Genomic DNA, 57,671 nt, shown 5'->3' with positions numbered 1-57,671 from the left:
ACAGCATCGCCCTGGGCACCGCACGTTCAGGGTCTTTGACCTCCTCGGCCACTGCACCGGCACTTTCGAAGCCCACGAATGCCCAGCCGCAATAGGCAATGGCGAGCGCCACTTTCGACGAGAAGAAACCGGAGACACCGGGTTCCGGCCAGGCAAACACTTGCGCATCTGGAATCAGAACAGACAAGGCATTGACCTTAAACTCCACCAGCAACAGCACTCCGATGCCGACCGAACCGATGACTTCCGCGCCAATGCACAACCAGACGATGGTGGAGAAAATCTTCCGCCCCTGCGTATTGCCCCATGTGGCGAATGCGATGAGAAACAAGGCAATCGGCACACTGATCATCTTGTCTGTCGCATCGACACCAAACAGTTGCGCTACGAATCCCGCACCGCCCAGAGCGACGGTGGCGATGGTAATCGGCAACGTGCACATGTAAGTCCAGCCTGCAAACCAGCCAAAGCGGCTGCCGAGCAAATATTTGGACCACTGATAAATGCTGCCTTCAAAGGGAAATCGCGATACCAGCATGGCGAAGACCAACGCCACCAACAGTTGCCCTGCCATGGCCACCACCAGGCCCCACCAGAAAGCAGGGCCGACCGTTAAGATGCCGATACCGAAGATGGAGTAGAGCGCCACGATAGGCGATATAAAGGCAAACGCCAGGGAAAACGTGGAGGAAAAGTTCAGTTCACGCTGGAGGTGCTGACCCTGTTCCTGACAATCGTCCTTGCCTATCGGTGTGCTGTTCATGGGCAAACTCCCGCCGCTCGCGTAAAACCGCGAATCTTCAAGTTCATGTTGTTATCGTTTTAGGCCCGTCGCTGGAAAGCCGCCCGAGTGCGGGTGCGTGCCGAGCCTTGAAGGCGATGTTATCGCGGGTCGATGACCGGACCAATAGTGCTAATCTGCACTACCCACCCGTCATGACTGCCCGAACATATGCATCATGAACAAGGAAAATATTTCCCGTTCACTGGTGATGTCGAGCTTGGCGTATAACCGCTGTTTGTAATTTCGTACCGTGCCCAGACTAAGATCAAGTTTCTCTGCAATCACGGGCATCGAATAACCACGCAAAGTCTTTTCAACCAACTGTCGCTCACGTGGACTCAGGTGATAGGCATCATAAAACTGCTCGAAGAACTCATTTACATCGGTCTGGATATACCCCTCACTTTTTTGTTCGAGAAAGACCGCCCTGATGCCCGTCGCACAGGCAGATACAGGCTTCGAATACTCCCAGTGGGCAATCAAACCTTTGACATTGACGGCGATCAGCTCAGGCTGACCCAATATGAAGTCGAGTGTTTCGTTTCCGAAGTCGTGACCGGTCAAGGCATGCCACGCAGGATTCTGGTAGATCATCCTGTTATCGCTGCCCAGCGTGAGAACGCCAACCTTCCCGTTGCCAAAGAGGGCACCCAGCCCCTCCAGAAATTCGGTTCGCATGTGGGCGGCCTGGGCAGCGACGATGATCGGGTACAAGGTGGTGAACAAGGCAATTTCATCTTCGTTGAACACCCTGTTTTCCCGGTCGAAACAAAAACCCAGATAGCCACCTCCGATGACAGGCAGCATCAGCGTCAGCTCATCCAGAATCTGCCCGGATTTAAATATTTCATCGTAGTAAACATTGCAATCGTCCTCGTTTTGCATCAGTGAAAACGTGACGACTGAGGGCACACGGTCTTCTGTCACTAATCGCAGCAGCGGGTCAATTCTGTACAGATGACTCATGTATTGTTCGACTGCCTCATGACTCAAGGCGGTATTGACAATAAACTCCGGGACGGAAAATCGGCTGTACTTGATAGCCAGCCAACGCTCACAGTCAATATAGAGCCCCAATGTCTCCAACACGATGGCGTAAAAGTCTTGATGCCCCACAGCATCGATAACGGAGGCTATCGCTGCCGCAACGCGCTTGTGATCACCAAAGAGTTCATTCATGAGGATCTCCGTCTTGCAAACGACCTCCGATCATTCAAACAAAGCGAGCAATCACCATGCCACATTAATCCGCCGATCACGATCCGCAATACTGCAACGTTACATCATTGACTTCTGGGGAACGGCTTTGCAGTTCAGGTGTGTTTAATAACCCCAACAATGCGTCGACGCACCTGAACAAGGTTCTGAAAATACACAACCAACCGAGCAAACGGCCTCAACGCGACGCCGGCAGCCCTTCGTGGGCCTTGGAACTGGCAATCGAGAACTCGCTCGGCACACTGACGCCGTTTTTGGCGGCAAGGATTTCGGCCATGACGCTGACGGCGATCTCCGCAGGGGTCTTGCTGCCAATATAAAGACCGATAGGCCCGCGCAGACGCTCGAGCGACGCGTGGGTCTCACCAAAATGCTCGATCAGACGTTCGCGGCGCAGTTGGCTGTTGCGACGCGAGCCAATGGCGCCGATGTAAAACGCCGGACCGTGGAGGGCTTCGAGCAAGGCGAGGTCGTCGAGTTTTGGGTCATGACTCAGGGCGACGATGCAGGTTCGTACATCGACTGCGAAGTCGCGGACCACGTCATCCGGCATGCCGACGATGCGCTCCACCCCGTTCACCTCCCACGCCTCGATGTGCTCCGGACGGGGATCGCACACCGCAACCTTGAAGCCGTTGAACAGCGCCATGGTCGCCAGGTATTCGGCCAGCGCGCCAGCACCGATCATGAGCATGCGATACCCCGGCCCTAATGTGTTGAGCATCTGCTGGCCGTCGAAAGTGAATTGCTCCGGTGTCGCCGTGGGCTGGAGGGTGACCTCACCGGTCTTCAGGGTCAGCTCGCGGCGCACCAGCCGCCCGGCATCCAGCTGGCGCAGGAGCTCATCGAGCGACGACAAGGCGGGGTCGAATTCGAGAACCAGTTCAAGGGTGCCGCCACACGGCAGCCCGAAACGGTGCGCTTCATCGGCACTGACACCATAACGCACCACCTCGGGGGCGCTTTCCGGCACTCCGCATCCGCCATGGAGGGTCGTGTAGCGATGAATCAGGTCGTCTTCGATGCAGCCACCGGACACGCTGCCCACCACCCGGCCGTCGTTACGCAAAGCCATCATCGAACCGACCGGACGCGGTGAAGACCCCCATGTGCGCGCCACTGTGGCAAGCAGCACCCGCTCGCCGGCGGCGAGCCAGTCGCGCGCGGTGCGCAGGACCAGCACGTCGATACTTTCCATCAGGCTCTCCTTTAGCGCATCTGCAGGATGATCGGGCTGCTGCTGGCAGGATCCGTATGGTCACGCAACGTGCCCACCGCTTGTGCCTCGACGGCAGTGCCCTGATTACCCCAGTGACTGCGCATGAATGTCAGCACGTCGGCGATTTGTTGATCGGACAATTGCTCGCGGAAGGCAGGCATACGATACGCGTCCGGCACCCCGGCCGCCACGACACGCTGGGAGCCATTGAGGGTGATGTTGATCGCCGACGCGCTCTCTTTTGCCAGGGCGGAGGTCGCGCCCGCCAACGGCGGCATCCACTCGGGTTGCCCTTTGCCGTCCAGCCCGTGGCACGACGCGCAGCGCGTCGCATAGGTGTGAGCGCCAGGCGTCTGCGGCCCCACTGCTGCAGAGCGCTCTTGATACTGCCAGGGCGCTCCGTCGCGCTGACGGTCACCGTGCAAGGATTTGAGATAACGGGCAATGGCGGTCAGATCATCGTCGGTCATGAACTGGGTGGAGTTGTTGAAGGCCTCGGTCATCGAGCCATAGACCACCGCGTGCCTGTTGCGCCCCGTCTTGAGGAACTGCACGATCTCCGGCTCGCTCCATCGGCCCAGACCCGTGTTGTGGTCATCGCGCAGGCTCGGTGCGTACCAGCCGTCCAGCAAGGCGCCCGCAAGGAACGGTGTACCCGATTCATCAAGGGCCTTCTCGTTGAACGCCAGGCCTCTAGGCGTATGGCAACTGCCACAATGCCCCGCGCCCTGAACGAGATAAGCACCGCGATTCCACACCTCATCTTGCGATGTGTTGGCCGCGTACGGCTTGGCGTCGACAAACACCCCGTTCCACAGCGCGATTGGCCAGCGCAGGTTCAGAGGCCAGGGAATGGCGCTCGGGATGTTCGCCTGGTTGACCGGCGCCACGCCCTTCATGAAGAAGGCATAGAGCGCTCGCACGTCGTCATCACTGAGTTTGGCGTACGAGGGATAGGGCATGGCGGGATACAAACGGCGACTGCCGGGTGCCACGCCGTGACGCACAGCCCGATCGAAGTCCGGCAGGCTGTAGCGGCCAATACCGGTTTCCGGGTCGGGCGTGATGTTGGTGGCGTGTATCGCCCCCAGCGGCGTGGCCATTTCCAGGCCGCCCGCGAATGGCGCACCGCCCGGCACGCTGTGGCAGGCCACGCAGTCGCTGAGCCTGGCAACGTATTCGCCACGGGCAACCAACGCCGGGTCGATGTCGGCCACGGTGATGGGTGGGCTTTCAAGACGCGAGACGGGCTCGCGCGTGACATACCAGGCCAGCAGGCCTGCCGCGACCAGGCATGGCACGGCCAGCCAGCCAGCGGTTCTTGCGAATCGGCTGTTCTTCATGGACGCTCCGGCGCTGATCAGGTGAAGGTGTGTCGGCTCATGGGCAGGCTGCGAACCCGCTGCCCCGTCAGTGCGGCCACCGCATTGGCGACGGCGGGCGCGACGGCAGGCAGTGGCGGCTCGCCGACGCCTCCCATTTTTTCCCCGCTCTCGACGACCCGGACATGCACCCCCGCCATCCGCGCAGGCGGCAGAATCGGGTACAGATCGTAATTGCGGGCCCGAGGCTTGCCGTCTATCCACACCGACTCCTCCACGAGCGTCTGAGAAAGGCCCAGCGCCACGGCACCGTTGACCTGAGCTTCGACAATCGCCGGGTTGACGATGCTGCCGGGGTCGATCGCCTGCCAGATGTCATGCACCTTGACCTGCCCGTTCTCGATGGACACTTCGGCAATCACCGCCGTCTGCGTCCCGAACGGCGATGCCATCGCCACGCCGCGCGCCCTTTTTGTACCGTCCTCGGCGGTAAACGGCCCCCGCTTCCAGCCCCCGGACAGTTCACCCACAGCCTGCAGCAGCGTGGTCAGGCGTGTGTTGTCACGCAGCAGGTGCAGGCGCAGTTCGAACGGGTCCTTGCCGCCCTTGTCGGCCAGCTCGTCCAGGAACGACTCGTAGAAAAAGTCGTTGAGGGAGTTCCCCACTGAACGCCAGTAACCGAGCATGGCCGGGCCTTTGACGTAGATCTGCGCGATCCGCTTGTTCGGGATGGCGTAGGACTTGCCCGACAACCCTTCCAAAGCCGTCGGGTCGAGCTTGTCACCCTGCTTGCCCGCGAGGGCCTCGGTAGGCCCTTCCGTGGCGCTGATCGCTTCAATTGCCAGCGGCCAGCCGTCGTTATCCAGTGCCGCGCGGAAATTGACCGCGGCAACCGGACGGAGTACGTCGCGCAGAAACTCTTCCTCTCGCGTCCAGATGAGCTTGACCGGACGGCCGACCGCCTTGGCCAGGACGATGGCCTGCGGGTACGGGTTGGCGGAGTCGTACAGAAAGTGCCGCCCGAAGAACCCGCCCAAGAGCGGCGAATGCAGTGTGATCTGTGAAAGGTCGAGACCGGTGCGCTTGGCGATGTCAGCGCGGAACATGTCCGGCGCCTGATTGGGCAGCCAGACCTCCAGCGAGCCATCCGGGTTGAAGCGCGCCAACGCCGAGGGCGGCTCCAGTTGTCCGTGATTCAGGTACTGGTTGTGGTAAGTGGCCTCGACACGGACCTTGGCACTGGCCAGGCTCGCGGCAACGTCCCCTTCATTTTCATCGTCGCGGGCGGGGCCTTTCTCCGCCGCCAGTCGCTTGAAGTGCGCATCGCTGGAGAAATCCGCAGGCATGGGTCTTACTTTGCTGTCGGCCGTGGGCTCCTGCCAGTCGACCTGAATCGCCTCCACCGCACGTTTGGCGTGCCACCAGCGCTCGGCAACCACGGCCACGGCACCGTCGAGCCGGTGCACGGAATGTACGCCCTTCATGGCCTTGACCTGATCTTCGTTGCGCAGGTTTGCCACGGTCATCCCAAGACGTGGCGCATGCTGAACAGCCGCGTGCAGCATGCCGTCGACCTTGAGGTCGATGCTGTACAACGCTTTGCCGGTGGACTTGTCGTAGGCATCGAGGCGCTTCACAGGCTTGCCGATCCATCGGAACTGACTCGGATCGCGCAGTGGCACGCTGGCAGGATCAGGCACCGGCAGGCTCATCGCACGCTCGGCCAACGCGCCGTAGTCGAGTGAGCGACCGGAGCTGGCGTGGACCACCTTGCCCGGTTCGGTGGTCAACTCGCTCACCGGCACGTCAAGGGCCTGTGCGCCCGCCTCCAGCAGCATCGCGCGGGCCAGGGCACCGAGGCGGCGCATGACCGGGTAGCTCATGCGCACCGACATACTGCCGCCGGTGATGCGCATGCCGTTTTCCATCACCACATAGGCTTCGCCGGGCGGCGCGGCTTCGACCAGAAAGGTCGCCGGGTCGGCGTCCAGTTCTTCACCGATGATCTGCGCCATCGCAGTGAACGTGCCCTGCCCGCCTTCCATGAAGGGGCACAGCAGACGCACGCGGTTGTCAGGGCGGATTTCCAGGAACGCCGGCACCTGCGTGCCGCGCTCGGCCGTCGCTGCAGCCGCAGCCTGCACGCGGGTCGATCCCAGTGGCAGGCCGAAGCCCAGTACCAGTGCACCCACTGCGGTCCCTGTCAGAAAACGGCGCCGGGACAGGTTGACCGGGTCAGTCAAGGCAAGCGCGGAGGGTTGCAAGACAGGGTCGATACGCACGTTCATCATGCGTCTCCTTTGCCGGCCAGTTGATGCACGGCGGCATGAATGGCGTTGTACGTGCCGCAGCGACACAGATTGACCATTGCGGCCTCGATCTGCGCATCACTCGGTCTGGGGTTGTGTTTGAGCAGCGCGGTGGCCGCCATGACCTGCCCGGACTGACAATACCCGCACTGGGCAACCTGAAGATCAACCCAGGTCGCGACGACGCGCTTGCCCACGTCATCGGCCTCAATCGCCTCGATGGTGGTGACTTCTCGGCCGACCACACCCGCCACGGGCGTGACGCACGAGCGCACCACATTGCCGTCGACCAGCACGGAGCAGGCGCCACACTGCGCCAGGCCACAGCCGTACTTGGTGCCGGTCATGCCCAGGTCATCGCGGATCACCCACAACAGGGGCGTGTCGGCGTCGGCGTCGACCTGATAGGTCTTCTGGTTGATTCGTAGTTCCATGGTTCACCCGCTTGATCATCGGTTGACGTGCAATGTTATGAGCGGTGACGCGCAGCCAGGCACCTCACCGGTACAGCGTGTTTTTCGCTCAAGGCGTCGCAGTGCCCAGCGCTGGAGTTTCCGTTGGTTGCCCCCGCAGCAACGCCATGTCACGGCTGGGGGCCGTACCGAACAGACGACCGTATTCGCGGCTGAACTGAGAGGGGCTTTCATACCCGACGGCGAACGCCGCCCGCGAGACATCCAGGCGCTCCGTCAGCATCAGCCGACGCGCCTCGTTCAGGCGCAGCCACTTCTGATACTGCAGGGGACTCATGCGGGTCAGCTGGCGGAAATGATGGTGAAAGGTCGGTGCACTCATCTGCACGCGGGCCGCCAGATCATCGATGCGCAGCGCGGCGGCGTAGTTGAGCTTGAGCCAGTCGATGGCCTTGGCAATGCGATACCCCTGACCATCGACCGCCGTGATCTGCCGCAGCCTTGGCCCCTGATCGGTATTAAGCAGCCGATAGTGAATTTCCCGCAGAACCAGCGGCGCCAGCACGGGAATCGCCTCGGGTTCGTCGAGCAACGTCAGCAGGCGATCAAGCGCGCTCTCCAACGCCGATGACAAGTGGCCAATCCCGGCACCCGTCCCTTCCGCTCGCTGACGGGTTGCGGGCAAGCCACCTTGAGTGATGACCTCGGCGAGCATGCTCACATTCAGTTTCAGCACCAGCCCGACACAGGGCTGCTCGGGGCTGGCAACCATCACTTCAGAGTTGGCGGGCAAATCCAGTGAGGTGACCAGGAACCTCGACGGGTCGTAGCAGTAACTCTCGCCTCCCACCCACAACCGCTTCTCGCCACGGCCCACCAGAATCAGGCTTGGCTCGATCATGCACACGGCGGGAGGCGCCGGTTGGTCGCGACGAAACAGCGACAGGCCGGGAATGGCTGTGGCGATGTCTCCCGTCACGCTCATGCGGGGGTCGATGTTGGCCGCCAAGGGGGATTCATGGCGCGGGGTCGTCGGCATCATGTCAGGTCTCTTCTGTTGACCGAACTCTAATCCGCTGAGGAGACGTTTCCTATCCACCGCCCTGCATCCTCATAGGATTAGGCAAGCATTCAAGAGGAATGCACTAGGGCGCGGGCGGATCGACAGGGAGAATGTGTCGAACTGTTACGGGAAAGGCGTTACGCAACGTTTCCCTCCCCGAACCATGCCGGCAACAACCGCTTGTCCCGGTCATTCCCATGCACCGACGCGGACGACCCAGGCCGCGCTGTTCAGCGCCGCTTCAGCAAACCGAATCAACGCGCTTGTCGCATCACAGGTATTCCCATGACTTCACGTTCTACAGAAAAACGCGGCTGGAGCGCCGTGCTCGCCATGTCGCTGGCCGCCTTCGCGCTGGTCGCTTCAGAGTTCATGCCCGTCAGCCTGCTGACACCCATCGCCGCCGAACTGCAGATCACCGAGGGCCAGGCCGGCCAGGGGATTTCCGTGTCGGGTGCGTTTGCACTGGTCACCAGTCTGGTCACCGCTGCGATCGCCGCGCGCGTCGAACGCAAGAAGCTGCTGCTGTGCCTGACCTTATTGATGATCGTCTCAGGAACGGTTGTCGCGCTCGCGCCCGGCTATCCCTCATTCATGTTTGGCCGTGCCCTGATCGGCATCGCAATCGGCGGTTTCTGGTCATTGTCAGCGGCGACCGCCATGCGACTGGTGCAGCCTGCTCAGGTTTCCCGGGCGCTGGCCATCGTCAATGGAGGTAACGCGCTCGCGACGGTGATTGCAGCGCCGGCCGGCAGCTTTCTCGGCGCGTTGATCGGCTGGCGCGGTGCGTTTTTCTGCGTCGTGCCGGTCGCAACCCTTGCGGCCGTGTGGCTGCTGATCAGCCTGCCGTCCTTCAAGACCGAACGTCAGGCAGGCAGCGGCAATGCCTTGCGGTTGATGAAGCAGTTGCCCGTTGCCTTGGGCATGGTCGCCGTCAGCGTTTTTTTCATGGGGCAGTTCATGCTCTTCACGTACCTGCGCCCGTTTCTTGAGGGCGTGACCGGTGTCAGCGTTTCCACCCTGTCTTTGATGCTGCTGGGTCTGGGCGTTGCAGGTTTCGTCGGAACCTTCCTGATCGAACGATTCATCGGCAATGGCCTCTACCGGACACTGACGGTGATCCCGTTGATCATGGCCGTCATCGCCCTGGCGCTGGTGAATTATGGTGCTTCGCCGCTGCTGACCGCCGTCCTGCTCGGGCTGTGGGGACTGGTCGCAACCGCTGCACCCGTCGGCTGGTGGACATGGCTGGCGCAGACGCTTCCTGACGATGCGGAAGCCGGTGGCGGCTTGCTCGTGGCCATTGTCCAACTGGCGATCGCAGGCGGCGCAATCATTGGCGGCCTGGCCTATGACCTCAGCGGGTACAAGGCCACCTTCGAGCTCAGCGCAGCCGTGCTGATCGCCGCGTCTTTCCTCGCCTGGCTGGCGGGTCGCTACGCCACTGAGGTTCATCTCTGCGGATCGAACGCAACCGCCTGAACGGGTCCGCAAACGGAGGATTACACCGGCCATCGCTCCGCCCATCAGCGCCCTGCGAACTCAGAGTGATCAAAATGCGTCACCGCCTGTCCCAGTAGAAGCCGCTTCTTGAAAGCGGCGGAAAAGGTTCTAATGCATGCTTGCGCAACGGTGCGGATCACCGAGCAGCATCATCAGGTACGTATTCCTTTCGCCTATGGAGCAGGACACGCATGACTCAGCGCACTCCCACCCCCGTTTTCAAGTCCGTCGGATGCGCTGAATGCCGCAATGCTGACGGGCTGGGATTCGACTTCACCATGGCTTTCCAGCCGATTTTCAACGTCAAAACCGGCGCCACCTACGCGTACGAGGCGCTGGTGCGCGGCATCAACGGAGAGTCGGCCGCCAGCATTCTGGGGAGAGTGAACGACAACAACCGTTACCGGTTCGACCAGGCCTGTCGGGTCAAGGCCATCGAGCTGGCCGCAGAGCTCGGACTGTTGGCGATTCCTGATTGCAAACTCAGCATCAACTTTTTACCCAATGCCGTTTACAGGGCCGAGACGTGCGTACGCGCCACACTGGAAGCCGCTCGCCTGTTTGATTTTCCCGTCGGGCGCCTGATGTTCGAAGTCACGGAAGGCGAGCGCGTGGACGATCCTGAGCACCTGAAATCGATTTTTGAAGAGTACGAGCGTCAGGGTTTCACGACGGCCATCGATGACTTCGGATCGGGCTACTCGGGGCTCAACTTTCTGGCGATGTTCCAGCCCAACGTCCTGAAAATCGACATGGCGCTGACCCGTGGCATTGATCGAGACCGCGCACGTCAGGCGATCATCGAGGGCATCGTGCTGGTGGCCAACCGGTTGGACATTACCGTCATTGCCGAGGGCATCGAGACGCCGCAGGAGTGTGAAACCTTGCGGAAAATGGGCGTCGAGCTGATGCAGGGCTACCTGTTCGCCCGTCCGGCGATCGGGACGCTGGCCGGTATGTCGCCGTATACAAGACCGTAGACGGGTAACCCGCGCCGGTAGAACACCTAATCACTCCCTATTTCCAGCGTCACGCACCAAGTTCCAGGAGTTTGTCATGCCATCCATTGACCTGAGTTTGCTGGGTGGACGCTACTCCCCGGTGGCGCTCATTGAGCGCGAAAGAAAGGTCCTGGGTCAGATCGCCAGCGGTATGCCGCTGGCGGAAGTGCTGAATGACCTTCTGCTCGCCATTGAAGCGCAGAGCCGTGACATTAAGGCGTCGGTGCTGTTTTTGAGCGAAGACGGTCAATACATGCTTCACGGAGCGGCGCCCAGCCTGCCGGCGCTTTACAACGAGGCCATTCACGGCATCGCCATTGGCGAGGGCATTGGCTCGTGCGGCACCGCTGCAGCGCGCGGTGCTGCTGTTTATGTCGACGATATCGCCAGCAGCCCGCTATGGCAGGGATACGCAGACCTTGCGGTTCCTCTCGGCTTGCGTGCTTGCTGGTCGATGCCAGTCAGGGCCGCGGACGGGAAAATTCTCGGCACGTTCGCGGTCTACTACGGCGAACCCCGCACGCCAACCGATGGCGATATCGAAGCCATCGCTGTCATTGCCCAGACCGTCGCGCTCGCCATCGAACGGCATCGCTCGGATCAGCGATTGCGCCAGAGCCAGGATGAACTGCGTGACCTCAACAATTACCTTGAGCGCAAGGTCAATGAGCGCGCCACAGAGCGAAGCCGTACCTGGCTGCTCAGCAATGACTTGCTGTCCGTCATCAACGCCCGCGGAATCATCGAGGCCTCCAATCCTGCCTGGACGATTTCCTTGGGCTGGTCTCCGGAAGAATTGCACACCACCTTTCTGTCCTTGATCCATCCGGACGATGTACCCGGCAGTGAAGCCGTCCTCACCCAGGCTGCCCGAGGCCGGCCGGTCTCCCGTTTTCAGAATCGCGTCCGTCATCGCAATGGCAAATACCGCTGGGTCGCGTGGGTGGCGGTCCTCGAGGACGGAAAGATCTATTGCAGCGGCCGCGACATCACCCATGAAAAAGATCAGGCCAACAACCTGGCGATTCGTACCCGGGAACGTGATCGGGCCTGGGGACTGTCACAGGAGCTGCTGGTGATCGCCTCGCCCAACGGCACGCTGGATGAAGTCAACGGACGCTGGACCGAACAGCTGGGATGGTCGGAAAGCGAGCTGATCGGTACCACCTTTTCAGACTACACGCACCCGGATGACCTGACAGGCTCGCTGGCCGCATTCACCACCCTGTTCGAGGCTCCACTGACCGTGCCCTATGAGTACCGACTGCGCCACAAGGACGGTTCGTACAAATGGTTCAGCTGGACAGGCACCTTCGAAGACGGTCGTGTCTACGCAGCAGGTCGGCATGTGACCAAGGAAAGAGAACAGGCCGAAGCGCTGCGCCAATCCCAGAAGATGGAAGCCTTCGGACAACTCACTGGCGGCGTGGCCCATGACTTCAATAATCTGCTGACGGTCATCCGGTCTTCGACCGATCTGCTGATGCGCCCGAACCTGACCGAAGAACGAAGACTGCGGTACGTGACCGCCATTTCAGAGACCGTCGATCGCGCCGCCCGGCTGACCGGGCAGTTGCTCGCCTTCGCGCGCAGACAAGCCCTTCAGCCGGAAGTCTTCAGCGCCTGCGAAAACGTCGATGCGATCAGCGGGATGATGAGAACACTCAGCGGCTCGAGAATCGAAACGGTGATCCAGCTCGACGAGCAGCCTTGCTGCGTGAACGCCGACCCCAGTCAGTTTGATACCGCGCTGGTCAACATGGTCGCCAATGCCCGGGACGCGATGATGGGCGAAGGCAGGCTCACACTCACGGTACGCCCCGTCGAATCCATGCCCTCCGTCAGGCTTCATCCGCCCTCGACCGGCGCTTTCGTGGCCATCTCGATCTCGGACACGGGCACAGGCATCGCTGCGACGCAGCTGGAGCACATTTTCGAACCGTTCTTCACCACCAAAAGCGTCGGCGAAGGCACGGGATTGGGGTTGAGTCAGGTATTTGGCTTCGCCAAGCAGTCCGGTGGCGAGATCGCCGTGGCCAGTGAATTGGGGAAAGGCACCACCTTCACCCTCTACCTCCCGCGCGTGAGCGAGGCAGGCTGGATGTCGAAACAGGCCCTCGCCGATATTCCCCTGCAAGAAGGTCACGGCACCTGTGTGCTGGTCGTGGAGGACAACAGCGACGTGGGCACCTCCGCCGTGCAGGCACTCACCGAACTGGGCTACAGGACAGTCCTGAGCACCAATGCGCTCCAGGCCATGGCCGAACTTGAATCCGCTGCCCAGCCGTTCGATGTGGTGTTTTCCGACGTGGTCATGCCAGGCATGACCGGCATCGAGTTCGCGAACGAGCTTCACACGCGCTACCCGGAACTCCCGGTCGTTCTGACGTCCGGTTACAGCCATGTACTGGCTGACAGAGGTTCCGACGGTTTCGAGCTGCTGCATAAGCCCTACTCCCTGGATCAACTTTCCCGAGCGCTCAGGAAGGTCGTCAGAAAATGAAGGGCCTTTCCGGTGACCCGTCCAGGGGTCACCGCTGCATCACCTGCTCTGTTCTTTCTTGGCCTCTTCGCTGAGTTCGACGACGAGTTTTGCCGCATCCACCTCGTCTTCCCGGTAATGCGTGCTGCCGTCGACGTCAGTCACCTCAAAGACCTGTTGATCTTCACCGCGACGTAACACCTCAGGCACTTCAATTCCTTCCAGCTTTTTGACGGTGACGGCCATGAAACCTCCTCGCGTTGCCTGCATGCCGGTGGCACGGCTGATGTGAATGTAAAACTCGGATCTCAAGGGCATACGGCCGTTCAATTTTCCTTCCTGCAAAAAACATTGAACCATTCTAATGGCGATCTGCCCTATCCCTCGCGCGGCGTCGTCCGCATCCCTACCCTCATCAAGATATTGCCTCATGAAGAATATGAAAAAGCTCCTGATCGCGGCGTTCTGCCTGTCCAGTCTCTCGCTCAATGCATACGCCGCCGAAATCTCCGGCGCACTCGGCGCCACCAGTCAGGGCGGTCTCACGGCCCGCGTCGGCCTGGGTTTCGATTGGGACAAGCGCTGGATGGAAAGCTCGACGGGCAAACTGACCGGCTACTGGGATCTGGGTTACACCTATTGGGAGGCTGGCGATGAGGCTGGCGGCCGTCATTCCGTGTCCTTCGCCCCGGTGTTCGTGTACGAATTCGGAAACGGCCACCTCAAGCCATTCGTAGAAGCAGGCATCGGCGTCGCGATGTTTTCAGGCACCACGGCGGGCGATCAGAAATTCGGTTCGGCCTTCAACTTTGAAGACCGCCTGGGCGCCGGCCTCAAAATCGGGGACACGCAAAAGGTAGGGTTGCGCGTCACCCATTACTCCAACGCGGGCATCAAAGAGCCGAACGACGGGATCGAATCCTACGCGTTGTTCTATAGCCATTCGATCTGACGCGAACTCGCCGCCCGTAGAAAATGGGGTGGCAGGTTTTTCACCTGCCACCCGCCCACAGCACTGAGACCCTTGCGGGGCTGCGGAACCAACATTTTCAACGATTTGTCAGAACCTTAACTATCCGTTTGACGAGCAATGATATGGCCGATTGGTACAGTAAATCGTTGGGACATGGGGCGTCCGTCTACCACCGTTTGAGAATTCTGGACGAACTCCGGCTGTTGCTGTGCCCGATGGCTGAATCGCCCTATCGCCTGATGATCGACGCCGCGACGGCAGAAACGTTTGTATTTTTCTCGAGCGAGCACGCCGAGATAGCACTGGCATTCGGGGCGCGGGCCTGCGCGTCTCCCGACGAAAACGCAGAGCATCTTGTCGACTTGCAGTATCGCCCCGTCATCATCACTGACAGCACTCGCGAACTGTTGCAACCGACGCCGCTGACCGCGTCCTGAAGACGCCACCAACGAAACCTGACCAACGAGACGCTCCCTGAAAAGAGGGCTAGCGCACGCCTTCGCTTTGGATAGAATAGCTGTCCGCAACAACCAGCAGCATCAGCCCCGCCCCGTACACGCATCGTGTTGCTGGCTGAATCAGTAGAGGACTGAGACGTGGAACAGTTAAAACGCCTGAAAAGCGGCATTGAGGGCCTTGATACCCTGTTGAAGGGCGGATTGGTCGCCGGGGCTTCGTATATTGTTCAAGGTCGCCCTGGCTCCGGGAAAACAATCCTTGCGAATCAGATCGGCTTCAACCATGTGCGCAACGGCGCCAATGTCCTTTTCGCCACGTTGCTCGCAGAGCCTCACGATCGCCTGTTCCATTTTCTGTCGACGCTCAGTTTCTTCGACAAAACCCAGATCGGCGGAAAGATCCAGTTCGTCAGCGCGTTTGACACCCTGGAAAATGATGGCCTGGACGAGGTCGTCAAATTGCTGCGTCGGGAAATCAGCAGACAGAAGTCCACGCTGATGATTCTGGATGGCCTCCTGAACGCCCGCTCCCAAGCCGAACTGCCTATCGACACCAAGAAGTTCATTTCCGAACTTCAGGGTCATGCCGCCTTCGCCGGCTGCACCGTCATCTTCCTGACCAGCTCGCAGCTGGACGACGGCAGCCCGGAGCACACCATGGTCGATGGCGTCATCGAGATGGGTGAAGAGACCTTTGGTCCCAGGACCGTTCGCCGCATGAGGCTGCGCAAAACCCGCGGAAGCGGTTCGTTGCCAGGCGCCCACGAATTTGAAATCACGGACAAGGGCATTGACGTTTACCCAAGGCTCGAAAGCGTCTTGAGCTGTGCGTCAGTGGTTGACCTGGCTTCGATCGCGCCTGTCAGCAGCGGCATCGACTCACTGGATCCGCAGATCGGCGGTGGGCTCGTCGGCTCTTCAGTGACCTTGCTCACGGGCCCGTCCGGCGCCGGGAAAACCTCCATCGGGATGCACTTCCTGAGCAAATGCACGCCGCAGGAGCCGGGGCTGTTATTCGGTTTTTTCGAATCGCCGCAGCGGCTGAGGGTCAAGGCCAACGCGTTCGGTATCGACCTTGACGCCATGCAGAGCAGCGGAGCCCTGCACGTCATCTGGAATCCCACCACGCCCGGTCTGATCGACAAGCTGGGCTACGACTTGCTCAAGGTTGTCGAAGAGAAAGGGATCAAGCGAGTCTTCATCGACAGCCTCAGCGGAATGGGCCGCGTCGCGGCGGACAAGAGCAGAATTCATGACCTGCTCGCCGCGCTGATGGCGGAATTGCGGACCCGAGGCGTCACCACCATGGCCTCGTGGGAGACGCAGACACTGCTGGGCAGTGAGATCGATGCACCGGCTTCGGACCTCTCAAGCATCGTGGACAATCTGCTCCTCATCCGATTCGCACGAAAAGGTTCTGAACTTAAACGCGAGCTTTTTATTCTGAAAATCAGGGACAGCGCCTACGACCCCTCTCTGCTGGAGGTGGCCATAGGTGATTTCGGGGTAGCCGTGAATAAGGTCTGACTCATGCACATGTTTAAAACGACACAGCGAGTCTGGCTTGCACGACCAAGCACATTTGACTGGCTCCGACGAGCGCTCACGTCATGACGACCATTCTTATCGTCGACGACGAATACCTGATTGCAGACATTCTGAGCTTTGCGCTTGAGGATGAGGGGTACATGACCGTCACCGCTGGAAGCGGAAAGAAGGCGCTGGAAATCCTGGACAGGGAGCGCCCGGACCTCATCATCACCGACTTCATGATGCCCGGCATGACTGGTATCGAGTTTGCGGACGCGGTGAGGAGCAGAGATCTTCACGCCGCCACGCCAATCATGCTCATGAGCGGGGCACAGGCTTACCTCGGCGTTGCGCGCCCGGACCTCTTCATCGAGGTCCTGGATAAACCGTTTGATATCGATGTGGTGGTCGACAAGATCAAAGCGCTGGTTGCCAGAAGCTGACCGGCGCCCCGTTGCCTGTCTCGGGTCTCAGTGACGGTTCCTCACAGCGCCGTGCCACGCGTACGCAGAATCTGCAACGTCAGGTCTCTGCCCAGCATCCCCCGTCGTCACGCCAGACCGTATTCGAGAATCAGGGCCTGCGCGGGATCAGGGTAACTCCCCTGAGCACCCACACAGACCTTCGCGATCAGAACGTCATGCTGGCCGTGAGCCGGGCGGTTCTCAACGCACCCTCTTCCACCTGGAGCGTGCTGCTGCCAGTCGTCGACGGGTAGTACTCCTTGTTGAACAGGTTGTCGATGTTCAGTTGCAGGCTGGTTTTGTAGTCTCGGGTCGGCAGGTCCCAGCGAACGAACGCATCGGCCAGGGTGTAGCTGTCGAGCCAGAAGCTGTTGGCATCGTCCCCCGGACGCTGGCCGACGTAGCGAGCACCGGCGCCGACATGCCACTTGCCCGTATCAGCCGGCAGCGCGAGATGGTGAGTCAGGTAGAGGCTGGCGCTGTGCATCGGCGCGTTAGGCAGACGATTGCCTTCCTGCTCGGGCGACTCGTCGTTCTTCAACACTTCTGTATGGTCGTACGCATAGGTGCCGATAACGCTCCAGTTTTGGGCGATCTCACCGGTCACATCCAGCTCGACCCCGCGTGAGCGTGCTTTACCCACCGCTTCGTCGATGCTGTCGCCATTGCTTTGCAGCACGCTGTTCACGAGGTTCTTTTTAACGATGTCGTAGACCGCCAGGTTCACGTTGAGCTTTTCGACTGGCGTGTATTTGATCCCGGCTTCGTAGCTGCGACCTTCAGTGGGTTTGAAGCTGTTGCCTGCATCATCGGCGTCGTTGGGCACGAAGGAACGGCTGTAGTTGGCATAGAGCGCCACCGTTTCCGTTGGCTGATAGACGATCCCGCCAAACGGAATAAATTTATCCCCGTTGGAATCAGCGCCCGGCGCATACGCGCTGCCCAGCCCCTGATCGCTGTACTGATCCCAGTGCTCCTGACGCCCGCCGAACACCAGAATCCACTGGTCGTTCAGGTGCCAGTTGTCCTTGAAGTACGCCGAAGTGGTGACGAGGTTGTTTTGCGCATTGCTCTGTGCGGCGCTGATGGTCACAGGTTCGGCGAGGTTGCCGTAAGCGGGATTCTGAATGTTGAGGTTGCCGGCCGTGGTGCTGGTATTGCGGTAGGTTTTGCCACGGTATTTATCCAGCGATTCGTTGTCGATGCCGACCGTGATCTCGTGCCGTTGCCCGAATATCTGCTGGTCGCCCAGGAAATCCAGCGCGGTATAGCGGCTTTCGTAATCGTAATGGCCACCGTTGGCGATTCGCCGCAAGGTGTTGCCGTTTAACGTGCTGGGCTGTGCAATGGCCAGACTGTAGCGATCCTCCGTCCAGCCATAGGTCAGGCGGCTGCGCCAATCGTCGTTGAGCTGATACTCGAACTTGGCGGTCGTGCTTTGGCTGATACCCTGCGTCTTCGCCCAACGCTCATCCAGACGATCGCGGTAGCTGATGTCCGCAGGATGCCCACCCACAAACACCGTGCCGCGATCAAACGGGCTGGCGTAGTCGTTGTAGGTGTAGGCCAGCGAGAAACTGGCACGATCACCCACCCAGGCAATCGAGGGCGCAATCAGCGTGTGTTCGTCGACACCGTAGTTGCGCCAGTAATCTTCATGGCTGCGTTCGGCGATCAGACGATAAGCGAGGCCGGTATCGCCCAGCGGGCCGGTCGTGTCGACGCCGAAAGAGCCGCCGCCCTCGCTGTAACCTGACCCGGTCAGCGTCGTGCTGCGGGTGAACTGCGGCTGTTTGCTGATCACGTTAATCAGACCGCCGGGCTCAAGCGCGCCGTACATCAGTGACGCGGGCCCCTTCAGCACTTCCACATGATCGGTGGTGGCGCCCAGGTTGTGGCCGATGGCCGAACGGATGCCGTCGCGCAGGATGGAGTTGTCGTCGTTGCTGCCGAAACCGCGTTTGATCACCGCGTCCTTGGTGCCGCCCAAGGTGTTGGTCTGGGTGACACCGCTGACGAAGCGCATCGCATCATTGAGGTCCTTCACCTGATAGTCATCGAGCGTTTGTGCCGTCACGGTGTTGACGGTCTGCGCCTCATCGCGGTTCTGGGTCGCCCCTTTGCTCGCGGTGCTGTTGTCGGCGCGGGTATAGCTGCTGGCCTCGCCACTGGCGTCATACGTGGACTCAATGGTGCTGACCGGAAGCTCGGTGACCGGCTGGGCGGCCATCGCCAGACACGGCAGGGCCGAACACAAAAGGAGCGAAGCATTGGTGCGGTTGAGCAGCATGACCACGTGAGTGACTCCGTAGAGAAAAGCGAAAGAGAATGATTCCTATCTCTCTACACGGGTCGAAACAGCATTTACCTCACAGGTTTTTGAAAAATATTTTCGGCTGGACGAAAACACGGCACCACAGACCTGACACCTACCCTGCAGGCGCATCAGAAAATCCGGCGTCCGTGGAGGGGCAATGGCGACCTCGACTCAAGAAATAGGGTTGATCCAGAAGTGCGGGAGCCCGCCATCCGCACCGACGCCATGGGTGTGATGACTCTCTTGCGCCGGGCGCTGATACCCTGTCGGAACTATCGCTTTGCAACCGACTCGCATAGCAATCCACCCTGCCTCTGATGGACTTGAGTCTCTATGATCCAGCCGCCCGCGACAGACAGTCTGTCGTTCCTGCCTCCGAGTAAACTTGGCGAGCTGATTCGTCACCACGACTGGTCCTCAAGTGGTTTGGGCGCCCCTGCGCTGTGGCCGCAGAGTCTTAAAACGGTGACGTCGATGCTGCTCGCATCCCCGGTGCCCATCGTGCTGCTGTGGGGCGCCAAGGGCATCATGATCTACAACGACGCCTATTCCGTTTTTGCCGGGGAGCGCCATCCCCGCCTGTTGGGTTCTGAAGTCCGAAAAGGCTGGGCGGAAGTCGCCGACTTCAATGACCAGGTCATGCGCATCGGCCTGTCTGGCCAGACCCTGGCCTACAAAGACCAAGAGCTGACGCTGTATCGCCATGGGCACGCGGAGCAGGTCTGGATGGACCTGGATTATTCCCCCGTTTATGACGAAAGTGGCACGCCTGCCGGTGTGATTGCCATTGTCGTGGAGACCACATCGAGGATCCTGGCACGCCGCAACCTTCAGCAAAGCGAACAGCGCTTCCGCGCGCTGGTCAACGCAACGGCTGACGTCGTGTATCGGGTATCACCCGACTGGCGCAACCTGCGTCAACTCGACGGTAAAGGTTTCCTTGAAGACGGCATCCCTTCCGACCTCAGTTGGCTGGACACCTACGTCCCGCCGCAACACCAGCCTGAGGTCAATCTGGCGATCAAAGAAGCGATCCGCACTAAAAGCACGTTTACCCTCGAGCACCCGGTCATACGGACCGATGGAACGTTGGGCTGGGTGCTGTCCCGCGCCGTTCCACTGTTTGACGAGCACGGCGAAATCATCGAATGGTTCGGCACCGCCACAGACGTTACCGGGCGCAGGGAAGCGGAAGAAGCACTGCGGGCCAATGAGCGGCGGCTGCATTTTCTGGATGCGCTGGGGAAGGAAACCGCCCGCAGCAACGACGCCGACGTCATCATGGCCACCACCACGCGGATGTTGGGCGAACACCTGCAGATCGCCGTCTGTGCCTATGCCGACATGGAGTCGGATGAGGACAGTTTCACCATCCGCGGCGACTGGCATGCGCCCGGCTCGACCAGCATTGTCGGGCATTACCGTCTGGCTGACTTCGGCAAACTGGCAATGCGCAACCTGCATTCGGGCCTGCCACTGATCCTGAACGACAACGCCGGCGAGCTGGAGCCCGCCGAGGCTCAGGCGTTTCTGAGCATCGGGCTGGCGGCCACGGTCTGCATGCCGTTGGTGAAGGACGGTCGGCTCACGGCACTGATGGCGATTCATGACCGGGTTCCCCGCCAGTGGGCCCCGCGCGAACTGTCGCTGCTGGCCGAAGTGGCCGAGCGGTCCTGGGCGCATATCGAACGGGTGCGCGCCGAGTCCAGACGCCGCGACAGCGAAGAGCGCTTTCGCCTCGACCTTGAGGCCCGGGTGCTCGAGCGCACCGAGGCCTTGCGCCAGAGCGAAGCCAACATTCGTCGCACCGAGCAAGCCTTGCATCAATCGCAGAAGATGGAGGCGTTAGGCAGTCTCACAGGCGGCATTGCCCATGACTTCAACAACCTGCTGATGGCGGTCATTGGCAGCCTTGAGCTGTTGCGTCGGCGAATGCCACCGACCCCGCACCTGCTGCAACTGGTCGATAACGCGCGCACCGGCGCAGAGCGAGGCGCCACGCTGATCGCTCGTATGCTGGCCTTCGCCCGCCGGCAAGAACTGCGCGCTGAGGCTGTCGAACTCGGTGAATTGATCACGGGCATGAGCGAACTGCTGCAACGTTCACTCGGGCCCACCATCGAGCTGCAGATAACCCCCGCGTCCGCCGCGGTCTGGGTATTGACCGACCCCAACCAGCTGGAAGCGGCGCTGCTGAATCTGGCTGTCAATGCGCGCGACGCCATGGACGGCCAAGGGCAGATCAGAATCGAAGCAAGCCTGCGGACCGTGCTGGCAGCGGACGCACAGCTCAACCCCGGAGAATACGGGTGCCTTTGCGTCATCGACACCGGTCGGGGAATGGACGATGAGACGCTCAAGCGCGCGACTGAACCGTTCTTCACCACCAAGGGCATCGGGCAAGGCACTGGCTTGGGCTTGTCCATGGTGCACGGGCTGGTTCAGCAATCAGGCGGCGCCTTGCGTTTGTGCAGCAGCCCGGGTATCGGAACGACCGCCGCGCTGTGGTTGCCGGCCACGACAGCACCCGCACAGGCGCTGGACACAGGCTCGCAACAACCGGTGCGCGACCTGGCTCACCCTGCCGCGTGGGACATTCTGGCGGTGGACGACGATGAGCTGGTGCTGCTCAGCACCGTGGAGATGCTCAGGGACATGGGGCATCGCGTGCAGGCCGTACGTTCCGCGCACGAAGCGCTGAGCTGGCTGGAGCGGCAACGATTCAACATGGTGATCTCCGATCACGCCATGCCCCACATGACGGGGGCCCAGCTGGCGGCCCTGGTCTGCGAGCGCTGGCCGGACCTGCCGCTGATCCTGGTCTCGGGGTACGCAGAAATGGTCACCGGGCTCCCTGCGCAAATCCCTCGCCTGGCCAAGCCATTCTCTCAAGCGCAATTGATGGAGGTGATGAGCGCTGTCGCGGCAAAACAGTCCTCAACCCCCGATGCTGACGACCCTGAACGCTAGCCGCCTTAGCCCTGGCCGCCGTTCGATGGCAAACTCTTCTTCATTTGATCCTTTCGGAGACCACCATGCTGCGTGCATTTGAGCGTTGGCTCGACCCCTTCCCTCCCGACGAAGTCCCGCCACCTCCCGACGGGCTGGCGCGGTTCCTGTGGGCCTGCACGCGTGGCGCCCGGGGCTATATCCTCGCGTTCGCGTTGCTCAGCGCCGGGGTGTCGATCTACGAAGCCTGGCTGTTTTCCTTCCTGGGCCAGGTGGTGGACTTGCTCTCGACCTGGAAGACCGGCGGCGCGGTGACCGATCAGGAGCGTCACGTGTTGTGGGGCATCGGCATTGTGTTGTTGACCAGTATCGGGCTGGTGGCGTTGCGCACGATGGTCCAGCACCAGATTTTGGCGATCAACCTGCCGTTGCGTCTGCGCTGGGACTTCCATCGCCTGATGCTGCGCCAGAGTCTGTCGTTCTTTTCCGATGAATTCTCAGGCCGGGTCACCACTAAGGTGATGCAGACCGCACTGTCCGTGCGCGAAGTACTGTTCACCCTTATCGAAATCGCGCCCGGGATCGGCGTGTATTTCATCGCGATCATCGCACTGGCCGGTGGCTTCGCGCTGAAACTGATGCTCCCGTTCATAGCCTGGATCGTATTGTTCGGGCTGGCCATGTGGTACTTCGTGCCGCGCCTGGGGAAGGTCGGGCAGGAACAGGCCAATGCGCGGTCGTCGATGACCGGACGGATCTCGGACGCCTACACCAACATCACCACCGTCAAACTGTTCTCCCATTCCAAACGTGAAGCGCACTTCGCACGCGCGGCCATGGAGGACTTCAAGCAGACCGGCTTCCGGCAGATGCGCCTCGTGAGCCAGTTCGAGATCGTCAACCAGGCGCTGGTGGTCGGATTGATTCTGGCAGCCGGCGGCTACGCGCTGTGGTTGTGGCATCAAGACGAAGTCGGCGCGGGCGCCGTCGCCGCGATTACCGCGATGGCGTTGCGCATCAACGGCATGTCTCACTGGATCATGTGGCAAATGACGTCCCTGTTCGAAAACATCGGCACGGTACAGGATGGGATGGCGACCCTGACCCGCGGCCCCAAGGTTCAGGATGCGCCGCACGCAAGCGTGCTGGTGACCTCCGGCGGCGCCGTGACCTTCGACAAGGTGAGCTTCAATTACGGTGGGGAGCGGCAAGTGCTCGACGGGTTGAGCCTGAGCATCCAGCCGGGTGAAAAGATCGGCCTGGTCGGCCGCTCCGGCGCGGGCAAATCCACGCTCATCAACCTGCTGCTGCGCTTCTACGACGTGGACAGCGGCGAGATCCGCATCGACGGGCAGAACATCGCGCACGTCACCCAGGACAGCCTGCGCAGCGCCATCGGCATGGTCACTCAGGACACCTCCCTGCTCCACCGCTCCATTCGCGACAACATCGCCTACGGCCGACCCGACGCGACCGACGCTCAGATTCACAGCGCCGCAGCCAACGCCCAGGCCGACGGTTTCATCCGCCAGCTCAGCGACAAGCAGGGACACACCGGGTACGACACCCTGGTGGGCGAGCGCGGTATCAAGCTTTCGGGCGGTCAGCGTCAACGGGTCGCGATTGCGCGGGTGATGCTCAAGAACGCTCCCATCCTGCTGCTGGACGAGGCGACCAGCGCGCTGGACTCAGAAGTCGAAGTCGCCATTCAGGAAAGCCTGGATGAAATGATGGAAGGCAAAACCGTGATCGCCATCGCCCACCGGCTGTCCACGATAGCCGCCATGGACCGACTCATCGTCATGGATGACGGCCGTATCATCGAGCAAGGCACGCACACTGAATTGCTCGCGAAAAACGGCGTCTATGCACGGCTGTGGCAGCACCAGAGTGGCGGGTTTCTGGGTGAGGATCAGGGGGTGGTCGAGGCGAGCGAGCAGGCTTGAGGGTTGTCGGCATTGGGCGATCAACGCTGATCGCCCAGGCTTCGCCGTCATTAATTGACGAACAGTAACGCGACCGCCGACACCTGCATCGCTGGATCAGAAAGAGTCCGACCCGGAAGCCGGCCCCCCATGTCGCACAAACGGCAAAGGCTGAACACCCTCCGCGCCCGCAGTTTTCGGCTTACCTTTGAGGGCTTCCATCAACTGCGCGGTCGCACTGGCGAGTGAAGCGTTGAGACTGGCAAGTTGTTGGTTGATGGCTTCAATACGTTGAGTCTTTTCATCGTCGGATACGTTTTTAGATGACTGGATTGACTGCAGTTGCGCCTGCTGCTCCTGAAGGGCTTGTTGCAACTCTTTAATGTGCTCGCGAATTTTCGCGATTTCCTTGGCCTCAGTATTCGCCGGTTTTTTGCTGTCGCTCTGCGCGGACGCAAAGGCCTTCAACCCCTCAACAGAGAGATTGACTTTGACGGCGTCGCGAGGCTGGATACTGCTGCTCACCTCGGCCGCCGTCAAAGCAGGCTGAACAGTGATTCTTGCATCGATGTCTCGATTAGAGGGGATGATCGAGTGATGGATAGTGACACCAGAAAGGGTATTCATTGTTCATTCCCTGTTTGAATAAACGTCTTGGTTTTGTCTGGTCATGACAGTGCGCCAACCGCCGTTGCAGTGAACAGAACGATAAGGTTCATCGTGACGATGTCCATGAAGAGTGCCAATAGTTGGAAATCCTTATAATGCCGTCAAGCGCGAAACCTCTCATGGCACTTATTCAGGGTTAATTGTCCGCTTGGGGCGTTACTTACAGAGTGGACGTTTGCAACCCACGTTAAAAACATCAACTTCACACTGAATAATTGTTTCATCAGCGCGAAACTTAAAACGTCCCGCGGATGACAGATCACACTTGGCCGTTACGCCATTGCCTTCATGCTGGACTTGCCAACGCCGAGGGCTCACGCCTTTCACTCGTCTGAACAAGCGCGTGAAATACGACTGATCCGCGAACCCGCACTCAAGGGCAATCTGATTAATCGTCAGGCGTCGATCCTTTAACAGTTGTTCGGCTTTCGACAGTTTTTCCCGCCGGAGCCAGTCATGCGGCGAAAGCCCGGTAGAATTTTTAAACGCCCGAGAAAAGTGGCTTCTGGACAAGGCACACGCTTTCGCGACTTTTTCGACCGTCCCTCGCTCTACCATCAGTTGAGACATGAGCACCTGCGCCTTCTTGACTCTCCATGGGGCTAATCGCTCTCTGGAACGCTTCCAGTCAGCGGCATTTTCCGATTGCATCGATTTGTCTTCCAGGCTTCATCCAAACTTCTTCACCGATCCACGGCGCGCCGACAATCGTCTCGCGACACCTTTGCGGTCAGCAAAACACCCCTCGCTGCAGCGCAACGAAGGGCTTCGCGTTGCTCGACCCTCAGTCAGGTCATCAGTAATCCCAGAACCCCGCCACCCACCGAAAGGCGTCGCCGTCGACGGCGATTCGACCCACCGACGGAAACGGCAGGTGGGTCGCGACGAACAGCTCCCCACTGGCCGCGGCTTCTTGCAGCAACCGAACGCGCACCCGGACCGACTCCTCGGGATCATGTTCGAACCCGTTCTGCCAGTCGGGGTGCTCGAAGGCCACCGGGAACAGCGCGTCGCCAGCGAATGTCAGCCGTTCGCCGCAGGAGTTCACATAAACCACACAATGCCCTGGTGTATGGCCCCCTGTAACCTTGGCAACTACGCCGGGCGCAACTTCATATTCGTCCTCGAAGGTGCGCACCTTGCTGCCGTATTCACTCATGAACTGATTGGCAGTCGTGCGCAAAACATCAGGGACAGGCTCAGGCATGGACGTCTGCGAAAAGTCAGGGGCTTTCCAGAACGCGACTTCGCTCGCCGCCACGTGGATACGGATGTCCGGACGCAACCGGGCTTTCACCTCCTCGACCAGCAGCCCGCCAATATGGTCCATGTGCATATGGGTAATGATCACGTCAGTCACGGCAGACAGCTCGATACCCGCCGCTTTCAAACGATTGGGGAACTGACCTGCGCGCGGGAATCCGGGGAATTGTCCGCCCAGCCCCGCATCGACCAGAATGACCTGCTCGCCGCTGCGCACGACCAGTACATTCAGTGCCCAGTCGAAGGCATCAGGCCCCAGAAACATGTCCTTGAACCAGGCGGCGCGCACGACCGGGTCGACGTTGGTGGACATGGTCTCGGTCGGCAGCGGCAGAACACCGTCGCTGACCACCATCACGTCGATGTCGCCGACACGCAGCGCATAGCGCGACGGAACGAGCTCTTCAAACCCGGCGGCGCCAATGGGTTGATGCCCGCCCGGCGTCGACGACGACTGCCCACTGTCCTGCAGAAACGACGATGCCCGTGGGGCGGGATGATTGAGGTAGGTTGTCATGGTGGTTCTCCTTAGGCTCGGCTCAGACATTCAGGCGCGCGGCTGGGTTACCGCGCGAGCGATGAATCGCTCAGGGGGAAAGTCTGCGCCGCCGCCTCTCAGGCCCGGAACCACACTTGGGTATATATTTTTCATCCTCATTGAGGGATGTAAATCACCCGTAAGGGTGGACGCGAGCGCCGCTGAACACGATCGCGAACCCGAAGCGCTCGGGGTCAGTCGTAGAACGTGGCCATCTCACTCAGCGGGCTTCGTGGCGTCTCGATATGATTTTCCAGCCGTTCGGAATCGGCCCACCCCAATGCCATGCCCGCCACCACCATGTCCTGCGCCGGGATCTCCAGTTCCTCGCGCAGGATCGCATGCTGCAGCGACCATATTTGCTGAGGACACGTGTCCAGTCCGCGCGCTTTGGCCGCCAGCATGATGTTCTGCAGAAAACAGCCATAACAGATGAAATTCGCGCGCTCGAGCTTGCGATCCATGATGAATATGAGACCGACTGGCGCATCGAAGAATCGGTATTGGCGCTCGATGTTGAGCATCCGTAACGCTTTCTCCGTGCGAGGACACCCCTGCGCTTCGCCCAACTGATCCCGAAATAAATAGACGCGTTGTGCGTAGGGCTCATGCAGCTCAGCCGGAAAAAAAGGGTATTCAGGGGTCAGGCTTTCCGGGGCAATACGATACCGCTGCACCGCGCGCTCGGTCACACGTCCCAACGTACGGCCAGTCATCACGATGCAACGCCACGGCTGGCTGTTGCTGGAACTTGGTGCAAACCGCGCGACCTCAAGAATGTCCCTGAGGGTTTCAGGCGCGACGGGTTTGTCGAGATAACCTCGCTTGGAGCGTCGGTCCCGTATCAATTGATCGATGGAAAAAGTCTCGGCCATCTGTGTGCGCTGCTCGTTGAACATCCATGGGACAGGACACGGGCGCGCGCAATCACACGCCACTCTCCTGCGCCAGCACGATCGTTTCTCTGCAGATGAGAATGTTTAGCTTAACGAGTTTAGGCCCGGATCCCGGGATTGAAAACGCGTCGGTCGGAATCGTGCGCAGAAGGGATCATGGACCCGTCAGGCGCTTTTAAGCCAGCGCAGGAAACCACCCTTTTTGATCGCCACGGGTTTTTGAAGCAACAGTGATTGCCGCACGCCCTGACGGAACAACTGCAACTTGTTGAGCGCCGCCTTGAATTCATCGCCCTGTTCCAGATAAGCGCGCAACGTGACCTGGTCGATGCGGAACAGCACACACCCCGTGATACAGCGGAACTGCGCCCGTGATCGACCCTCTGACAAAATCCCCTCCTCGCCCAGCACTTCACCGGGCCCCATGCGCGCGGCTTCGAGCAGTCGCTCCCCGTCATGCACGGACGCCGACATCACGCCCGTGCTGATGACCATCAAGAAGTCGGACACCTGGGCCAGCTCGAGCACCACCTGACCGGGAATGCACTCGACCATGCGCATGTCCTGAGCCAATTGGTCACGCTGAACCTCGCTCAAGGATCGAAAGATCTTCACGTCCTCCAGCAGCAACCTCTGTCGGCTCCAGCGCTGTGACTGCGCCCCCTGAACAGCGGGACCAAGGGGTGCGTTGCCCAGGCTTATGCCCGCCGCTTCCAGATGTCGATGGGCAAGATCGAACAAGTGATTGCAGACTTCCGTTCGCTGGCCTATCGATACAATGAAGCCTCGCGCCTCGTACTCGATGAACTCAGGGCCTGCGCCCTTCACCGAGGCCTTGGGCGGGTGGGACGCGAGCAGATGCCGTGTGCCTTGTAGCGCCCGCTCCAGCGCCTCGATCACCCGGCCGGGGCGCACATGCGCTGCGACCTGCAAGGTGATGTTGACCCCGTGAAGATCAACAGGACGGCTGAAATTGAGCACTTTGGCGTTGGCGACAATTGAGTTCGGAATCACCGCCATGCTGCCGTGGGAGGTGATGAGGTGAGTCGCTCGCCAGTCGATGTCGACCACCTTTCCCTCAATACTGTCGATCTTCACGTAATCATCGACCTGATACGGTTTGGTGGTGTTGAGCACAACGCCGGAGAACAGATCGCTCAAGGTGCTGCGCAACGCCAGACCGCCGACGATCGCCATCCCGCCGGACGTGGCCAACAACCCCTTGACCGGCAACTGCATGACATAGCCAGCGGCGGCGACGATCGCAACCAGAAAGATGCCCGCGCCGAGGATGTCCTGGAACAGTCTCGCGGCGTGCTCGCCCCGGTTGAAGAACATCGCGCTTAACACCACGGTCAGCGTCCGTGCGGCGAAGAACCACCACAACACCGCGAGTACCGTACTCAGCATGTTCAGTGCGACATTGTCAGGCCACGGCGACGGCTGTAACGGACTGACGCCGATTGCGATGATCAACCAGGAAAACAGCAGAAAAAGGGAAATGCGCACCAACGTTCGATGCAGCATGCGAACCGAGGGCGTCAGATGCCACACCAGCAGGTCCAACGCCAGCAATACGAAACCGGCAATCAGCGAGCAGATCTGCGGAAAGTCCAACGGCACGTCTCCCTGCCATTCACGAAAAAAGCCCGTCCCGGACGAACCGGGACAGGCGAACACTTGAAAGCCGTGATTACGCGACAGGGATCGAGGGGTCCGCCGCGGCCAATGCCGCCGTGCGATCGGCGACAGGTGGGTAAATCCATACGGAATTGATCTGCCGCTTGAGCTGCTTGGCCTCGTCCTTGATCAGCTTGACCTGACGGTCCCAGCCTTCGGTGTACACCGCACCCCATTCGCCCAGATCCAGGCATGTCACATATTTGGGTTGGCGGTAGGGTTGGGTCGCCGCGCCGATCAACTCGGCAGCGACGTTATTGCCAGCATGGCGCCCCAGCGAGATAGCATGCTGGCACGACATGGCGGCGAAGTTGCCCAGATCATCGGTCGCCGCATAGGCGGTATCGCCCGCTGCGTAAATATCCGGCTGCCCGACTACTTTGAGGTTGTGATCCACGTATAACCGGCCCAAGGGGTCACGCTCGCCCGGGATCTGAGCGGTCAGAGGGCTGGCACGGAACCCCACTGTCCAGATCACCGTCATGGCCTCGATGTGGCGCCCGTCATCGAGGGTGACTCCGTTGGCGTCGACAGCGGCGACCGTGGCGCCCAAGTACCATTCAAGGCCCAAGGCTTCACTGGCCTGAACGATAGAGGGGCTGATGCCTTCGCCAAACGCCGCCCCGATCTTCGGACCGCGCTCGACGACGATGACGCGCACGCTTGCATTTTCCCCCAGCAGCGCACGCATGCGTTGGGGCATTTCAGTTGCGGTTTCGATGCCGGTGAAACCACCGCCGCACACCACGACGGTGTTGCGTGCGACGGAATCCGGCTGCTCAGCCAAGGCATGCAGATGCGCCTCGAGTCGAGCCGCCGCCTCGAGGGTGTCGACATCGAACGCGTGCTCGCTGACGCCCTCAAGGTTCGGCCGCATGACGTGACTGCCGGTCGCCAGCACCAGTCGGTCGTAGGGCATCGACTGTCGCTCACCGCGAGCATCGACGTACTCGACCGTCTTGGCCGCCACCTCGATTCTGTCTGCCATGCCCTGCACGAACCTGATGCCGGCAACCTCGAACAAGGCCTGCAGGCCGGCCTTCATCTCATGCACATCGGGTTCATAAAAGCGGGGTCGAATGCGCAATTCGGCCTGTGGGGCCAAGACGCTGATCTCGACGTCCTGACGGTCATTGAGGTCAAGCTGACGCGCGGCGCTCAAGGCACTCCAGACGCCGCCGAATCCAGCGCCAATTACCAGGATTTGCTGTTTCATTGTTCTGTGCTCCGGGCTTATTTCCCAGAATGCTAGGAGCCTGAAGAGCACCGGTAAACGACATAAAACCCTGAAATCCGGCCAACGGTTTGGCCGGGCCCAATTTTGCGCGCCGAGTGCCGCTTCAAGGCCCTCAGCGAGAAAAACGGGTGCGGTAATCCCGAGGCGAAATTGCCAGGTGGCGCTGAAACGTCACACGCATCCGCTCTTCGTCACCGAACCCGCAGGCAGAAGCGATCTGGCAGATGCTGCGGTCTGAGTCCTCCAGCAAGCGACGCGCTGCTTCCAGGCGAAACACCTCCAATGCCTTGGCCGGACTGCGGCCGGTTTTCTGTTTGTAGACCCGGCTGAAATTCCGCGCGCTCATGTTGGCCTGACGCGCCAGCGTCTCGACGTTCAGGTCCTCGCGTCGCAAGTTCTCGGTCAACCAGACATGGAAGCCGGCGAACGTATCGCCGTCGCTCATCTGCGACTGAAGCATCTCGCTGAACTGCGACTGACCGCCCGGGCGTTTCATGAAAACGACCAGCTCACGCGCCACTTTCATGGCGATATCCCGCCCGCAGTCTTCCTCGACCAACGCCAGCGCCAGATCAATCCCGGCAGTGACGCCGGCGGAGGTCCAGACGCTGTCCTGCTGAATGAAAATGGCGTCCTGATCGACCTCCACCGTCGGGAAGCGGGACTTGAGCATGTCGCACATTGCCCAGTGCGTGGCCGCGCGCTTGCTGTCCAGCAGCCCCGCCTGCGCCAGTAAAAACGCCCCGCTGCACACCGATGCCGTCCGCCGCGCCTGGGGCGAGTGTCGCGCGATCCAGTCAATCACATCGGGATTGTTCTCCAGCGCCGTGAGAATTTCGGGCGATCCTGGCACCACAATCGTGTCCACCTCCTCGTCGATGAGCGACGACAGCTCCCGCGTATCCACCGCGACCCCCTCCGCGGTCGGGGTGATGCCTCCCGCGATGCTGCCAGTAGGGCAATGATAGCCTGGCAAACCGAGCGCCTTCATGGCCCTGCTCGCCACCCAGAAAACCGTTTGCGCGCCGGTCAGGTCCAGCAACCCCACTTGCGGATACGCCACGAACAACATGGTGCGAGGACGACTGAACGGCGCGGACAGCGCAGAACTGTTCATGAAAGAGGTCTCCTTGAAAAACACAACAGATGGCGCCGACAAAGCCCGCGCGCTTCAGTATTCATGGGTTTGGCGAACTTGTGTAGTGAGTCGGCGGTGGCCCAGAGCAGGCCTCCGTGCGCTTCGATGATCGAGCGACAGATCGCCAGCCCTATTCCCAGGCCCAGGCTGTTTTCCATCGACGTCGGAACCATGATTGTTCGATTACGCCAGGTTGGGGATCACGCTATGGAAGGCGTATTGCCGAGTGTCCGGCCGCGTAAAAAGGCTAGCGTGACCATGAGGCTGGTCGCCACGACAGAAAACCCTGTTTCTCTGCCAGCGCAGACGTCCGGAGGGCGTTGTTTTATATCGGCACGATCAGTCTCAAGGACGGCCTGCCCGTCAGCGTGATAGACACACGAGGCAGGGTGACGTCATGGCCACCGGCACGCGCAGACTGCTGTACTCGCGAAGCACCCGATGGCTGCGGGCGCTTGACCGGTATTTCGCCGTGTCACTGGCGCGCGTAAGTCGGGGTTATGGTCGCTTTGCCGAGCACATTCGCGTTGAGCATGTACCCCACCAGCGCACCGCTGGCCTGCTCATCCAGCGGCAGCTTTTCAACCTTCAATGCCCAGACCGTGAATTGATAGTGGTGGGGGGTGTCCCCGAGCGGTGGACACACACCCCCAAACCCCGGCTGACCGTAATCCGTACGTCCTTGCACAGCACCGACAGGCAGATGAGCACCGACGCCGCGCGGCAGGCTTCGGACACTCGAGGGAAGGTTGACCACCGTCCAATGCCACCAGCCGCTGCCTGTCAGGGCATCCGGGTCGTAGACCGTCACAGCAAAGCTTTTCGTTTCCGCGTTGATGATGCGGCGTCGGTGTGCGCCCGCTCTAGCGTGGTTCTGCGCCCCGCCCCGCCGCTGGCATAAATTCCGGGGTTTATGTCATATCAGTGCCGCGCCCGGACTCATAAACTTGACCAGGGTCTTCACACCCCCATGTTAGCCACCTCCAAGCACGGAGATCAGCGCCCTGGCGCGTCCTGGCCGCTAGGCAGTGGTTTCTTTTTCTGGACCGGCTCCTTGCTGCTGGAGCTTCCCTCAGTTGCGGCACCAGACCCATGGGCACTTTTCAGATGACCAGTCAGATAACCAGCAAAATGATCAACGACGCCTCCTGCGTCTACATCGTCGACGACGATCAGCTACTACGCGAATCCCTGAGCAGTTTGCTGCGCTCGATCGGTTGGCGGGTTGAACTCTTTGCGTCGGTGGCAGAGTTTCTCACCTTCAAAAGACCCGAAACCACGAGTTGCCTTGTGCTGGACGTGAGGTTGCAAGGGATCAGCGGTCTCGACTTTCAGAATGAACTGGTCAAAGCCCGCGAGACGCTGCCTATTGTCTTCATGACCGGGCATGGCGACATCGCGATGACGGTGAAAGCCATGAAGGCCGGGGCGGTGGATTTTCTCGCCAAACCCTTCCGCGAACAGGATTTGCTGGACGCAGTGGGCCTGGCGTTGCGCAAGGACGCGGAGCAGCGCGAGGCGAACAAGAGCTTGAACGAACTGACTGATCGCTTGCGCACCTTGAGCGCCCGGGAGCAGGAAGTCATGGCACTGGCGGCCTCCGGCCTCATGAATAAACAAATCGCCAGCGAAGTGTGCCTGAGCGAAATCACCGTGAAGATCCACCGCGCCAATGTCATGCGAAAAATGCGGGCTAAAACATTTGCGGAATTGGTGCGCATGGCCGAAACACTGAAACTTCGTCTCGAAAAGTAGAATATATATACGCAGGTATAATTAATGATAAGCCGACAGGGGGTATCGTGTAGGTAAGGACGGTCAGCGAACGCGACCCTCATCATTGGAAGGTGCATACAGTGGTCACCCGCTCAACCATCGCCATTATCGATGACGACGACTTTGTTCGAACTTCACTGAGCAGTTTGCTGCGCGCTTATGGTTATTCCGTTCATTTATACGAGAGCGCCGAAGCGTTGCTGGCGTCGGACGTGATCCCCCTGCTGGACTGCCTGGTGTCCGACATCCAGATGCCCGGCATGAGTGGCCTGCACATGTACCAACGGCTACTCCGCGATGGCCATACCATTCCCGTCATCTTCATTACGGCCTCCGCAGCGCAGGCGCCGCGGCTGACCGCCGCGGAGCTGGGGGCCCGTTGCTATCTGTCCAAGCCGTTCGATGGAGAGCATTTGATTGCCTGTCTGGAGGTGGCATTGAAACTTGATCGCCCCTGAAAATATCGCCCCTTCCCTTCCACGCGCAACCGCCGGATTTTTAATGAATTGGCCACTATACCAACGTATACACCTGTCACACTCATTCACTAAAGCCTGCAACTTATGCAGCCATGACGCGCGGAACTTCGCTCGTTAAAGTGACGCCATCAATCACAAACTTTCCGCCCCTGAACAATGAAGTACGGAGTTAAACATGAAGCGAAACATCCTGGTAGTGGGCGCTGGATTCGGTGGTGTCTGGAGTGCATTGAGCGCGGCTCGGTTGCTGGATTTACAGGGCAGCAGCGATGTGCAAATCACTGTATTGGCGCCTCAGGCGGAGCTGCGTATCCGCCCACGCTTTTATGAGTCGAACGTGCACGAAATGAAAGCGTCCCTGCTCGAGTTGTTCGACGTTACCGGCGTCAGGTTTGTCGAAGGCACGGCGGACCGGATCGACCCGCAGGGCAAACGCGTCGAGTACACCGCAGGCCGAGGGGTTCATTCCTGGCTCAGTTACGACAAGTTGGTGCTGGCGACGGGCAGCCAATTGATCCGTTCCAATATTACCGGTATCGAGCATGCCTTCGACGTGGATGAAATCGAGGCAGCAACCTGCCTTGAGAAACACATCAACGCATTGGGCAGCTACTCGGATTCCGAAGCCCGTAACACTGTCGTGGTGTGCGGGGGTGGTTTCACCGGCATCGAAACCGCCACTGAACTGCCCAAACGACTGCGCGCCGTATTGGGTGACGATGCGAAGGTCAATGTGCTCATCGTCGACCGTGGCGCAGAAATTGGCGCAGCGCTGGGCAAGCACATCAGCCCCTCGATCGCCGAGGCGTCTGCCGCGCAAGGCATCGAGTGGTGCCTGAATGCATCAGTGACAGCGATTGATCCAGACGGCGTCACCTTGAGTGATGGACGCTACATCGCATCGAAAACAGTGATCTGGACGGTCGGTTTCCGCGCCAGTCCACTGACCGCTCAGGTCCCTGGCGAACGTGACCCGCTCGGCCGACTCCACGTGGATGCAAACTTGAAGGTGATCGGTCAAGACGACATCTACGCCGCTGGCGACGTCGCCTTTGCCGCGACCGATGATCAAGGCCACGTCGCCGCGATGTCCTGTCAGCACGCCATTTCACTCGGACGCCATGCAGGCAACAACGCCGCAGCTGCCCTGCTGGGTGTTCCCACCACCGGCTACAGCCAGCCTAAATACGTGACCTGCCTGGACCTCGGTGAATGGGGCGCGGTGTACACCGAAGGTTGGGATCGTCAGGTGAAGCTGGTCGGGCAGGAAGCGAAGACGCTGAAACACACGATCAATTCGGTCTGGATTTACCCTCCGGTCTCGGAACGCGCGAGCGCGTTGAGCGCCGCTGACCCATCGATTCCGGTTGCCTGATTGCCCGATCACTGCGGCACACCCTTCGAGCCGCATCTGTTTAGGCCTGGCCAGCGTTGTTTGCGTGCCAGGCTTTTTCCGTGTCGATGGCCTCACCGAAAGGGACAGCGCAGCGTAATGAGTGATACCGAGTCTTCGAGCAAGCGCAAACGACAGGACTTCAATTTGTTCAAGTCTTCGCCAACCCCAGACAGCACCGGCAACCTGATCCCGCGGCCGTTGATCTGCCTCAGCAAACGCCGCTACGAAACGTGGCTGGTCTGGGCCATTGGCCTTGTGGTGACGGCAGGCATCGCCGTGATAAGCACGGCCGCGCACCACCGCGACATCGCGGCCACAGTCATCTATGTGACGTTATTGCTGATGGCCGCCAATGTGTTCACGTTGCGCATCGTGATAGGCGTTTCGCTGATGTGCATGGCAACCATCGTCGTCATGTTTTTCGTCGACCACGGTTATCAGGACTGGGACTCTTTCACCAGTTTCGTGCGTTGCCTGACGGCCTTGTCCGCCATCGGTTTTCTGGCAACGCGCGCCAAACAGGCCGCAGACGATCTTCGCCAGCATCAGATTTATCTGACGGGAGCTCAGTGCTTGAGCCAGACCGGCAGTGTCACGTTCAGCGGCCTCACCGAACGGATGGCGTGGTCGGCGGAAAGCGCGCGAATCTTTGAGTACCCGGTCGAGATGCCCGTGTCGAAGTCAATGATCCTGGCGCGTACACCGATAGAAGATCACGCACTGATCCACGATGTGTTCAACCGGGCAGCGCAGCGTGAGCCACAGATTGAAGTACGCCACCGGCTGCTCATGCCGGACGGGCGCATCAAGCATGTGCACATGGTCGCCACTGTGTTGTTTGTTCAGGACGACCGCTTCGAATATCTGGGTGCCGTGATGGACATCACCGAAAGAATGCAGGCCGAGGAGATGCTGTACCGAACCCAGGCCCAGTTGACCCACATCTGCAGGGTTACCACCTTGGGTGAACTCACCGCGTCGATCGCACATGAAGTCAACCAGCCCCTGACTGCCATCAACAGCAGCGCCGATGGTTGTCGCCGCTGGCTGGATCGTCCGCAGCCGGATATCCCCGAGGTCATGCGCGGATTACGGCAGATCAACGACAGCGCACGCCGGGCCAGTGAAGTCATCAGTCGCGTCAGGGCGCTGTCACGCAAAAGTGACCCGATACGTCGACACGAACCCATCAACGATATCGTCCGGGAAACACTCTGTGTGGTGCAGTATGAAATGACCCATCACCATATCAGCCCGCGCATGGACTTGGCTGCAGAAAACCCTTGGGTATTTGCAGACCGGATACAACTGCAACAGGTCCTTATCAACCTGCTGATCAACGCATGCCAGGCCATGAGCGGGGTCGAACAGCACCGCCGTCAGCTGTGCGTTCAGACCTTCGTCACGCCGTGTGAAGTCATCGTTGAGGTCAGTGACGGTGGGCCTGGAATACGTGACGATGTGTTGCCGTCGCTGTTCACGCCATTCTTCACGACCCGGGATAGCGGGCTGGGGATGGGCTTGTCTATCTGTCGGTCTATCATCGATTTTCACGACGGAAAGATCTGGGCACGAAACTCGCCCACTGGCGCCTCGTTCTTCTTTTCGATGCCTCAGGTTAAAGGTCCACAGTGATCCGTAAGGAGGCCGTCCTCTGTGATCGCGCTCAGCCCAGCAACTCGGTGATCCACTGCACCTGCTGGACCAGCGCTTGCACCTTGGCGTCGGGTACGTTCTGGCGTGCGCGTGCGAACTGATTCAGGGTCTTCTCTTTCTGCTTGAGCCTGCGCTGCCATTTGGCGAGAAAGGCGTCACTGCGTTCCTGTATCTGCAGCGGACCGAAATACAGTTCTTCTGCGGTGTACACCACAGGGCCGCTGCGCTCGGCGACGATGATTTCGTAGTCGAAGCGATTTTCCCGCAGCACTTCTTCGAAGAGGATGCGGTAGTCGTTTTCCATCAACCATTGGCGAAGCGGCTGCTCGCCGCCGTTGGGTTGCATGATCAGACGCTCACGACCCGTCAGGTACGCTTTGCCGCTGTCGAGAATGTCGCGAATGGTTTCCCCGCCCATGCCGCAAAAGCTGATGGCCGTGATATCGTCCTCGGGTTTAATCGCCTCGAGGCCGTTGGCCAGGCGCACGGTCATGCGGTCGCCCAAATCGTTCCCACGCACGGTACGCTCGGCCGCGCGGAACGGCGTCATCGCCACCTCACCCGCAACCGCATACTCGATCACCCCACGACGCATGAGCGCGACCGGCAAGTAGCCGTGGTCCGAGCCGATGTCCGCCAGCCGCGCCCCGGCCGGGACCCGCGCTGCGACGTGCTCCAGGCGCCTGGACAATGTGTGTTCGTTCAACTGTCGCTCCTTCCTCACCCTGAACCGCCGGCACCTTGGCCGGCCGGGCGCGATTCTGTCGGGCAATGCCGGGCAATTCAAATGTTTTGCTCAGTAATCCCTCGGCCCGACTCAAGGCACATGCGTCGAGGCAGCCACTGTGGTTATGAGGGTTGGGCCGTATTCCGGACGATTGCGGTGGGTCAGTGTCTGTCGCCGTGCCTGACCCGACGCCTTCGCCACTGTCGTAACCTCCAGCAGCTCCTACAGGTTTTGCGGCGGGCATGACATCTCGGTCTACTCGGTCCGTGTAGGAGACGTCGGAGGTTACGACGGTATGGGCCGCAGTCGGACGAATGCGGTGGATCAGTCACCGGTGATGTTACTGCCACACCGCATTCGTGAGTTCATACAGTATCAGCGTCGTGCTCAAGTCTTCGGAGCGACGCGAACACTGTGGGAGACGTCGGAGGTTACGACGGCAGCGAATGCGGTGGATCAGTCACCGGTGATGTTACTGCCCCACCGCATTCGCCACTGTCGTAACCTCCAGCAGCTCCTACAGGTTATGCGGCGGGCATGACATCTCGGTCTACTCGGTCCGTGTAGGAGACGTCGGAGGTTACGAGGGCATGGGCCGCAGTCGGACGAAAGCGGTGGATCAGTCAACGGTGATATCTCTGAACCAACACCTTCGCCAGCAGACGCCTGGAGGTTAACGGGCGATAACGCCGATCTGCTGCAGGAACGTGAGGTTGTCTTCCAGATGCCAGTTTTCGGCGATCCGCCCATCGGCGATGCGGTAGATGTCGGTCGCGATGAAGTTCACCGCCTGCCCTTGTCCCTTCACGCCGTTGAACGTTCCGGTGAAATGCCCGGTGAAACGCAAGTGCGAAACCACCCGGTCGCCACTGACGATCATCTGTTGCACCTCGCAGTTCAGGTCCGGTACTGCAGAGTGGAAGGCGATGGACGCGGCCAGCGGTCCGGCGATGCCTTGTGCGCGGCCTGGCGGCAAGGCCCGGTCCATGAAGTCGGGCGCCAGCGCTTCGCGGGCCAGCGCCGGGTCACCCGACGACCAGAACGTCGCGTAACGGCGGGCTGCGAGGGTTTGCGCCTGAAGCTGCTCCGGCGTTGTGCCTGGGTCGGTGATCAGCACCTTCGGGGTGATCAGGACCGGCTCGGCGGCAACGGCAGGCCGGGTGAGTACGGTGGCGGTGATGGCGACTGCCAGCAGGCCAGTGATCAACGAGCGCATGAGGCTTCTCCTGTTCGAGCGACGGGGTAATCGCTGTAGCCCCGAGCCGTCCCGCCGAACAAGGTGGCCGGATCGAGCGGTGTCAACGGCAGGTCCTGCTCCAGGCGGGCCGGCAAGTCGGGATTGCCCACAAACGGTCTGCCGAACGCCACCAGGTCGGCATAACCCTGGGCGATGACCCACTCGGCACGGGCCTTGTCGTAGTTGCCGGCCACGATGATCGGGCCGGTGAAGCGCTCGCGAATCGCCTGGCGGAATGACTCGGTAAACACTGGCGCGTCGTCCCAATCGGCTTCGACCAGGTGCAGATAACCGATGCCCTTCCCTTGCAGGTACTCGGCGGCTTCAAGGATCGTCGGAAGAATGTCCGGGCAGTCCATGCCACGGGCGGTCAGGAACGGCGCCAGGCGAATGGCTGTGCGTTCGGCGCCGATTTCATCACTGACCGCATCGACCACTTCCCGCAAAAAACGCAGGCGATTGCTGCGTGAGCCACCGTATTCGTCGGTCCGCGTGTTGGACGTGGTGCGCAGGAACTGATCGATCAGATAGCCATTGGCGCCATGGACCTCGACGCCGTCAAATCCGGCGAGCATGGCCCGGCGTGCGGCTTGACGGAAGTCATCGACAATCTGCGCAATCTCGGCCCGGCTCAACGCCCGAGGCGTCGGCGAGTCCACCATCGCACCCTGCCCGGTCACCGGGTCGACCTTCCAGATCTGCCCTTCGAACGGCTCTGCGGAGGGCGCCACGGGCAACGCTCCGCCATGGAAGTCAGGATGGGACATGCGCCCCACGTGCCACAGTTGCAGGAAGATGCGGCCGCCCTCGGCGTGCACGGCCTCGGTCACCCCGCGCCAGCCTTCCTGTTGCGCGTCATTATGGATGCCGGGGGTGAAAGAGTATCCCTTGCCCTGCGGGGAAATCTGCGACGCCTCGGTCACGATCAACGCCGCCGACGCGCGCTGAGCGTAGTACTGCGCGTTCAGCGCGTTGGGAATGTCGCCGGGTTGAGTGCTACGCGCGCGGGTCATGGGCGCCATCACCACGCGGTGCGGTGCATTGAGGCCTGCGAACGCGATGGGGGTAAACAAGGTCGCTGGAGTCGTCATGGTGAGGGTTTCCTGAGCCAGTGAAAGGGAATGGGCTCAGTCTGCGGTGGAGGACCGCGTTTGATAATTGGGCTAATCTTTGATGGATTTTCAAAAATAGCGGAAGAATCATGGACAACCTCGAAGCCATTCGCCTGTTCGTCGAAGCGGCCCAACTCGGTGGCCTTTCGGCAGCCGGTCGCAAACTGGGGCTGTCCCCCGCCGCTGCCAGCGCGCGTCTGCTCAAGCTCGAAGCCTCACTCTCCACGCGGCTGTTCGAGCGCACCACGCGTCAGTTGAGGCTGACCGATGAAGGCCGGCTTTATCTGCAACATTGCCGCCCGGCGTTGCAGGCGCTGGACGATGCCCGTGCGGCACTGTCCGCCGAGAAGAAAGAGATTCGCGGCAAGATTCGAATCTCCGCGACCTCGGATTTCGGCCGCCACGTGCTCAACCCCTGGCTGGACGCCTTTACCGCCCTGTATCCGCAGGTCGTGCCTGCGCTGCACCTGTCGGACTCGTTGTCCCACCTGATCGCCGACGAGGTCGATCTGGTGATTCGCTTCGGCGTGCCGCCTGACAGCTCGCTGATCGCACGGCCGTTGGCGGCCAATCGCCGCGTGCTGTGCGCCGCACCGGAGTATCTGCAGCGCAGAGGCACACCCAAGCACCCCGACCAACTGGCAGATTTTGACCACATCGTCGCTGGTCAATCAGGCTGGTCCAGCGAATGGCGTCTGCAACGGGGGGAGGAGGTAATACTGTTCAAAGTGCCGATGGAGGCGGCACGGGAAACCAACGACGGCTCGCTGGCTCGGCAATGGGCAATCGATGGACACGGCATCGCCCTGAAATCGATCTGGGACGTCAGCGCCGACCTCGCCGCCGGTCGCTTGAGCCTGGTGATGCCAGACTGGCAAACCGCCGAGGCGCCGGTGCATGCGCTGTATCCCCGCAGTCGCTACCTGGCCCCTCGGGTACGGGCCCTGCTGGACTTTCTGCGCGAGCGATTCGAACAGGCGTCGCGGGACATGGCGCTTTAGGCGGCCTGTAATGCCCTCCTCAACCGTGTGAAGGCCAGCGGCATTGATGAAAAAGCCGACACACGCCATGAAAGCAGCGACTTCCAGCGCTCGGTCTTTTTCAGCGCGGGGATTACCGTTGAAGTTCGCCCAATACCGGGGGTTGGACTAGACGCCTAAACCTGAGATTGGCCTTGCCAGCCTCACTTCACCAGCCGCGTTTCCTTGGAAGGCCGGTAGCCGAAATAGGCGCTGTAGCACTTGCTGAAGTGGCTGGGGGAAACGAAGCCGCAGGCGACGAGGACTTCGACCTGGGAGAGCTCGGTGTGTTGCAGCAGCCGCCGTGCTTCGGTGATGCGCAGCTCCAGGTAATAACGCTGCGGCGTGGTGCCCAACTGCTCCTTGAACAGACGCTCGATCTGCCGGCGTGAGCGCCCTGCGTAGACCGCCAGCTGGTCCATTTCCAGCGGTTCTTCAAGGTTGGCGTCCATCAGTTTGACGACTTCCTTGAGCGGTGCGCTGACCGAAATGTGCCGGCTCGGCTTGATGCGCCGATAGCGTGATTCCTCGAACGACAGGATGTCTTCGATGCCTTCGACCAACGCCTTGTCGTGCAGGCCTTTGATCCATTCCAAGGCCATGTGGAACGCACCCGAAGGACTGGACGCCGTGAGCCGGTTGCGGTCCACCACAAACGGCTCGCTGGTCACGTGAGTGACTTTGGAGATCTCGGCCAGTGCGGGACGGTGCTCGGGGTGAATCGCGCAACGGTAGCCCTCAAGCAGGCCCGCCGCGCCGAGAAACCACGCCCCGTTCCATAACCCGGCCAGGGTGATGCCCAGGTCGGAGGCGGTGATCAGCAGCGTGATCAGTGCGTCATCGGCTTTGAGTTCCGTGCGATAGCCACCACAGATCACCAGCAGATCAAGGTCTTTGAGCGCGGGCAGTTCAAGGCGGGCATCAGGCCGGATGACCAGCCCCAGATCACTGATGACCTCGCCGTCCTGCAAGCCGAACGTTCGGGAAGAAAATAGCCCGGGGCGCAGTAGATTGGCGGTGACGATGGTGTCCAGCGCCTGGGTGAAGGCCGGGAGCGAGAAGTGTTCGAGCAACAGAAAACCCGTCCGCGTGTGCGTACACGGCAGCCGCCGATGCTCTTCCAGATAGCGAAGGTTCTTGCCCTTCATACCGCCGCTGAACTCTCTTCTCTCGCTCAACGTTCGCCCCGCCTGTTTTTTCCAACGATCGTTTTTGTGGGACTCTCACACGTGCCCTTACTGCCCTGAGTCGGGCTCGCTGAGCGAAGCCTGTCGCACTCGCCTCAGGCAAACCTGACCATCCGTATGCAAGGGGGCCCCGAGGTTATCTCAAAGTGATGGCGTGTGACAGAAAGCGCTGTTATCCCTTGAGCGCGGCTTCGATGGCGGCCACGTCAATCCGGGTCATGCCCATCATCGCGTTGAACGCTCGCTTCGCCGCGGCCCGGTCAGGGTGGGCGATCGCCTCGGTCAGCACACGCGGGGTGATCTGCCACGAGATGCCCCATTTGTCCTTGCACCAACCGCAGACGCTGGCCTCTCCGCCATTGCCGACAATCGCGTCCCAGAAGCGATCCGTTTCCGCCTGATCGTCCGTCGCGACCTGAAAGGAAAACGCCTCATTGTGCTTGAACACCGGCCCGCCGTTCAGCCCGATGCAGGGGATACCCATGACCGTGAACTCAACCGTAATCACATCGCCCTCCTTGCCCGACGGGTAATCCCCGGGCGCGGAATGAACAGCGGTGACGGCACTGTCAGGGAACGTCTTCGCATAAAAGTTCGCCGCCTTTTCGGCGTCGCCTTCGTACCAGAGACAGATTGTATTCTTCGCGACCATGTCAGCTCTCCAGCGTTTGGGGTGGAGCGCTGAGTTTAGACGGGTGACATCGACCTGCCTGCCACGGATGTCTTCCTCAGGTTTGCGGCAGCCGGGTCCGTATCCGGTAAACCGCATGCTCAGGATTTGCTGCCCGTTCCCGGCAGATCGCGGGACACGGTGGCGCGCCACCCCGGACGCTACGGCTGCGCCAGAATCAAAAGCAGAGCGGTGCTCCGTCGGGGGGATAGCCAATACAGCGCCAGTGCCTGACACTCAGCCTTCGTGAGCAAGCTCACTCCCACAGTGGCAGGTGGTGTGGCACAAAAAGCCGTCGTCAGACTTCACTCCTGTGGGCGATCAATGGTTCTCAAACCAGTGATGTCCATCCGTTTCTTGAAGGCCGCAAAGCCTGAGCATGCGCCACATCCAGGATGACGCAGAGCGTCATTGAACGTGTTACCACGCGGAGCGTGGGAACAATCAGCACGAAGCACCCAATCGCAAAAAACGCCTCGCACCGTTGATCTTGATCTTGATCTTGATCTTGATCCTGATCCTGATCTTCGTACCGCAGCAGCCCAGACACCACCCAACGCGACTTGGGTGCAGGCTGAACGCAGGCGATGCGGAGTGGGCCGAGCGGCATGGATGCCGCGAGAGCCGCCCCCGGCCATGGATGGCCGATGGCGGCGGGCCCACGGAGCGTCGCCGAAGTGAAGGAACCCGACGAAGTCGGGCCCAACCAGGAGCATAGGACCCTTGGTTACTTGGGGTCCTTTCAAGTAACTCGCCGAAGGCGAAACAGGTCTGGCGTTAGCCAGACTCAATCAGCGCCACCGCACATCACGGATACACACAAATCCCGCTCCAACCCGTCAATCAGAAAAATCAGAAAGACCGCCTTCGCGACCGTCGTAACCTCCGATTGCGCCTACAGAGACCTGCGTACATCTCAAGCCGGCCATCTCCGCCCAAATCCCGGCCATAAAAAAGAGCAGACACGTTGACCCTGTCTGCCCCTTCCAAACCACTAAAACTCAAACGTTACCAGCGAAACGCAACCGTCCCCATCACCGTACGCTCCTCACCCCAGTAACAACGACCCGCATTGTTGCAACCACTGACGTACTCCTTGTCGAACAGGTTCTTCGCGTTCACATCCACCGACCAGTGCTTATCGATGTCATACCCCACCAACGCATCCACCAGCGTCACATCGCCGGTTTTCAACTTGCCGTACAAGGTCGGTGAGGTGTACGCAAAGGTATTGTCGAAATAACGCACACCACCTCCCAGACGGACACCGCTCAGCGGGCCATCGAGGAAACGATAGGTCGCCCAACCGGAGGCCTGGTTACGCGGAATCCCGGTCAACTGGTGATCTTCCACCAACGATCCCGGCGCATCCTTGGTCACGCGCGCGTCGGTATAGGTGTAAGACGCCGTCAGGCTGAGGTTTTTGGTGATATCGCTGTTGGCCTCCAGCTCGATGCCTTTCGACTCGCTCTCGCCCACCTGACGGCTGAAGCCATTGCTGCCTGCCACCACGTCATGGGTCTTGGTCAGCTGAAAGACAGCGGCGCTGAAAGTGGTATTCCAGCCAGCCGGCTCAAACTTCAGACCCGCTTCATACTGGTGGCTGAGGATCGGGTCGAGCAGTTCGCCGTTGGGTTGCGAAGACTGCTGCACCGGCGTGAACGCCGTCGAGTAGCTGACGTAAGGCGAAATGCCGTTTTCGAACTGGTACATCAGACCGGTCTGCCAGCTGAAACGGTGATCCCAGCCATCCAGATCGGCCAAACCACTGGTCGTGCCCGCACGGTTACGGTATTTGCTATTGACGAAGTCCTGACGGCCGCCCAAGAGGAAGATCCAGTTGTCGTACTTGCTCTGCAACTGGCTGTACAGGCCGTACATCTGTTGGTCCAGCTGCGAGTTCTGGATCGTCGCGATCATCCGCGGATTCCCGGCCGGGAACACCGGGTTGAAGGCGTTGTACGTACCGCCGTTGCCCGCCGCCCAGTCCTGGTTGAACGAGGTACGGTCGTAGCTCGCACCCAGCAACACGGTGTTTTCCAGCGCGCCGGAGGTGAAGTGACCTTCAAACTGGTTGTCCAGCGAGTACGCCAGGGACTTGTTGTCACGGTCATACGCGGTGCTGGTCAGGATGCTGCCGAAACCGGCGTTGTTCAGGTTGTTCGGCCAGGTTTCATGGCGGTCGATCCGTGACTGCATGAAACGCGAGTTCTGGCGGAACTGCCACGTATCGTTGATCTGATGGCTGAACTCGTAACCCAGGCTCCAGGCTTCGCGCTCGAAGTCATCCCAGTTCGGGTTGCCGTTGTACTGGTCCTTGCCGATCTTGCCATTGACGTTGTTCAGCAAGGTCCCCGCGGCCGGATAACCGAGCAGCAGCTGGGTACGGTCGCGCTGGTAAGTCGACAGCAACGTGAGCGAGGTGTCTTCGTCGAAGTTGAAGGTCATGGACGGCGCGATGTACAGGCGATCGTCCGGCACCGAGTCCACCTGCGTGTCGGCGTTGCGGCCCAGCATCACCACACGACCCAGAATGCGGTTGTCGTCGGTCAGAGGACCAGACACGTCCAGGCCCAGTTGGCGACGGTTGTTGCTGCCGTAAGAGAACCTGGCTTCGCCCTGTGCCGTTTCGGTCGGGCGTTTGCTGACCAGGTTAACCAAACCGCCCGGGGCGTTTTCGCCGTACAGGATCGAGCTCGGCCCCCGGAACACTTCGGTGCGTTCCAGGCCATACGGCTCGGTGGTGGTGTCGTAACGGTTGCCTTGCAGACGCAGGCCATCCTTGAGCAGGCCGTAGCCGTAGTCGGTGGCGTTGTAGCCGCGAATGGAGAACAGGTCCCCCGCCAGGCCATCACCCACTGCAAACGGCGGGGCGAAGATGCCGGGCACATAACCCAGGATATCGGTGAGGGTCTGCGAACCCTGATCCTGAATGCGCTGACGTGTCACCACCGATACAGAACGCGGTGTTTCAGATAATGGAGTGCTGGTTTTCGTGCCCGCTGTGCTGTTCTTGGCCTGGTAACCAACGTCGGGTTCAACCGCCAGTGACTCCCCGGTGATCACCGAATTCTGCAACTGAATCGCGGAGCCTTTTGCAGGCTTGGCGGGGGCATCCTCTGCCCATGCCATGCCGTGACAGGCGACTGTGGCCACCAGTGCTGCCAAGGCATTCACCTTGAATTGTTTGTTCTTGTTGCTCGCCATCCGAACTCCCCCTCCCTTTGAAATGACCCGGGGCCTGAGCCCCTGCGCAGTGCTTACAAATGTAAAAAAAGCGTGAAAATGTAACAGAGAAACATTCTCGTTACCATTGTCATTCAAAATAAAATCGAAGTGCCATCCCTTGTCACTTCGCTGATACAGGTCGGGGGGATTAACGCGTGTTGACGGCGGCGGAAACAGCGGCGCTGAAGATCTCGGCGATCTGGTCGATCTGGGCTGCGGTGACGATCAAAGGCGGCAGGAAGCGGATGACGCTGGAGTGACGGCCCCCCACTTCGATGATCAGTCCGCGTTGCAGGCATTGGCGCTGAATGCTCGACGCCAGCACGCCACTTTGCGGGAAGTGACCCAGCACGTCTGGACGCCCTTCCGGATCGACCATTTCCACGCCCAGCATCAAGCCCATGCCGCGCACATCGCCCATCTGCGGACAGTCTTTTTGCAGGGCGCGCAGGTGCTGGGTCAGACGTTCGCCCATGGCCGCCGCGTGCTGATCGAGTTGCTGTTCGCGGACGATGCGCAGCGTGGTAGAGCCCGCCACCATGGCCAGTTGGTTGCCCCGGAATGTTCCGGCGTGAGAGCCCGGTTTCCAGACATCCAGTGATTTGTTGTACACCACCACGGCCATCGGCTGGCTGCCACCAATCGCCTTGGACAGCACGAGCACGTCGGGCACGATGCCGGCGTGCTGGAACGCGAACGGTTTGCCGGTGCGCGCCACGCCGCACTGGATTTCGTCGAGAATCAGCGGAACGCCGGCGTCGCGTGTGATACGGCGCACTTCGCGCAGCCAGTGGGCCGACGTCGGCACCACGCCGCCTTCTCCTTGTACGGGCTCAAGGATCATCCCGGCAGGCGGCATGACCCCGCTTTCCGGGTCGGTCAGCTGGTTTTCAATGTAGTGCAGACCGATGCGCTCGCCTGCTTCACCGCCCACACCAAACGGGCAGCGATAGTCGTACGGGAACGGCAAGAACTGCGCGCTGGAGGCCAGGCCGCCCAGGTACGCCTTGGGTCCCAGGTTGCCCATCAGGCCCAAAGCACCCTGGGTCATGCCGTGATAGGCGCCATGGAAGGCCATCATGTTGCTGCGCCCGGTGGCCGTGCGCACCAGTTTCATCGCCGCTTCCACCGCGTCGGTGCCCGCCGGGCCGCAGAACTGAATGCGTGCATCCCTGGCGAACTCCGGCGGCAGCAGCGCGAACAGTTCGTTGATGAACGCGTCCTTGGCCTCGGTCATCAGGTCCAGGGTGTGCAATGGACGCTGCCCGTCGAGCAGATCCCTCATTGCCTGCACCACCTCGGGGTGGTTGTGCCCCAACGCCAGCGTACCGGCGCCTGCCAGGCAATCGATGAACCAGCGCCCCTCGCTGTCCTGCACATGAATGCCTTGTGCCCGCTTGAGCTCCAGCGGAATGCGCCGCGGGTAGCTGCGAGCGTTGGACTCCACCGCCGCCTGACGGTCCAGCCGCGCGGTCGGCGCAAACCGGTAGTCTGCATGGGCCAGTGCCGCATCGGGGGTCAGCTCGGCAATCGGCGTCACGTTGTGTTGGCTATGCATATTCCTGCTCCTGGAAATCGTGTGACTGAGGTCGTTCGTTGACCTGCGCGAGGGCCTCGGCCAGTTGGGTAATGAACGGCTGATCACGGACAATCGAAAGGTGGTCGGCGTCGATCCAGGCTGAAACCTGCAAGCGACTGCCCATGCCCTGCTCCAGAAGAGCCGGTGCGTTATCGTTATTTTCCGGGGAGCGCTCCGCCCACCAGGCATACACAGGCACGCCTGAGGGGTGAATGTCCCGGCATTGGTTGGCGAGTTGGCGCAGGTGTCGCTCGACGCCAAGCAACTGTTGCCAGTGCTCATCGCCCTCGCCGTCAGCATCGTCGGCAGCAGGGTCGACCGGCCGGGTATCCGCCACCGCAGGGCGCGGCTGGCCGGCGCCGGGCACATAGCCGTCAATCAGGCCGACAAAGGCTACGCGCTTGCCCAGACGGGTGAGCAACCGGGCCATTTCCAGCACCATCGTGCCGCCCATCGACCAGCCGATCAGGCGATACGTCCCGGACGGTTGCTGCTCCAGCAAGGCTTTCACGTAGTCGCGGGCCATCTGTTCGATCGAACGGTCGCGCCACTGACCGTCGAGCACCTGACGGTTCTGGATACCCCACACGTCCCACTGCGTGGACAGCCGACGCGCCAGGGCGTAATAACCCACCACCGTGCCGCTGACCGGATGCACGCAGAACACCGGCGGCTTGTCGCTGGCGCCGCTGCTCAAGCGAATCAGCGGATTCGGTGCGCCATGGCTGTTGACCGGCTGAGCCGCAGCGGCCGCCGATTGCGCCGCTGGCAGTCCATCCAGCAATTGCGTCAGAGCCACAAGATAGGCCGCTTGCAAGCGCTCGATGGTCGGGCGCCGATAACGCTGACCGCTGAAACGGAAGGTCAGGCCCAGTTGCCCGGCGAACACCTGTCCGTTGATTTCCAGCTCGCGATTGAGCGGTGTGGCAGGATCGACCAGCGCCCCGGCGGACACGCCGGACGGCGCAAAACGTCCATCGCCCAAGTCCTGATCGAACTGGCCGAGGTAGTTGAACACCACCTTCGGTTCCGGCAATGCCGCGAGTGACTGACGCACCGCATCGTTGCCCAGATAACGCAGCAGCCCGAAGCTGACGCCCTTGTCCGGCAGTGCGCGAACCGTCTCCCGAACCTGCTCGACGGTGTGTCTGATCGTGCCCGCAGCCTTGACCCGCACCGGGAACAGGCTGGTGAACCAACCCACGGTGCGACCCACGTCCAGCCCGTCGGACAAGGCCTCACGACCGTGACCCTCCAGCGCGACGAGGTGATCGGGCCGTCCGGTCCAGCCGCTCAGCGCCTGGGCCAGTGCTGCCAACAGGATTTCATCCATCCGCGCATTCAGCGCCGCCGGCGCTTCACGCAACAAACGATGGGTCTGCCCGGCGTCCAGCAGCAGTTCGCATTGCTCAAGGTCCTGTTGAGTCGCCCGACCGTTTGCGTCGTCAACCGGCCATGCATCAGTGTCTGCGTGACCGATCAGTTCCCGCCATTGCGTGGCCTCGGCTTGACGCTCCGGGGCCTGCGCGGCCTGCACCAGGTGCTGTGCCCAGCGTTGATAACTGCTGGACTTCCGCCCCAGATTCACCGGGCCGTCGGACGACAACTGCGCATAGGCGCGCGCCAGGTCTTCGAGCAGAACCCGCCAGGACACGCCGTCAACCACCAGGTGATGGGCGACCAACAGCAGACGTTGACCCTGTGGCATCTGCGTCAGCACCAGCCGCAGCAATGGACCGTTTTCCAGGTCGAGACTGCGTTGCGCCTGCTCGCACAGCGCGACCAGCGCAACGTCATCCGCCACATCCCGCACCCACAGGCTGTCGCTCGCGGACGTCTGGCGATACGCCTGCTGCCACCGCCCTTCATCCCGTGCGCGGAAGCTCAGGTTCAGGCCGTCGTGATGACGCACTACCGCCTCCAGCGCCCGCGCCAGCAACGGCGCTTCCACCGCGCGCTGCACGTCCAGCAGCAACGCCTGGTTGAAGTGTGCGCGGTTGGTCATGGGCTGTTCGAAGAAATGCGCCTGAATCGGTGTCAGCGCCACTTCGCCCCGTGGGGCCTCATCAATGACCGCTTCAGCACCGGTTTCGACCACGGTCAGACGCAACGCCAGGTCCTTCAACCGTGGATGGCTGAAAACGTCTTTGGGCATCAGTTTCAGACCGGCCTGACGCAGACGGGTGATGACCGCCAGCGATTGAATCGAATCCCCGCCCAGTTCGAAGAAGCTGTCCGAGCGACCAATGCTCGCTACACCCAGCAGTTGTTGCCAGACGTTGGCCAACTGCTGTTCACGCTCACCCTGAGGTGCTTCGAACTGCTGGCCGCTGACCTGCGGATCCGGCAACGCGTTGCGGTCCAGTTTGCCGTTCGGCAGTTGCGGCAGGCGCGCCATGACGATGATGTGATGCGGCACCATGTATTCCGGCAGCGTGGTTGCCAGTTGCTGTTTCAGGCTGTCTTCACTCAGATCATTGCCACCGACATAACCCAGCAGGCGTTTGCCCCTGCCGTTGAGCGAGTCGACATCCCGGACGATCACCAACGCCTCGCGCACGCCCTCGCAGCCTTTCAGCGCTGCTTCGATCTCACCGGCCTCGATGCGGAAGCCGCGAATCTTGATCTGGTGGTCGATACGTCCCAGGTATTCCAGCAACCCTTCGCTGTTCAGCCGTACGCGGTCACCACTGCGATAGATCCGCTCACCGGCACGGAACGGGTGCGGCAGGAAACGCTCGGCCGTCGCGCCTGGGCGGTCCAGGTAACCCCGCGCCACCGCGCCGCCCAGGTACAACTCGCCGGCAATGCCTTGCGGCAGCGGGTTCAGATCGGCGTCCATCACGTAACCCTGACGATCACCCACCAGATCACCGATTGGCGCGTACGCGGTGTTGAAGTCGGCGGCTTCCGAAGACGCCAGCCACAGGGTCGGCGTGACCACGGTTTCCGTGGGGCCATAACCGTTGATGATCCACAGTGGCTGCAAATTGCGAATCACGTCACGCAGCATCTCGCGGCTGAACGCTTCACCGGCAAAGCAGTAGGTTTTCACCCCCGGCCCTTTACCTTGCACGCCCGCCCAGTCCGACAGCTGACGCAGGTAACTCGGCGGGAACGAGGCGACGGTGATGCCTTCTCGAATCAGCGTGTCGTAGGTTTGCTCGACGCTCCACAGCTCTTGATCACGGATCACCACGCGGGCGCCGTAACACATCGGCATCATCCAGCCTTCGTGAGCGCCGTCGAAGCTGATCGAGAGGAAGTGGAACTTCCGGTCCTCCGGCGTGAAGCCGTAACGCTCGCCAATGGTCTGGATGTGCATCGAGATGTCGCCGTGAGCGATGGCCGCGCCTTTCGGTTTGCCGGTCGAACCCGAGGTGTAGATCAGGTAGGCGAGTTGCTGCGGATGAATCAACACGTCCGGCGCGGTTTCCGGCTCGCAGGAAACGTCCAGTTGATCCAGATTGAGCAGCGGCACGTCGCCCACCGGCACACGGTTTAGCGCGGCATCGTGGGAGATCAGCAGCTTCACGCCGCCATCCTCGAGCATGTAGCGCAGGCGTTCGGTCGGGTAATCCGGGTCCAGCGGAATGTAGGCGCCACCGGCTTTGAGTACCGCAAAGAACGACAGCCACAGATCGATACCGCGCTCCATGGCAATCGCCACCCGCACTTCGGTGCCGATGCCGCGCGCGCGCAGGGCGTGGGCGAGCTGGTTGGCACGGCGGTTGAACTCGGCAAACGTCAGGCGTTGTTCGCCATGCACCAACGCGATGGCGTCGGGACGCAGGCGCGCATGGTCGGCGATCAGTGCGTGAATCGGGCGATCGGCATAAGGCGAGAACGGCGCTGTATTCCACTGATCCAGCGCAACGAGGTCGGCTTCACTGAGCAGCGGCAAATCACCGATGGCGGTGTGCGGTTGCGCGCAAACAGCGTTCAGCACGGTCAGCAGTTGCCCGTACAGACGCCCAACCGTCGAGGCATCGAACAGGTCGGTGGCGTAATCCAGATGGCCGCTGATGCGACCGTCCTGATGCTCGAAGGTGCCGAGCACCAGGTCGAACTGCGCCCCCTTGATGTCCCACTGTTGCGCTTCGATGGCCAGGCCGTCGAATTGCAGCAGCGACATGTCCGGCTGCTGCTGGTGGTTGTAGCTGACCTGGAACAGCGGGTTGACGCTGAGGCTGCGCGCCGGTTGCAGGGCTTCCACCAACTGCTCGAACGGCAGGTCCTGATGGGCATGGGCGCCCAGCAGGTTGTCTTTCACCTGCGCCAGCAATTCGGTAAACGGCTGATCCCCGCTGACCTGGGCCCGCAGCACCAGCGTGTTGACGAAGAAGCCGATCAAACCTTGTGTCTGGACCTCGGCACGTCCCGCCACCGGCACGCCGATGCGCAGATCGCGCTGGCCGCTGAGGCGGTACAACAGGGTGTCGAACGCGGCCAGGAACAGCATGAATAACGTGGCGTCATGGGCGCGCGCGGTATGACGCAGCTTGTCGGCCAAGTCCTGCGGCAGCACGAACGCATGGCGTGCACCCTTGCCATCGCGCTCGGCCGGACGCGAGCGGTCTGCCGGCAACTCCAGCACCGGCTGTTCGTCACCCAGCGCCGCGCGCCACCAGTTCAACTGCCGCTCGCGTTCACGCCCGGTCAGGTATTCACGCTGCCAGGCGGCGTAGTCCGCGTACTGCACGCTCAGGGTCGGCAACTGCGCGTCGTCCCCTTGAGAGAAGGCGCGATACAGCTTCGCGAAGTCTTCGAGCATCACCTGCACCGACCAGCCATCGGAGATGATGTGGTGCATGCACAGCAGCAGACGCCACTCGCTTTCCCCCACCCGCGCCAGGCCCACACGCCACGGCGCACGCTCGGCATCGAGGTCGAAAGGCTGATTCATGAAGCCATGGGCCAGTGCGGTGAAATCTTCATCGGGCGTAGCGCTCTGGCGCAGGTCGTGGCGAGCGATGCTGACGCTGCCAACCGACAGAGTGTGCTGCTGTGGAACCCCTGACTCGCCAGGAAGGAAGCAGGTGCGCAGGCTTTCATGCCGTGCGGATAGCGCATCGAAGCTGCGTTGCAAGGCGTCGATCTGCAACGCGCCACTGAGGCTCAGTACGCAGGGCAGGTTATACGCCGTGCTCTCCGGCTCCAGTTGTGCGAGGAACCACAGGCGCTGTTGCGCGAACGACTGCGGCGCAAACTCACCCTCGCGGCGCGGCAACAACACCGGCATCGCTGCCCGCTCTGCGCGTGTGTCGAGGTAATGCGCCAGGCTGGCCAACACCGGCGCCTCGAACAACGCACGCAACGGCAATTCGAGCTTGAGGTCGCGACGGATCTGCGCCACGAGTTGAATACCCAGCAGTGAATGCCCGCCCAGCTCGAAGAAGTTGTCTTGACGACCCACCTGCTTTAAGCCCAGCAGGTCTCGCCACAACGCGGCGAGTTCGCTTTCCACGCCTGCCTGTGGTGCTTCGAACGCACGTAGTTGCAGTTGTGGTTCCGGCAGCGCCTTGCGGTCCAGTTTGCCGTTGGCCGACAGCGGGAAGGCGTCCAGCGTCACCAGATGCGCCGGCACGATGTAATCCGGCAGGCGTTGTTTCAACTGGGTACGCAGCTGTTCTTCGTCGAAATCAGTGGCGACCAGATAACCCACCAGCTGCATGCCGGTGCTGAGTTCGCGAGCGATCACGACCGCTTCGCTGACCGCAGGGTGATCCAGCAGCGCCGATTCGATCTCGCCGATCTCCACGCGCAGGCCGCGCAGTTTGATCTGATGATCGAGACGGCCCAGGTATTCCACTGCGCCGTCAGCACGCCAGCGCGCCAGATCGCCGGTGCGATAAAGCCGCTCGCCGTTGCCGAACGGGCTGGCGACGAAGCGTTCTGCGGTCAGGCCCGGACGCTGGTGATAACCCCGCGCCAGGCCGACGCCGCCAATGTACAGCTCGCCGGGCACGCCGATGGGTTGCGGGTTCAGGCGGTTGTCGAGGATGTGGATCTGAAGATTGGCAATCGGGCGGCCGATGGGCACGGCGGCGCCCGGTTCATCGCGGCAGGTCCAGTGGGTGACATCGATGGCCGCTTCGGTTGGGCCGTACAGGTTGAACAGCGCAGCGTTTGGCAGGCGTTGCACAGTTTCTCTTGAGAGGTCCGCCGGCAAGGCTTCGCCGCTGCAGACGATGCGTTTCAGGGATGCGCAACCGGATAGATCGTCCTGCGCCATGAAAGCCGCCAGCATCGAAGGGACGAAGTGCAGCGTGGTGATCTTGTTGGTTTCGATCAGTGCCGTCAGCAAGGCAGGATCGCGATGATCGCCCGGTTGAGCCATGACCAGGCGAGCGCCGACCATCAGCGGCCAGAAGAACTCCCAGACCGAGACGTCGAAGCTGAACGGGGTCTTTTGGAGCACGACATCGGATACGTCGAGACTGTAAGCCTCTTGCATCCAGGCCAGCCGGTTGAACAGCGCGGCGTGGGTGTTGCCTGCGCCCTTCGGCTTCCCGGTCGAGCCCGAGGTGTAGATCATGTACGCCAGTTGCTCGGGATGAATCTCTACACCTGGCGCCGTGGTCGGCTGACCTACGAGGTCCAAATGATCCAGATTCAACACCTGCAAGCCGTCAATAACCGGCAGATCATCGATCACGGCGTCATGGCTCAGTAGCAGACCAATCCCGGCGTCTTCGAGCATGTAGCGCAGGCGATCAACCGGGTATTCCGGGTCCAGCGGCACATAGGCAGCGCCAGCTTTAACGACCGCATACAACGCCACGACCATCTCAACCGAACGCAACGCCGCCACACCCACCAACGACTCACGCCCCACGCCCTCCCCACGCAGACAGTGCGCCAGCTGGTTGGCCCGCTGATCGAGTTGCTGATACGTCAGCACCTCATCGCCACAACGCAAAGCTTCACGCTGAGGATGCAACTGCGCCAGACGTTCGAAATGACGATGCACAACAGATTCATCGGCAGACCAGTCGCGCGCCGTGTCATTGACCAACACCAGTTGCGCACGGTCCTGCCGATCCAGCAACTCAAAATCGCCAATCGCCGCGTCCGGCTGCTCCAGCAACTGCGCAAACAGCTGCACGAAACGCTCATGCATCCGCTCGACAGTCCCGTGATCAAACAGATCGGTCGCATAATTCCACGAGCCACCCAGCGCACCGTCGGCGTCCTCATGGGTGTTCAGCGCCAGGTCGAACTGGCAGCTGCCATCGTCCAGCGGCAGGACATCGGCGTGTAGCCCCGGCAACCCGGAAAGCGGTGCAAAGTCACGTTGCTGATGGTCGTACGCCACTTGGAACAGCGGGTTGTGGCTCAGGCTGCGCTGCGGTTGCAGGGCTTCGACCAGTTGCTCGAACGGCAGGTCCTGATTCGCCTGAGCACCAAGAGTGGCGGCCTTCGCCTGCGCCAGCACCTCGCGGTAAGACAGTTCAGCGCTGACGTTTGCGCGCAACACTTGCGTGCTGACAAAGAAACCGATCAGGCCTTCGACCTCCAGACGCGAACGCCCGGCAATCGGCACGCCGATGCGCAAGTCGTTCTGCCCGCTGAGGCGATGCAGTAACACCTGATACGCCGAGAGGATCGCCATGAACGGCGTCACGCCCTGCTGTTTGGCAAGCGCGCGCACGCGATGGCTGAACGCGGTATCCCAGTTGAACAGTACCCGGGCACCCTGATAGCGCTGCTGCGCCGGACGCGGACGGTCGGTCGGCAGTTCCATCACCGGGTGCTCGTCGCCCAGCTGTTGGCGCCAGTACTGCAACTGACGCTCACCCTCGCCCGCCTCCAGCCATTCGCGCTGCCAGGCCGCGAAGTCGGCGTATTGCACCGGCAGTTCCGCCAGGTGCGGCGCGCGGTTTTCCACGGCAGCGCGGTACAGCTCGCAAAATTCCTGCAACAGCACGCGCACCGACCAGCCGTCAGAAATCATGTGATGCAGGCACAACAACAGGCAGTGCTCGTCGGCGGCGACACGCACCAGCGCCAGACGCCAGAGCGGGCCTTGCGACAGGTTGAACGGCCGCTGGACGAAGTCCTGAGCCAGCGCGTCGAAGTCCACTTCGAGATCCGCGTCGGCGCGGATGTCCAGACGTTCGATGTGCACCGTACTGGCTGCATCGATCTGTTGCAGCGGCACACCGTCTCCCGCAACGAAACGCGTGCGCAGCACTTCATGACGCGCCGCCAACCCGTCGAACGCCGACTGCAACGCCGCGTCGTTCAGCTCACCGCGCAGACGCACCGCACCCGGCAGGTTGTAGGCGTGGCCACCCGGTTGCAGCTGGTCGAGGAACCACAGGCGTTGCTGGGCGAACGACTGCACGGTTTTCGTCGCGTGGCGTGCGGTGAGTGCAAGTTGCTTGGCGGGTTGCGCCAGCTGTGTGATGCGCTGGGCGAAATCAGCCAGACGCGGTGCGTCGAACAGCAGCCGCAGCGGCACGCTCACGTCCTGTTCGTGACGCAGTCGCGAGATCAGTTGCATCGCCAGCAGCGAGTGGCCGCCGAGTTCGAAGAAGTGATCGTTGCGCCCTACCGCCTCGATCCCCAGCAAGGGTTCCCACAAGGCGGCCAGTTGCTGCTCCAGTGCGTTTTGCGGTGCTTCATAGTCGCTGGAACTGACCTGCGGATCGGGCAGCGCGTTGCGGTCCAGTTTGCCGTTCGGCAGTTGCGGCAGGCGCTCCATGACGATGATGTGCGCCGGGATCATGTACTCCGGCAGGGTCACCTTGAGTTGCTGTTTGATGCGTTCCGCGTCGAGGTCATTGCCGCCAACGTAGCCCAAAAGACGTTTGCCATTCGCACCCTCACGGACGATGACCAAGGCTTCACGCACGCCCTCGCAGCTTTTCAGCGCTGCTTCGATCTCACCGGCCTCGATGCGGAAGCCGCGAATCTTGATCTGGTGGTCGATACGTCCCAGGTATTCCAGCAACCCTTCGCTGTTCAGCCGTACGCGGTCACCACTGCGATAGATCCGCTCACCGGCACGGAACGGGTGCGGCAGGAAACGCTCGGCGGTGGCGCCCGGACGGTCCAGGTAACCCCGTGCCACCGCGCCGCCCAGGTACAACTCGCCGGCAATGCCTTGGGGCAGTGGGTTCAGATCGGCATCCATCACATAGCCCTGACGGTCACCCACCAGATCACCAATCGGAGCGTAAGCCGTAGTGAAGTCAGCAGTTTCCGCGGACGCCAGCCACAGGGTCGGCGTGACCACGGTTTCCGTCGGGCCATAACCGTTGATGATCCACAGCGGCTGCAGATTGCGAATTACATCGTGCAGCATCTCTCGGCTGAACGCTTCACCGGCAAAGCAGTAGGTTTTCACCCCCGGCCCTTTGCCTTGCACACCGGCCCAGTCCGACAGCTGACGCAGGTAACTCGGCGGGAAGGATGCCACGGTGATGCCTTCACGAATCAGCGTGTCGTAGGTCTGCTCCACGCTCCACAGTTCCTGATCACGCAAAACAACGCGGGCGCCGTAACACATCGGCATCATCCAGCCCTCGTGGGCGCCGTCGAAGCTGATCGAGAGGAAGTGGAATTTGCGGTCCTCGGGTGTGAAGCCGTAACGCTCGCCGATGGTCTGGATGTGCATCGAGATATCGCCGTGGGCAATGGCCGCGCCTTTCGGTTTGCCGGTCGAACCCGAGGTGTAGATCAGGTACGCCAGTTGCTGAGGATGAATCACCACGTCCGGCGCGATTTCCGGCTCGCTGGAAACGTCCAGTTGATCCAGATTGAGCAGCGGCACGTCGCCGACGGGCACGCGGTCCAGCGCGGCATCGTGGGAGATCAGCAGCTTCACGCCGCCGTCTTCGAGCATGTAGCGCAGGCGTTCGGTCGGGTAATCCGGGTCCAGCGGGATGTACGCCCCGCCCGCTTTCAATACCGCCAAGAACGACAGCCACAGATCAATACCGCGTTCCATGGCAATCGCCACCCGCACTTCGGTGCCGATGCCGCGCGCCCGCAGGGCGTGGGCGAGCTGGTTGGCACGGCGGTCGAACTCGGCGAAGGTCAGGCGCTGCTCACCATGCACCAACGCGATGGCGTCAGGACGCAGCCGTGCGTGGTCGGCGATCAGTGCGTGGACAGGACGGTCGACGTAGGGCGAGAACGGCGGCTGGTTCCAGGCGTGCATGTCGCTGACGTCACGCTCGGTCATCATGGACAGCTCGCCAATGCTCCTTTCAGGGAAGCGGCAGAGGCCGTCCAGCAGTGTCT

General features: G+C 61.0%; 38 protein-coding genes and 1 pseudogene (2 of these 39 only partly in view). 14 read left to right on the top strand and 25 right to left on the bottom strand.

The genetic code is table 11. The annotated features are described in order from the left end of the window. The 7 genes from AB4N84_RS21000 to AB4N84_RS20970 all read right to left on the bottom strand — a co-directional run. Positions 1 to 649, bottom strand: partial view of an APC family permease gene (locus AB4N84_RS21000; protein WP_460042975.1) — the beginning only. 704 nt of this gene lie to the left of the window's left edge; only the first 649 of its 1,353 coding nucleotides appear in the window; its start codon is at positions 647 to 649; its stop codon lies off the left edge, out of view. Positions 650 to 934: 285 nt separating this feature from the next. Further along, on the bottom strand, positions 935 to 1,963 hold the full coding sequence (locus tag AB4N84_RS20995; protein WP_074749476.1) for a helix-turn-helix transcriptional regulator: 1,029 nt from the start codon (positions 1,961 to 1,963) through the stop codon (positions 935 to 937). A 217-nt stretch (positions 1,964 to 2,180) separates the two neighbouring features. Further along, complete coding sequence (locus tag AB4N84_RS20990; protein WP_460042974.1) at positions 2,181 to 3,200, bottom strand: XdhC family protein; 1,020 nt, start codon at positions 3,198 to 3,200, stop codon at positions 2,181 to 2,183. Between the two features lie 11 nt (positions 3,201 to 3,211). After that, entirely contained in the window at positions 3,212 to 4,564 is a 1,353-nt protein-coding gene (locus tag AB4N84_RS20985) for a c-type cytochrome (RefSeq protein WP_460042973.1), read from the bottom strand. A 17-nt stretch (positions 4,565 to 4,581) separates the two neighbouring features. Further along, complete coding sequence (locus tag AB4N84_RS20980) at positions 4,582 to 6,831, bottom strand: xanthine dehydrogenase family protein molybdopterin-binding subunit (RefSeq protein ID WP_460042972.1); 2,250 nt, start codon at positions 6,829 to 6,831, stop codon at positions 4,582 to 4,584. After that, positions 6,831 to 7,286, bottom strand: coding sequence for a (2Fe-2S)-binding protein (locus tag AB4N84_RS20975; protein WP_460042971.1), 456 nt, complete (start codon positions 7,284 to 7,286; stop codon positions 6,831 to 6,833). The genes AB4N84_RS20980 and AB4N84_RS20975 overlap by 1 nt, the downstream gene beginning before the upstream one ends. An 88-nt stretch (positions 7,287 to 7,374) precedes the next feature. Then, a complete protein-coding gene (locus AB4N84_RS20970; RefSeq protein ID WP_460042970.1) occupies positions 7,375 to 8,307 on the bottom strand; it encodes an AraC family transcriptional regulator in 933 nt (310 codons plus the stop codon). Between the two features lie 306 nt (positions 8,308 to 8,613). On the opposite strand from AB4N84_RS20970, the gene AB4N84_RS20965 reads away from it, so the two are divergent. The 3 genes from AB4N84_RS20965 to AB4N84_RS20955 all read left to right on the top strand — a co-directional run bounded on the left by AB4N84_RS20965 (position 8,614) and on the right by AB4N84_RS20955 (position 13,335). Next, positions 8,614 to 9,810: an MFS transporter gene (locus AB4N84_RS20965; protein WP_460042969.1), complete on the top strand. Its 1,197-nt coding sequence runs from the start codon at positions 8,614 to 8,616 to the stop codon at positions 9,808 to 9,810. Between the two features lie 212 nt (positions 9,811 to 10,022). Continuing rightward, complete coding sequence (locus AB4N84_RS20960) at positions 10,023 to 10,811, top strand: EAL domain-containing protein (protein ID WP_460042968.1); 789 nt, start codon at positions 10,023 to 10,025, stop codon at positions 10,809 to 10,811. Between the two features lie 76 nt (positions 10,812 to 10,887). After that, positions 10,888 to 13,335: a PAS domain-containing protein gene (locus AB4N84_RS20955; RefSeq protein WP_460042966.1), complete on the top strand. Its 2,448-nt coding sequence runs from the start codon at positions 10,888 to 10,890 to the stop codon at positions 13,333 to 13,335. A 39-nt stretch (positions 13,336 to 13,374) separates the two neighbouring features. Here the strand turns inward: AB4N84_RS20955 and AB4N84_RS20950 are convergent, their stop codons facing one another. Continuing rightward, positions 13,375 to 13,560: a hypothetical protein gene (locus AB4N84_RS20950; RefSeq protein ID WP_074750186.1), complete on the bottom strand. Its 186-nt coding sequence runs from the start codon at positions 13,558 to 13,560 to the stop codon at positions 13,375 to 13,377. 193 nt (positions 13,561 to 13,753) lie between these two features. Between AB4N84_RS20950 and AB4N84_RS20945 the strand changes: the two genes are divergently transcribed. From AB4N84_RS20945 to AB4N84_RS20930, 4 genes are all read left to right on the top strand, one after another. Continuing rightward, on the top strand, positions 13,754 to 14,266 hold the full coding sequence (locus AB4N84_RS20945; protein WP_460047080.1) for an acyloxyacyl hydrolase: 513 nt from the start codon (positions 13,754 to 13,756) through the stop codon (positions 14,264 to 14,266). A 143-nt stretch (positions 14,267 to 14,409) separates the two neighbouring features. After that, positions 14,410 to 14,724 (top strand): hypothetical protein, encoded by a 315-nt coding sequence (locus AB4N84_RS20940; RefSeq protein ID WP_460042965.1) that lies wholly within the window; start codon positions 14,410 to 14,412, stop codon positions 14,722 to 14,724. A gap of 159 nt (positions 14,725 to 14,883) precedes the next feature. Then, a complete protein-coding gene (locus AB4N84_RS20935; protein ID WP_460042964.1) occupies positions 14,884 to 16,272 on the top strand; it encodes an ATPase domain-containing protein in 1,389 nt (462 codons plus the stop codon). 83 nt (positions 16,273 to 16,355) lie between these two features. Continuing rightward, positions 16,356 to 16,718, top strand: coding sequence for a response regulator (locus tag AB4N84_RS20930; RefSeq protein ID WP_074749464.1), 363 nt, complete (start codon positions 16,356 to 16,358; stop codon positions 16,716 to 16,718). A gap of 187 nt (positions 16,719 to 16,905) precedes the next feature. Here the strand turns inward: AB4N84_RS20930 and AB4N84_RS20925 are convergent, their stop codons facing one another. Then, positions 16,906 to 19,029 carry a TonB-dependent siderophore receptor gene (locus AB4N84_RS20925; RefSeq protein WP_460047079.1) on the bottom strand — a complete coding sequence of 708 codons (2,124 nt, stop codon included), beginning with the start codon at positions 19,027 to 19,029 and terminating at the stop codon, positions 16,906 to 16,908. 360 nt (positions 19,030 to 19,389) lie between these two features. Between AB4N84_RS20925 and AB4N84_RS20920 the strand changes: the two genes are divergently transcribed. Beyond that, on the top strand, positions 19,390 to 22,026 hold the full coding sequence (locus tag AB4N84_RS20920) for an ATP-binding protein (RefSeq protein WP_460042963.1): 2,637 nt from the start codon (positions 19,390 to 19,392) through the stop codon (positions 22,024 to 22,026). A 65-nt stretch (positions 22,027 to 22,091) separates the two neighbouring features. Then, positions 22,092 to 23,951 (top strand): ABC transporter ATP-binding protein, encoded by a 1,860-nt coding sequence (locus AB4N84_RS20915; RefSeq protein ID WP_460042961.1) that lies wholly within the window; start codon positions 22,092 to 22,094, stop codon positions 23,949 to 23,951. Between the two features lie 96 nt (positions 23,952 to 24,047). On the opposite strand, the gene AB4N84_RS20910 is transcribed toward AB4N84_RS20915, so the two are convergent. From AB4N84_RS20910 to AB4N84_RS20875, 8 genes and pseudogenes are all read right to left on the bottom strand, one after another. Then, positions 24,048 to 24,557, bottom strand: a complete 510-nt coding sequence (locus AB4N84_RS20910) for a hypothetical protein (RefSeq protein WP_460042960.1) — start codon at positions 24,555 to 24,557, stop codon at positions 24,048 to 24,050. Positions 24,558 to 24,755: 198 nt separating this feature from the next. Next, positions 24,756 to 25,169 carry a helix-turn-helix domain-containing protein gene (locus tag AB4N84_RS20905; RefSeq protein ID WP_460042959.1) on the bottom strand — a complete coding sequence of 138 codons (414 nt, stop codon included), beginning with the start codon at positions 25,167 to 25,169 and terminating at the stop codon, positions 24,756 to 24,758. A 226-nt stretch (positions 25,170 to 25,395) separates the two neighbouring features. Continuing rightward, positions 25,396 to 26,379 carry an MBL fold metallo-hydrolase gene (locus tag AB4N84_RS20900; RefSeq protein ID WP_460042958.1) on the bottom strand — a complete coding sequence of 328 codons (984 nt, stop codon included), beginning with the start codon at positions 26,377 to 26,379 and terminating at the stop codon, positions 25,396 to 25,398. Positions 26,380 to 26,594: 215 nt separating this feature from the next. Further along, on the bottom strand, positions 26,595 to 27,275 hold the full coding sequence (locus AB4N84_RS20895; protein ID WP_460042957.1) for a nitroreductase: 681 nt from the start codon (positions 27,273 to 27,275) through the stop codon (positions 26,595 to 26,597). A 186-nt stretch (positions 27,276 to 27,461) separates the two neighbouring features. Then, a complete protein-coding gene (locus AB4N84_RS20890; RefSeq protein ID WP_460042956.1) occupies positions 27,462 to 28,919 on the bottom strand; it encodes a mechanosensitive ion channel domain-containing protein in 1,458 nt (485 codons plus the stop codon). Between the two features lie 70 nt (positions 28,920 to 28,989). Then, positions 28,990 to 30,192, bottom strand: coding sequence for an NAD(P)/FAD-dependent oxidoreductase (locus AB4N84_RS20885; RefSeq protein WP_460042955.1), 1,203 nt, complete (start codon positions 30,190 to 30,192; stop codon positions 28,990 to 28,992). Between the two features lie 133 nt (positions 30,193 to 30,325). Further along, positions 30,326 to 31,330: a GlxA family transcriptional regulator gene (locus AB4N84_RS20880; protein WP_460042954.1), complete on the bottom strand. Its 1,005-nt coding sequence runs from the start codon at positions 31,328 to 31,330 to the stop codon at positions 30,326 to 30,328. 496 nt (positions 31,331 to 31,826) lie between these two features. Continuing rightward, positions 31,827 to 32,177 (bottom strand): annotated as a pseudogene (locus tag AB4N84_RS20875) (YbhB/YbcL family Raf kinase inhibitor-like protein); the annotation flags it as partial. Between the two features lie 266 nt (positions 32,178 to 32,443). Between AB4N84_RS20875 and AB4N84_RS20870 the strand changes: the two are divergent. The 4 genes from AB4N84_RS20870 to AB4N84_RS20855 all read left to right on the top strand — a co-directional run bounded on the left by AB4N84_RS20870 (position 32,444) and on the right by AB4N84_RS20855 (position 36,637). Further along, positions 32,444 to 33,106, top strand: coding sequence for a response regulator transcription factor (locus AB4N84_RS20870; protein WP_460042953.1), 663 nt, complete (start codon positions 32,444 to 32,446; stop codon positions 33,104 to 33,106). Positions 33,107 to 33,207: 101 nt separating this feature from the next. Continuing rightward, entirely contained in the window at positions 33,208 to 33,585 is a 378-nt protein-coding gene (locus AB4N84_RS20865) for a response regulator transcription factor (protein WP_074749455.1), read from the top strand. Positions 33,586 to 33,781: 196 nt separating this feature from the next. Beyond that, complete coding sequence (locus AB4N84_RS20860) at positions 33,782 to 34,981, top strand: NAD(P)/FAD-dependent oxidoreductase (RefSeq protein ID WP_460042952.1); 1,200 nt, start codon at positions 33,782 to 33,784, stop codon at positions 34,979 to 34,981. Between the two features lie 117 nt (positions 34,982 to 35,098). Then, on the top strand, positions 35,099 to 36,637 hold the full coding sequence (locus tag AB4N84_RS20855; protein WP_460042950.1) for a sensor histidine kinase: 1,539 nt from the start codon (positions 35,099 to 35,101) through the stop codon (positions 36,635 to 36,637). Positions 36,638 to 36,668: 31 nt separating this feature from the next. Here the strand turns inward: AB4N84_RS20855 and AB4N84_RS20850 are convergent, their stop codons facing one another. The 3 genes from AB4N84_RS20850 to AB4N84_RS20840 all read right to left on the bottom strand — a co-directional run bounded on the left by AB4N84_RS20850 (position 36,669) and on the right by AB4N84_RS20840 (position 39,713). Continuing rightward, positions 36,669 to 37,364, bottom strand: coding sequence for a tRNA (adenine(22)-N(1))-methyltransferase (locus AB4N84_RS20850; RefSeq protein WP_460042949.1), 696 nt, complete (start codon positions 37,362 to 37,364; stop codon positions 36,669 to 36,671). 694 nt (positions 37,365 to 38,058) lie between these two features. Next, on the bottom strand, positions 38,059 to 38,601 hold the full coding sequence (locus AB4N84_RS20845) for an ester cyclase (protein WP_460042948.1): 543 nt from the start codon (positions 38,599 to 38,601) through the stop codon (positions 38,059 to 38,061). Next, a complete protein-coding gene (locus tag AB4N84_RS20840) occupies positions 38,589 to 39,713 on the bottom strand; it encodes an alkene reductase (RefSeq protein WP_460042947.1) in 1,125 nt (374 codons plus the stop codon). Before AB4N84_RS20840 ends, AB4N84_RS20845 begins: the two co-directional genes overlap by 13 nt. 110 nt (positions 39,714 to 39,823) lie before the next feature. On the opposite strand from AB4N84_RS20840, the gene AB4N84_RS20835 reads away from it, so the two are divergent. Beyond that, positions 39,824 to 40,735, top strand: a complete 912-nt coding sequence (locus AB4N84_RS20835; protein ID WP_460042946.1) for a LysR family transcriptional regulator — start codon at positions 39,824 to 39,826, stop codon at positions 40,733 to 40,735. 182 nt (positions 40,736 to 40,917) lie between these two features. Here the strand turns inward: AB4N84_RS20835 and AB4N84_RS20830 are convergent, their stop codons facing one another. The 5 genes from AB4N84_RS20830 to AB4N84_RS20810 form a co-directional block, all read right to left on the bottom strand. Continuing rightward, a complete protein-coding gene (locus AB4N84_RS20830) occupies positions 40,918 to 41,931 on the bottom strand; it encodes a GlxA family transcriptional regulator (RefSeq protein WP_244165766.1) in 1,014 nt (337 codons plus the stop codon). Positions 41,932 to 42,112: 181 nt separating this feature from the next. After that, positions 42,113 to 42,592: a VOC family protein gene (locus tag AB4N84_RS20825; RefSeq protein WP_074749447.1), complete on the bottom strand. Its 480-nt coding sequence runs from the start codon at positions 42,590 to 42,592 to the stop codon at positions 42,113 to 42,115. Between the two features lie 1,026 nt (positions 42,593 to 43,618). Continuing rightward, a complete protein-coding gene (locus AB4N84_RS20820) occupies positions 43,619 to 45,742 on the bottom strand; it encodes a TonB-dependent siderophore receptor (RefSeq protein ID WP_460047077.1) in 2,124 nt (707 codons plus the stop codon). A 244-nt stretch (positions 45,743 to 45,986) separates the two neighbouring features. Continuing rightward, positions 45,987 to 47,396 carry a diaminobutyrate--2-oxoglutarate transaminase gene (locus AB4N84_RS20815; RefSeq protein WP_460042945.1) on the bottom strand — a complete coding sequence of 470 codons (1,410 nt, stop codon included), beginning with the start codon at positions 47,394 to 47,396 and terminating at the stop codon, positions 45,987 to 45,989. Then, on the bottom strand, positions 47,389 to 57,671 hold the 3' portion of the coding sequence (locus tag AB4N84_RS20810; RefSeq protein WP_460042944.1) for a non-ribosomal peptide synthase/polyketide synthase. The gene runs 5,908 nt beyond the window's last position; the window shows 10,283 of its 16,191 coding nt (coding positions 5,909-16,191); the start codon falls outside the window, past its right edge — the gene reads right to left on this strand; the stop codon is at positions 47,389 to 47,391. The genes AB4N84_RS20815 and AB4N84_RS20810 overlap by 8 nt, the downstream gene beginning before the upstream one ends.

This window comes from Pseudomonas sp. S2_H01 (genome assembly GCF_054668305.1).
This window is presented reverse-complemented; position numbering and strand designations above follow the sequence as displayed.

Coding starts and splice junctions, on each gene's coding strand:
- AB4N84_RS20965 (WP_460042969.1), top strand. CDS start 8,614: ATGACTTCACGTTCTACAGAAAAACGCGGCTGGAGCGCCGTGCTCGCC.
- AB4N84_RS20960 (WP_460042968.1), top strand. CDS start 10,023: ATGACTCAGCGCACTCCCACCCCCGTTTTCAAGTCCGTCGGATGCGCT.
- AB4N84_RS20855 (WP_460042950.1), top strand. CDS start 35,099: ATGAGTGATACCGAGTCTTCGAGCAAGCGCAAACGACAGGACTTCAAT.
- AB4N84_RS20910 (WP_460042960.1), bottom strand. CDS start 24,557: ATGAATACCCTTTCTGGTGTCACTATCCATCACTCGATCATCCCCTCT.
- AB4N84_RS20870 (WP_460042953.1), top strand. CDS start 32,444: ATGGGCACTTTTCAGATGACCAGTCAGATAACCAGCAAAATGATCAAC.
- AB4N84_RS20845 (WP_460042948.1), bottom strand. CDS start 38,601: ATGCGCTCGTTGATCACTGGCCTGCTGGCAGTCGCCATCACCGCCACC.
- AB4N84_RS20815 (WP_460042945.1), bottom strand. CDS start 47,396: ATGCATAGCCAACACAACGTGACGCCGATTGCCGAGCTGACCCCCGAT.
- AB4N84_RS20940 (WP_460042965.1), top strand. CDS start 14,410: ATGGCCGATTGGTACAGTAAATCGTTGGGACATGGGGCGTCCGTCTAC.
- AB4N84_RS20955 (WP_460042966.1), top strand. CDS start 10,888: ATGCCATCCATTGACCTGAGTTTGCTGGGTGGACGCTACTCCCCGGTG.
- AB4N84_RS20915 (WP_460042961.1), top strand. CDS start 22,092: ATGCTGCGTGCATTTGAGCGTTGGCTCGACCCCTTCCCTCCCGACGAA.
- AB4N84_RS20995 (WP_074749476.1), bottom strand. CDS start 1,963: ATGAATGAACTCTTTGGTGATCACAAGCGCGTTGCGGCAGCGATAGCC.
- AB4N84_RS20825 (WP_074749447.1), bottom strand. CDS start 42,592: ATGGTCGCGAAGAATACAATCTGTCTCTGGTACGAAGGCGACGCCGAA.
- AB4N84_RS20930 (WP_074749464.1), top strand. CDS start 16,356: ATGACGACCATTCTTATCGTCGACGACGAATACCTGATTGCAGACATT.
- AB4N84_RS20840 (WP_460042947.1), bottom strand. CDS start 39,713: ATGACGACTCCAGCGACCTTGTTTACCCCCATCGCGTTCGCAGGCCTC.
- AB4N84_RS20835 (WP_460042946.1), top strand. CDS start 39,824: ATGGACAACCTCGAAGCCATTCGCCTGTTCGTCGAAGCGGCCCAACTC.
- AB4N84_RS20970 (WP_460042970.1), bottom strand. CDS start 8,307: ATGATGCCGACGACCCCGCGCCATGAATCCCCCTTGGCGGCCAACATC.
- AB4N84_RS20945 (WP_460047080.1), top strand. CDS start 13,754: ATGAAAAAGCTCCTGATCGCGGCGTTCTGCCTGTCCAGTCTCTCGCTC.
- AB4N84_RS20900 (WP_460042958.1), bottom strand. CDS start 26,379: ATGACAACCTACCTCAATCATCCCGCCCCACGGGCATCGTCGTTTCTG.
- AB4N84_RS20880 (WP_460042954.1), bottom strand. CDS start 31,330: ATGAACAGTTCTGCGCTGTCCGCGCCGTTCAGTCGTCCTCGCACCATG.
- AB4N84_RS20975 (WP_460042971.1), bottom strand. CDS start 7,286: ATGGAACTACGAATCAACCAGAAGACCTATCAGGTCGACGCCGACGCC.
- AB4N84_RS20950 (WP_074750186.1), bottom strand. CDS start 13,560: ATGGCCGTCACCGTCAAAAAGCTGGAAGGAATTGAAGTGCCTGAGGTG.
- AB4N84_RS20820 (WP_460047077.1), bottom strand. CDS start 45,742: ATGGCATGGGCAGAGGATGCCCCCGCCAAGCCTGCAAAAGGCTCCGCG.
- AB4N84_RS20860 (WP_460042952.1), top strand. CDS start 33,782: ATGAAGCGAAACATCCTGGTAGTGGGCGCTGGATTCGGTGGTGTCTGG.
- AB4N84_RS20920 (WP_460042963.1), top strand. CDS start 19,390: ATGATCCAGCCGCCCGCGACAGACAGTCTGTCGTTCCTGCCTCCGAGT.
- AB4N84_RS20980 (WP_460042972.1), bottom strand. CDS start 6,831: ATGAACGTGCGTATCGACCCTGTCTTGCAACCCTCCGCGCTTGCCTTG.
- AB4N84_RS20985 (WP_460042973.1), bottom strand. CDS start 4,564: ATGAAGAACAGCCGATTCGCAAGAACCGCTGGCTGGCTGGCCGTGCCA.
- AB4N84_RS20905 (WP_460042959.1), bottom strand. CDS start 25,169: ATGTCTCAACTGATGGTAGAGCGAGGGACGGTCGAAAAAGTCGCGAAA.
- AB4N84_RS20990 (WP_460042974.1), bottom strand. CDS start 3,200: ATGGAAAGTATCGACGTGCTGGTCCTGCGCACCGCGCGCGACTGGCTC.
- AB4N84_RS20895 (WP_460042957.1), bottom strand. CDS start 27,275: ATGGCCGAGACTTTTTCCATCGATCAATTGATACGGGACCGACGCTCC.
- AB4N84_RS20925 (WP_460047079.1), bottom strand. CDS start 19,029: ATGCTGCTCAACCGCACCAATGCTTCGCTCCTTTTGTGTTCGGCCCTG.
- AB4N84_RS20885 (WP_460042955.1), bottom strand. CDS start 30,192: ATGAAACAGCAAATCCTGGTAATTGGCGCTGGATTCGGCGGCGTCTGG.